The sequence below is a fragment of the Planococcus sp. ISL-109 genome, from assembly GCF_018613655.1.
Lineage (GTDB): Bacteria > Bacillota > Bacilli > Bacillales_A > Planococcaceae > Planococcus.
The window spans coordinates 1-57,671 of record NZ_JAGGPW010000014.1 but is presented as its reverse complement, the minus strand read 5'-3'; the positions used below and the strand labels follow the sequence as shown (position 1 = coordinate 57,671).

55 protein-coding genes and 6 pseudogenes (1 of these 61 running past the window's edge) are annotated in these 57,671 nt (G+C 42.4%); 48 read left to right on the top strand and 13 right to left on the bottom strand.

The window, feature by feature from the left end:
• From J7E21_RS10715 to J7E21_RS10690, 6 genes are all read left to right on the top strand, one after another.
• On the top strand, nucleotides 1–407 hold the end of the coding sequence (locus tag J7E21_RS10715; protein WP_215107456.1) for an ABC transporter substrate-binding protein. 607 nt of this gene lie to the left of the window's left edge; the window shows 407 of its 1,014 coding nt (coding positions 608–1,014); its start codon lies beyond the left edge, outside the window; the stop codon is at nucleotides 405–407.
• Nucleotides 407–700 (top strand): thiamine-binding protein, encoded by a 294-nt coding sequence (locus J7E21_RS10710; protein WP_215107454.1) that lies wholly within the window; start codon nucleotides 407–409, stop codon nucleotides 698–700. The genes J7E21_RS10715 and J7E21_RS10710 overlap by 1 nt, the downstream gene beginning before the upstream one ends.
• Entirely contained in the window at nucleotides 697–1,467 is a 771-nt protein-coding gene (locus J7E21_RS10705; protein WP_215107451.1) for an ABC transporter permease, read from the top strand. Before J7E21_RS10710 ends, J7E21_RS10705 begins: the two co-directional genes overlap by 4 nt.
• Complete coding sequence (locus J7E21_RS10700) at nucleotides 1,460–2,203, top strand: ABC transporter ATP-binding protein (protein ID WP_215107449.1); 744 nt, start codon at nucleotides 1,460–1,462, stop codon at nucleotides 2,201–2,203. The genes J7E21_RS10705 and J7E21_RS10700 overlap by 8 nt, the downstream gene beginning before the upstream one ends.
• A 23-nt stretch (nucleotides 2,204–2,226) precedes the next feature.
• On the top strand, nucleotides 2,227–3,276 hold the full coding sequence (locus J7E21_RS10695) for an acyl-CoA dehydrogenase family protein (protein ID WP_215107446.1): 1,050 nt from the start codon (nucleotides 2,227–2,229) through the stop codon (nucleotides 3,274–3,276).
• Nucleotides 3,277–3,739: 463 nt separating this feature from the next.
• Nucleotides 3,740–6,214 (top strand): heavy metal translocating P-type ATPase, encoded by a 2,475-nt coding sequence (locus J7E21_RS10690; RefSeq protein ID WP_215107444.1) that lies wholly within the window; start codon nucleotides 3,740–3,742, stop codon nucleotides 6,212–6,214.
• Nucleotides 6,215–6,406: 192 nt separating this feature from the next.
• Here J7E21_RS10690 and J7E21_RS10685 read toward each other — a convergent pair whose 3' ends face one another.
• Complete coding sequence (locus J7E21_RS10685) at nucleotides 6,407–6,778, bottom strand: ArsR/SmtB family transcription factor (protein ID WP_215107442.1); 372 nt, start codon at nucleotides 6,776–6,778, stop codon at nucleotides 6,407–6,409.
• A gap of 234 nt (nucleotides 6,779–7,012) precedes the next feature.
• Between J7E21_RS10685 and J7E21_RS10680 the strand changes: the two are divergent.
• Both J7E21_RS10680 and J7E21_RS10675 read left to right on the top strand, forming a co-directional pair.
• Nucleotides 7,013–7,378: pseudogene (locus tag J7E21_RS10680) on the top strand (thioredoxin domain-containing protein); the annotation flags it as partial.
• A gap of 4 nt (nucleotides 7,379–7,382) precedes the next feature.
• Nucleotides 7,383–7,577: pseudogene (locus J7E21_RS10675) on the top strand (disulfide oxidoreductase); the annotation flags it as partial.
• 147 nt (nucleotides 7,578–7,724) lie between these two features.
• Here the strand turns inward: J7E21_RS10675 and J7E21_RS10670 are convergent.
• Both J7E21_RS10670 and J7E21_RS10665 read right to left on the bottom strand, forming a co-directional pair.
• Entirely contained in the window at nucleotides 7,725–8,015 is a 291-nt protein-coding gene (locus J7E21_RS10670) for a type II toxin-antitoxin system RelE family toxin (protein ID WP_215107433.1), read from the bottom strand.
• Nucleotides 8,016–8,018: 3 nt separating this feature from the next.
• Nucleotides 8,019–8,204 (bottom strand): exodeoxyribonuclease V subunit gamma, encoded by a 186-nt coding sequence (locus J7E21_RS10665; RefSeq protein WP_215107431.1) that lies wholly within the window; start codon nucleotides 8,202–8,204, stop codon nucleotides 8,019–8,021.
• Nucleotides 8,205–8,357: 153 nt separating this feature from the next.
• Here J7E21_RS10665 and J7E21_RS10660 point away from each other — a divergent pair, with 153 nt between their 5' ends.
• On the top strand, nucleotides 8,358–8,798 hold the full coding sequence (locus J7E21_RS10660) for a hypothetical protein (protein WP_215107429.1): 441 nt from the start codon (nucleotides 8,358–8,360) through the stop codon (nucleotides 8,796–8,798).
• A gap of 85 nt (nucleotides 8,799–8,883) precedes the next feature.
• Complete coding sequence (locus tag J7E21_RS10655) at nucleotides 8,884–9,324, top strand: OsmC family protein (RefSeq protein ID WP_215107427.1); 441 nt, start codon at nucleotides 8,884–8,886, stop codon at nucleotides 9,322–9,324.
• A 317-nt stretch (nucleotides 9,325–9,641) separates the two neighbouring features.
• Here the strand turns inward: J7E21_RS10655 and J7E21_RS10650 are convergent, their stop codons facing one another.
• Nucleotides 9,642–9,908: an Asp23/Gls24 family envelope stress response protein gene (locus J7E21_RS10650; RefSeq protein WP_215107425.1), complete on the bottom strand. Its 267-nt coding sequence runs from the start codon at nucleotides 9,906–9,908 to the stop codon at nucleotides 9,642–9,644.
• Between the two features lie 727 nt (nucleotides 9,909–10,635).
• Here J7E21_RS10650 and J7E21_RS10645 point away from each other — a divergent pair.
• From J7E21_RS10645 to J7E21_RS10605, 9 genes are all read left to right on the top strand, one after another.
• Complete coding sequence (locus J7E21_RS10645; RefSeq protein WP_215107423.1) at nucleotides 10,636–11,463, top strand: nicotianamine synthase family protein; 828 nt, start codon at nucleotides 10,636–10,638, stop codon at nucleotides 11,461–11,463.
• Nucleotides 11,432–12,775 carry an opine metallophore biosynthesis dehydrogenase gene (locus J7E21_RS10640; RefSeq protein ID WP_215107421.1) on the top strand — a complete coding sequence of 448 codons (1,344 nt, stop codon included), beginning with the start codon at nucleotides 11,432–11,434 and terminating at the stop codon, nucleotides 12,773–12,775. The genes J7E21_RS10645 and J7E21_RS10640 overlap by 32 nt, the downstream gene beginning before the upstream one ends.
• On the top strand, nucleotides 12,772–13,641 hold the full coding sequence (locus J7E21_RS10635) for a DMT family transporter (RefSeq protein WP_215107419.1): 870 nt from the start codon (nucleotides 12,772–12,774) through the stop codon (nucleotides 13,639–13,641). Before J7E21_RS10640 ends, J7E21_RS10635 begins: the two co-directional genes overlap by 4 nt.
• 131 nt (nucleotides 13,642–13,772) lie before the next feature.
• On the top strand, nucleotides 13,773–15,344 hold the full coding sequence (gene nikA, locus J7E21_RS10630) for a nickel ABC transporter substrate-binding protein (protein WP_215107417.1): 1,572 nt from the start codon (nucleotides 13,773–13,775) through the stop codon (nucleotides 15,342–15,344).
• Nucleotides 15,345–16,289 (top strand): nickel ABC transporter permease, encoded by a 945-nt coding sequence (nikB, locus tag J7E21_RS10625; RefSeq protein WP_285228746.1) that lies wholly within the window; start codon nucleotides 15,345–15,347, stop codon nucleotides 16,287–16,289. It begins immediately after the preceding gene.
• 20 nt (nucleotides 16,290–16,309) lie between these two features.
• The gene (gene nikC / locus J7E21_RS10620) at nucleotides 16,310–17,146 is read left to right on the top strand and encodes a nickel transporter permease (RefSeq protein WP_215107729.1); all 837 of its coding nucleotides are present in this window, start codon (nucleotides 16,310–16,312) and stop codon (nucleotides 17,144–17,146) included.
• A gap of 20 nt (nucleotides 17,147–17,166) precedes the next feature.
• A complete protein-coding gene (locus tag J7E21_RS10615; protein ID WP_215107415.1) occupies nucleotides 17,167–18,219 on the top strand; it encodes an ABC transporter ATP-binding protein in 1,053 nt (350 codons plus the stop codon).
• Nucleotides 18,197–18,970 (top strand): ABC transporter ATP-binding protein, encoded by a 774-nt coding sequence (locus J7E21_RS10610; protein ID WP_215107413.1) that lies wholly within the window; start codon nucleotides 18,197–18,199, stop codon nucleotides 18,968–18,970. Before J7E21_RS10615 ends, J7E21_RS10610 begins: the two co-directional genes overlap by 23 nt.
• A 244-nt stretch (nucleotides 18,971–19,214) precedes the next feature.
• Complete coding sequence (locus tag J7E21_RS10605; protein WP_215107727.1) at nucleotides 19,215–19,310, top strand: ATP-binding cassette domain-containing protein; 96 nt, start codon at nucleotides 19,215–19,217, stop codon at nucleotides 19,308–19,310.
• A 94-nt stretch (nucleotides 19,311–19,404) separates the two neighbouring features.
• Here J7E21_RS10605 and J7E21_RS16565 read toward each other — a convergent pair whose 3' ends face one another.
• Nucleotides 19,405–19,668 carry a DUF6431 domain-containing protein gene (locus tag J7E21_RS16565; RefSeq protein WP_353047772.1) on the bottom strand — a complete coding sequence of 88 codons (264 nt, stop codon included), beginning with the start codon at nucleotides 19,666–19,668 and terminating at the stop codon, nucleotides 19,405–19,407.
• 766 nt (nucleotides 19,669–20,434) lie between these two features.
• On the opposite strand from J7E21_RS16565, the gene J7E21_RS16560 reads away from it, so the two are divergent.
• The gene (locus J7E21_RS16560) at nucleotides 20,435–20,650 is read left to right on the top strand and encodes a DUF4275 family protein (RefSeq protein WP_215107725.1); all 216 of its coding nucleotides are present in this window, start codon (nucleotides 20,435–20,437) and stop codon (nucleotides 20,648–20,650) included.
• 464 nt (nucleotides 20,651–21,114) lie between these two features.
• Here the strand turns inward: J7E21_RS16560 and J7E21_RS10595 are convergent, their stop codons facing one another.
• Complete coding sequence (locus J7E21_RS10595) at nucleotides 21,115–21,456, bottom strand: hypothetical protein (RefSeq protein WP_215107411.1); 342 nt, start codon at nucleotides 21,454–21,456, stop codon at nucleotides 21,115–21,117.
• Nucleotides 21,457–21,995: 539 nt separating this feature from the next.
• Here J7E21_RS10595 and J7E21_RS10590 point away from each other — a divergent pair.
• Genes J7E21_RS10590 through J7E21_RS10580 form a run of 3 tightly spaced genes read left to right on the top strand, consistent with a single transcriptional unit; the run spans nucleotide 21,996 to nucleotide 25,694 of the window.
• Entirely contained in the window at nucleotides 21,996–22,967 is a 972-nt protein-coding gene (locus J7E21_RS10590; protein WP_215107409.1) for a CobW family GTP-binding protein, read from the top strand.
• Nucleotides 22,964–24,064 carry an NAD(P)/FAD-dependent oxidoreductase gene (locus J7E21_RS10585; protein ID WP_215107407.1) on the top strand — a complete coding sequence of 367 codons (1,101 nt, stop codon included), beginning with the start codon at nucleotides 22,964–22,966 and terminating at the stop codon, nucleotides 24,062–24,064. The genes J7E21_RS10590 and J7E21_RS10585 overlap by 4 nt, the downstream gene beginning before the upstream one ends.
• Nucleotides 24,065–24,074: 10 nt before the next feature.
• Entirely contained in the window at nucleotides 24,075–25,694 is a 1,620-nt protein-coding gene (locus tag J7E21_RS10580) for a nucleoside recognition domain-containing protein (protein WP_215107405.1), read from the top strand.
• 133 nt (nucleotides 25,695–25,827) lie between these two features.
• Here J7E21_RS10580 and dcd read toward each other — a convergent pair whose 3' ends face one another.
• Complete coding sequence (gene dcd, locus J7E21_RS10575; RefSeq protein ID WP_215107403.1) at nucleotides 25,828–26,361, bottom strand: dCTP deaminase; 534 nt, start codon at nucleotides 26,359–26,361, stop codon at nucleotides 25,828–25,830.
• 171 nt (nucleotides 26,362–26,532) lie between these two features.
• On the opposite strand from dcd, the gene J7E21_RS10570 reads away from it, so the two are divergent.
• The 3 genes from J7E21_RS10570 (at nucleotide 26,533) to J7E21_RS10560 (ending at nucleotide 29,566) form a co-directional block, all read left to right on the top strand.
• A complete protein-coding gene (locus tag J7E21_RS10570; RefSeq protein ID WP_215107401.1) occupies nucleotides 26,533–27,324 on the top strand; it encodes an MBL fold metallo-hydrolase in 792 nt (263 codons plus the stop codon).
• A 162-nt stretch (nucleotides 27,325–27,486) separates the two neighbouring features.
• Nucleotides 27,487–28,296, top strand: coding sequence for a GTP cyclohydrolase FolE2 (folE2, locus tag J7E21_RS10565; protein WP_251047955.1), 810 nt, complete (start codon nucleotides 27,487–27,489; stop codon nucleotides 28,294–28,296).
• A 67-nt stretch (nucleotides 28,297–28,363) separates the two neighbouring features.
• Complete coding sequence (locus tag J7E21_RS10560; RefSeq protein ID WP_215107392.1) at nucleotides 28,364–29,566, top strand: GTP-binding protein; 1,203 nt, start codon at nucleotides 28,364–28,366, stop codon at nucleotides 29,564–29,566.
• A 1,088-nt stretch (nucleotides 29,567–30,654) separates the two neighbouring features.
• Here the strand turns inward: J7E21_RS10560 and J7E21_RS10555 are convergent.
• Nucleotides 30,655–31,695 carry a zinc-binding dehydrogenase gene (locus J7E21_RS10555; RefSeq protein ID WP_215107390.1) on the bottom strand — a complete coding sequence of 347 codons (1,041 nt, stop codon included), beginning with the start codon at nucleotides 31,693–31,695 and terminating at the stop codon, nucleotides 30,655–30,657.
• A gap of 295 nt (nucleotides 31,696–31,990) precedes the next feature.
• Here J7E21_RS10555 and J7E21_RS16310 point away from each other — a divergent pair.
• From J7E21_RS16310 to asnB, 7 genes and pseudogenes are all read left to right on the top strand, one after another.
• Nucleotides 31,991–32,207: pseudogene (locus J7E21_RS16310) on the top strand (hypothetical protein); the annotation flags it as partial.
• Nucleotides 32,202–32,303 (top strand): annotated as a pseudogene (locus tag J7E21_RS16305) (zinc ribbon domain-containing protein); the annotation flags it as partial. The pseudogenes J7E21_RS16310 and J7E21_RS16305, both read left to right, overlap by 6 nt.
• Before the next feature lie 183 nt (nucleotides 32,304–32,486).
• Nucleotides 32,487–32,957 (top strand): peptide-methionine (S)-S-oxide reductase, encoded by a 471-nt coding sequence (locus J7E21_RS10550; RefSeq protein WP_215107388.1) that lies wholly within the window; start codon nucleotides 32,487–32,489, stop codon nucleotides 32,955–32,957.
• A gap of 293 nt (nucleotides 32,958–33,250) precedes the next feature.
• Nucleotides 33,251–34,636: an MATE family efflux transporter gene (locus J7E21_RS10545; RefSeq protein WP_251047954.1), complete on the top strand. Its 1,386-nt coding sequence runs from the start codon at nucleotides 33,251–33,253 to the stop codon at nucleotides 34,634–34,636.
• 176 nt (nucleotides 34,637–34,812) lie between these two features.
• Complete coding sequence (locus J7E21_RS10540; protein WP_215107386.1) at nucleotides 34,813–35,523, top strand: response regulator transcription factor; 711 nt, start codon at nucleotides 34,813–34,815, stop codon at nucleotides 35,521–35,523.
• Nucleotides 35,513–36,922 (top strand): sensor histidine kinase, encoded by a 1,410-nt coding sequence (locus tag J7E21_RS10535; protein ID WP_215107384.1) that lies wholly within the window; start codon nucleotides 35,513–35,515, stop codon nucleotides 36,920–36,922. Before J7E21_RS10540 ends, J7E21_RS10535 begins: the two co-directional genes overlap by 11 nt.
• 99 nt (nucleotides 36,923–37,021) lie before the next feature.
• Nucleotides 37,022–38,923, top strand: coding sequence for an asparagine synthase (glutamine-hydrolyzing) (gene asnB, locus J7E21_RS10530; protein ID WP_215107382.1), 1,902 nt, complete (start codon nucleotides 37,022–37,024; stop codon nucleotides 38,921–38,923).
• A 123-nt stretch (nucleotides 38,924–39,046) separates the two neighbouring features.
• Here asnB and J7E21_RS10525 read toward each other — a convergent pair.
• Both J7E21_RS10525 and J7E21_RS10520 read right to left on the bottom strand, forming a co-directional pair.
• Nucleotides 39,047–39,244: pseudogene (locus tag J7E21_RS10525) on the bottom strand (metal ABC transporter solute-binding protein, Zn/Mn family); the annotation flags it as partial.
• 39 nt (nucleotides 39,245–39,283) lie between these two features.
• Nucleotides 39,284–39,775, bottom strand: a complete 492-nt coding sequence (locus J7E21_RS10520; RefSeq protein WP_353047771.1) for a GNAT family N-acetyltransferase — start codon at nucleotides 39,773–39,775, stop codon at nucleotides 39,284–39,286.
• 488 nt (nucleotides 39,776–40,263) lie between these two features.
• Between J7E21_RS10520 and J7E21_RS10515 the strand changes: the two genes are divergently transcribed.
• The 8 genes from J7E21_RS10515 to J7E21_RS10480 all read left to right on the top strand — a co-directional run bounded on the left by J7E21_RS10515 (nucleotide 40,264) and on the right by J7E21_RS10480 (nucleotide 48,771).
• Complete coding sequence (locus J7E21_RS10515; RefSeq protein WP_215107378.1) at nucleotides 40,264–41,178, top strand: MMPL family transporter; 915 nt, start codon at nucleotides 40,264–40,266, stop codon at nucleotides 41,176–41,178.
• Nucleotides 41,171–42,562 (top strand): efflux RND transporter permease subunit, encoded by a 1,392-nt coding sequence (locus J7E21_RS10510; protein WP_215107376.1) that lies wholly within the window; start codon nucleotides 41,171–41,173, stop codon nucleotides 42,560–42,562. The genes J7E21_RS10515 and J7E21_RS10510 overlap by 8 nt, the downstream gene beginning before the upstream one ends.
• A gap of 39 nt (nucleotides 42,563–42,601) precedes the next feature.
• Entirely contained in the window at nucleotides 42,602–43,168 is a 567-nt protein-coding gene (locus J7E21_RS10505; RefSeq protein WP_215107374.1) for a TetR/AcrR family transcriptional regulator, read from the top strand.
• Nucleotides 43,169–43,530: 362 nt separating this feature from the next.
• The gene (locus J7E21_RS10500) at nucleotides 43,531–44,004 is read left to right on the top strand and encodes an immunoglobulin-like domain-containing protein (protein WP_215107372.1); all 474 of its coding nucleotides are present in this window, start codon (nucleotides 43,531–43,533) and stop codon (nucleotides 44,002–44,004) included.
• 462 nt (nucleotides 44,005–44,466) lie between these two features.
• Nucleotides 44,467–45,237 (top strand): succinate dehydrogenase iron-sulfur subunit, encoded by a 771-nt coding sequence (gene sdhB / locus J7E21_RS10495; RefSeq protein WP_215107370.1) that lies wholly within the window; start codon nucleotides 44,467–44,469, stop codon nucleotides 45,235–45,237.
• A gap of 59 nt (nucleotides 45,238–45,296) precedes the next feature.
• Entirely contained in the window at nucleotides 45,297–45,530 is a 234-nt protein-coding gene (locus J7E21_RS10490; RefSeq protein ID WP_215107368.1) for a hexameric tyrosine-coordinated heme protein, read from the top strand.
• A 548-nt stretch (nucleotides 45,531–46,078) separates the two neighbouring features.
• Nucleotides 46,079–46,822 carry a YwaF family protein gene (locus J7E21_RS10485; protein ID WP_215107366.1) on the top strand — a complete coding sequence of 248 codons (744 nt, stop codon included), beginning with the start codon at nucleotides 46,079–46,081 and terminating at the stop codon, nucleotides 46,820–46,822.
• A gap of 104 nt (nucleotides 46,823–46,926) precedes the next feature.
• The gene (locus J7E21_RS10480) at nucleotides 46,927–48,771 is read left to right on the top strand and encodes a beta/alpha barrel domain-containing protein (protein WP_215107364.1); all 1,845 of its coding nucleotides are present in this window, start codon (nucleotides 46,927–46,929) and stop codon (nucleotides 48,769–48,771) included.
• 99 nt (nucleotides 48,772–48,870) lie between these two features.
• Here J7E21_RS10480 and J7E21_RS10475 read toward each other — a convergent pair whose 3' ends face one another.
• Nucleotides 48,871–49,608, bottom strand: a complete 738-nt coding sequence (locus tag J7E21_RS10475; RefSeq protein WP_215107362.1) for a ZIP family metal transporter — start codon at nucleotides 49,606–49,608, stop codon at nucleotides 48,871–48,873.
• 114 nt (nucleotides 49,609–49,722) lie between these two features.
• Here J7E21_RS10475 and J7E21_RS10470 point away from each other — a divergent pair, with 114 nt between their 5' ends.
• From J7E21_RS10470 to J7E21_RS10440, 7 genes and pseudogenes are all read left to right on the top strand, one after another.
• Nucleotides 49,723–49,905 carry a hypothetical protein gene (locus J7E21_RS10470; protein ID WP_215107361.1) on the top strand — a complete coding sequence of 61 codons (183 nt, stop codon included), beginning with the start codon at nucleotides 49,723–49,725 and terminating at the stop codon, nucleotides 49,903–49,905.
• Nucleotides 49,906–50,166: 261 nt separating this feature from the next.
• Entirely contained in the window at nucleotides 50,167–51,042 is an 876-nt protein-coding gene (locus J7E21_RS10465) for a GAF domain-containing protein (protein ID WP_215107359.1), read from the top strand.
• Nucleotides 51,043–51,734: 692 nt separating this feature from the next.
• Nucleotides 51,735–51,836, top strand: a pseudogene (locus tag J7E21_RS16670) (helix-turn-helix domain-containing protein); the annotation flags it as partial.
• Nucleotides 51,823–52,035: a VLRF1 family aeRF1-type release factor gene (locus J7E21_RS10455; protein WP_215107357.1), complete on the top strand. Its 213-nt coding sequence runs from the start codon at nucleotides 51,823–51,825 to the stop codon at nucleotides 52,033–52,035. The pseudogene J7E21_RS16670 and the gene J7E21_RS10455, both read left to right, overlap by 14 nt.
• 383 nt (nucleotides 52,036–52,418) lie before the next feature.
• Nucleotides 52,419–54,350, top strand: coding sequence for a fructose-1,6-bisphosphatase (locus J7E21_RS10450; protein WP_215107718.1), 1,932 nt, complete (start codon nucleotides 52,419–52,421; stop codon nucleotides 54,348–54,350).
• Nucleotides 54,351–54,590: 240 nt separating this feature from the next.
• Nucleotides 54,591–55,439 (top strand): mechanosensitive ion channel family protein, encoded by an 849-nt coding sequence (locus J7E21_RS10445; protein ID WP_353047769.1) that lies wholly within the window; start codon nucleotides 54,591–54,593, stop codon nucleotides 55,437–55,439.
• 351 nt (nucleotides 55,440–55,790) lie between these two features.
• A complete protein-coding gene (locus J7E21_RS10440) occupies nucleotides 55,791–56,504 on the top strand; it encodes a potassium channel family protein (RefSeq protein ID WP_215107353.1) in 714 nt (237 codons plus the stop codon).
• A 17-nt stretch (nucleotides 56,505–56,521) separates the two neighbouring features.
• Here the strand turns inward: J7E21_RS10440 and J7E21_RS10435 are convergent, their stop codons facing one another.
• Complete coding sequence (locus J7E21_RS10435; protein WP_215107716.1) at nucleotides 56,522–57,064, bottom strand: GNAT family N-acetyltransferase; 543 nt, start codon at nucleotides 57,062–57,064, stop codon at nucleotides 56,522–56,524.
• Nucleotides 57,065–57,482: 418 nt separating this feature from the next.
• The coding region (locus J7E21_RS10430; protein ID WP_215107351.1) for an SDR family oxidoreductase at nucleotides 57,483–57,671 on the bottom strand (189 nt) is incomplete at its 5' end.

Genomic DNA, 57,671 nt, shown 5'->3' with positions numbered 1-57,671 from the left:
GGAGAGAACAATTGAATATGCAATATTTGACGGACTACTCGGAACAGCTTGATTATTATACGCCGGTTCTTATATCCAATGAAGACATGATTGAAAACAATCCAGAGACCGTGGCAGCTTTTACGGAAGCAGTGGCACAAGGCTACCAATTTGCCATTGAGCAACCGGAAGAAGCGGCGGATATCTTGATTGACGCGGTTCCGGATTTGAATCCCGAACTTGTGAAAGCCAGCCAGCAATGGCTGGCGCCGAAATACCAGGAGGATGCTTCCCGCTGGGGCGAGCAAAAACAAGGGATTTGGGCGGGCTATGCAACGTGGATGTACGAAAACGGCTTGCTGGAAGATGAGCTTGAAGTCGATCAGGCATACACAAACGAATTTTTGCCAGAGGAGGAGAATAGCTGATGGGAAACGCATTGCTCAGTATTCAGATTATACCTAAAACGAAGGATGGGGAAGATGTCATTCCGTACGTTGACAAAGCCATCGCCATAATTGAACAATCCGGAGTGAAATATCAAGTCAACCCTTTGGAGACGACCATGGAAGGGGACTTATCCGAGCTTTTTTCAATCGTTGAGAAAATGAACGAAGCGATGATCGGCAAGGGAAGCCGCAATGTCATCTCCCAAATCAAAGTGCTGTACCAGCCAAGCGGAGCTTCAATGGATGCATTGACGGAGAAATACCGGTCATGAACTTACTGCGGAAAGGATGGAGACCGGTTTCGGTCCTCATCCTTTTATTGATCGTATGGGAATTGGCGAGCCATGTGTTTGCTATTCCGGAATGGCTGTTGCCGGCCCCTGCACAAATTGGAATCGAGGGCTGGCAAAGCTGGCCGAATTACCGCAACCATCTCCTGGCCACCGTCCGTTTGTCGATCACCGGATTCCTGATCGGTTCGGGCATCGGGTTGGGTGTGGCCATTTGCCTGCATATTGTTCCCAAACTGAGAGAGACGTTCTATCCGCTGCTGATTTTATCGCAAAATGTCCCCGTTATTGTATTGGCTCCGTTGCTGGTGATCTGGTTTGGTTTTGGCATGATCCCGAAATTGGTCATCATCGTGCTGGTCTGTTTTTTTCCAATCACCATTGCTGCGTTGGATGGCTTCAGGCAGACGGGCGCAGACATGATGCATTATATGAAAATGGCAGGAGCCACGAAGCGGCAGATTTTCTGGAAGCTGGAATGGCCGCACGCCATGCCCTCGGTCTTTTCCGGTCTGAAAATTGCGGCCACTTACAGCGTCATGGGCGCTGTCATCTCCGAATGGCTTGGAGCGCAAGAAGGCATCGGGGTCTATATGACTCTCGCTTCTTCATCATTTAGGACTGCTCAAGTATTCGTTGCCATCTTTTTGATCATGGGACTGAGCTTGGTCTTTTTTGCAGGCATCATCTTTTTAGAGAAGCGGGTCATCCGATGGAAATCAAGCGGAGGAGGAAATGGCAATGGCTAAACTTTCGGTAGACAACTTAACAAAACGCTTGGATGGAAATGAAGTGCTGGAAAATTTGTCTTTCCATATTGAAGAAGATGAATTTGTGGCGGTTCTCGGCCCTTCCGGCAGCGGAAAAAGCACCTTGTTTCATTTAATCGGAGGACTTTATACGCCTGACGAAGGCGATATCCTGCTGGATGGGAAGAAGATTAACGGTCAAAAAGGCTCGATCAGTTATATGCCGCAAAGTCCATCTTTGTTCCCATGGCGGACCATTTTGGAAAATGTCTTGCTTGGAGCAGAACTGGCAGGAAAAAAAGATCCGCAAGCAGCTCTAAAGATGATGGACAAAGCCGGACTCAAAGGCTATGAAAAAACTTACCCGCATCAATTATCCGGTGGGATGAAACAACGAGCCGCTTTTATTCGCAGTTTATTGAGCCCGCAGTCGCTCATCTGCCTGGATGAACCGTTTTCTGCACTTGATGAATTCACACGGTCGGAAATGCAAAGATGGCTGCTTTCTATTTGGCAGGACAATAAACGATCGATTCTGTTTGTGACGCATAACATCGAAGAGGCGCTTTTTTTAGCGGACCGCATCCTTGTGTTATCAGAAAAACCGGCAAACATCATAGCCGAATTTAAAGTAGGTTTTCCAAGGCCAAGGGAAGAAGCCATCACATTGACCGAGGAATTCCTGCAATACAAGAAAGATATTTATAACATCTTAAAGGTAAGGACGACTAAATGACAAAGCAGCAAAGGGGATTAACAATGTTCAAACACGAAGAAATCCAGCTGATCAGAAACCAGTCACGACAAATCGAAGAAGCGAGGACCGTTTCACCGGAGCTACTGGATTTTATGTATGAAGAAAAATTGTTCAAATTGTTTGTTCCGGAGAAATTAGGCGGGCGTATGCTTTCGCTGCCGGAAGCGTTGCGTGTATTTCAGCAAGCTTCCCGCATAGATGGGAACTTCGGCTGGCTCGTCACCATCGGCTCAGGAGGTGGAATGTTTGTACCGGTTATTCAAAAGCATTGGGCACAACAGCTGTTCAGCCCAAAAGAAGCCGTACTTGCAGGTAGCGGGTATCCGAGTGGTACCGCTAAGAAAGTATATGGGGGATATCAAGTCACCGGTGAATGGAAATATTGTAGCGGTGCTCCTTACGCGACTTTTTTTACCGGCAATGCAATAGTGGAGGATGTTCAAAATGTGCGCAGTTTTGTCTTCATGCTTGAACAAGTGGAAGTGATCCATGATTGGTATGCTTTTGGACTCAAAGGAACTGGAAGCCATACGATCAAAACTCAGGAGACATTTGTACCGGAAGACAGGACCTTCAGTTTGTTTGAACAGCAGAATGACTTTGGCGGTCCTGTACACTCCTTTCCTTTCATGCCTTTTTCGGTAGCTTCTTTTGCTGCGGTATGTCTGGGGATCAGCGATCATTTTTTCGAAGAAGCGAAATCGTTGGCGGAAGATAATAGAAATAATTGGTCCGCTGGAGAATCGGACCGTTATCATTTTGTTCTAGTACAAGTAGAGGAACAGGAACAAAAAGTGGCTGAAGCTCTTGAGGACTTTCACCAAAAAGGAGACAGCGTATGGAGCGACCATGTCGCCGGTAAGGAAATTGCTGAAGCCGATTTGCAGGAATACATGGAAACAAGCAAGCGAGCGGCCAGTATGGTTATCCAAGCGGCTGATTCACTGATCCGGCTTTTCGGCATGGAGGCGGTCATGGAAACCTCGACCATCAATCGCGTTTGGCGGGATCTCCACACGGCAGGCCAACATGCATTCCTAAAGCCGAGTTGAGCACGTCGAATACGGATAACGGCTTGCGATTTTAAAGACATCCCGGTAACTTGAACTGAGTCCCAATAAATTGGACAACGTTTGGATATTAGCATGTTAATAAGTGTATAAGGCTAAGTTTACATATCGCAATATTATCGGGAGAGAAGAAGCTTAAACATGAGCTTCTTTTTTTAATGGATAAATGCAATTTTACGAACACTTATTCAATAGAGAATGGTTCTATTCTGTAACACTTTTACTAAAGGAGAGCATGTTGACAAATATTCTGTAGTAACTTAATCTATATTATAATATTCAAATGAATGTTAGAGTATTATTCAAGAAGTGAATGAGAAGTAAAACTATGTGATTTGGTTATAAAAGCTTCTATCCATTCCATAGTTAGAAAGTGAAGGCCTTATCATTTCGTATGAGTACCAAGCTTCTCTTTCCATGAGAAACAGCCGATAGGAGAGATGAAATGAAAGTTTCAGAAAAACCATCAGAGACAAGCTGTTGTACAGACACTTCTTGTACAAGCTCAAAACAAACGGTGAAAGTTCTGGAGAAAACCACTCCATGTTGTGAAACTGATAAGGACAGATCCAGTGAGCCAACACCTAATCCTGAAGGACAAAAGCCGACTGAACCATCAATCGAGACATTCACGTATCAGGTTCAGGGAATGGATTGTCCCTCTTGTGCGGCAACCATTGAGAAGAGCCTCCATACTGTAAATGGGATTGAAACGGTGAAGGTGAATTACAGTGCCGGAAAAATGACGGTTGGGGTAAGCGATTCTGCAGTGGCCGATCAAATTCCGATGCAAGTGAAAAAATTAGGTTTTGAGACGAATGCAGTGGAAACGAAAAAAAATGGGCAGGTCTATCGAGTAGACGGGATGGACTGCGGAGCTTGTGCGGCAACCATTGAAAAGCATCTTTCAAAAAACCCGGCGGTCCAAAATGTGAAGGTGAATTTCTCTACGGGAAAAATGCAGATTCTCCATACTGCACAAGACGAAGAAATCATTCAAGAAGTAGAAAGAGCCGGTTTCCAAGCTTCTCTGGTGACAAAGGAACGAAAAACCGAAGAAAAGAACAAAAACAGAATAAGCACCGCAACGCTATCAGGCTTGCTTCTAGCTGTTGGATTCTTCGGGTCTTTTGTGGGCCTTTCTGAAACTCTAGTGACCATTTTATATGCTTTGGCCATTATCATTGGGGGTTACAAGCCCGCTAGAAGCGCTTATTATGCTGTGAAAAGCAAATCTCTGGACATGAATGTCTTGATGGTTTCCGCAGCTATCGGAGCTGCCTTGATTGGTGAATGGTTCGAAGGCGCAACGGTTGTTTGGTTATTTGCCTTAGGGAATGCGCTGCAAAATCGTTCGATTGAACGGACAAGAGAATCCATCCGGAGTTTAATCAATCTCGCTCCTTCGGAAGCAATCGTAAAAGTGGGAAGTCAGTTGATCTCCAAACCGGTCGAAGAAGTGGCGATTGGTGATACCATCGTGGTCAAGCCAGGCGAAAAGATTCCCCTGGACGGAGAAGTCTTTTCAGGCGCTTCCAGTGTCAATCAAGCGCCGATCACTGGGGAATCGATGCCGGTCGATAAAGAAAGTGGCGATTCTGTATATGCCGGAACGATCAATGAAAGTGGGTCTTTGGAAGTCCGGGTAACCAAACTGGTCGAAGAAACGACCATTGCCAAAATCATTCACCTGGTGGAGGAAGCGCAAGAACAAAAAGCGCCGACGCAAGCTTTTGTGGATCGTTTTGCACGCGTATATACACCGATTGTTTTTGCGCTCGCTTTGCTGGTGATGGTGCTGCCGCCTCTAACCGGTTTCGGTACGTGGGAAGAGTGGCTTTACAAAGGACTGGCTTTGCTGGTGGTAGCTTGTCCTTGTGCACTGGTCATTTCGACGCCGGTGGCCATTGTATCCGCTATCGGCAATGCAGCCAAAAATGGCGTTTTGATCAAGGGAGGAACGTTCCTGGAGAAAGCTGGGGCGATAAACGCCATTGCCTTTGATAAGACCGGTACGTTAACAGAAGGTAAACCAAAAGTTTCAGAAATAGTCGCGGTAAACGGAAGCGAGGCTGAATTGATCCGTATTGCACGGACCATTGAAGAACATTCGGTTCATCCAATTGCCAAAGCAATTATTTCGTACGCGGATGAACAACAGATTCCAGTGAAACACGGCAATTCGTTCAAAGCAATCCCTGGCAAAGGGGCACAAGGAGTCATCGAAGGAATCGAATATTTTGCTGGCAATCCAAAGCTTTTCCAGGAAATGAATGTTTCGTTGTCGTCTGTAGCAGATAGCATTCAGACTTTGCAAAACGAGGGACACACGTTAATTGTGGTCGGAACCCGTACGGAAATTTTAGGGATAATTGGAGTCGCGGATACGATTCGAAGCATCACGGTTACAGCCATTCAAAAGCTTAAAGAGGTTGGCATGGAAGAAATGGTCATGCTGACAGGGGACAACAAAGGAACCGCGAAGAAAATTGCGGCCCAAACGGGTGTGGATCGGTATTTTGCTGAATTGCTGCCTGAGGATAAAGTGACGGCAGTTAAAAAACTGCAGCAAGAGGGAAGAAAAGTAGCGATGGTTGGGGACGGGATCAATGACGCTCCGGCGCTGGCGACGGCAGACCTCGGAATCGCCATGGGCGGTGCCGGAACCGATACGGCAATGGAAACGGCCGATATTGTTTTAATGGCCGATAACTTGGAGAAACTTCCTCACACCATTAAATTAAGCAGAAAAGCCTTAACCATCATCAAGCAGAACGTCTGGTTTTCTCTCTTGACGAAAGTGGCGGCTTTGCTGTTAATTTTCCCAGGGCTTTTAACTTTATGGATGGCTGTTTTGGCCGATACGGGAGCTGCCTTGTTGGTTATCCTCAATAGCATGAGATTGCTTAGACAAAAGTAGCTGCAGACCCTCTTTTACTGAAGCATCGTGTTTAACTATTCATTAAAAGAAATCAGGATTGGCAGAAAAGAAGTACAGTTTGGCGGGCTCTTGGAAGGCTTCCTGTAAAAATAAACAATAAAAAAGCCTTTTCTTAAATCGAAAAGGCTTTTTTATTGTTTGTAGAAGCTTCCAAAAATAAGAAGTCTTTTTTTACCGAACCTCAAGGTTAGGTTCTGCTGCTAATTGCACCAATTTACGGATGTGATTATCTGGCAAGGAGTAAAACACCAGTTTCCCTCGTTTTTCATACTTTGCAAGTCCCATATTCCGTAAATACCGCAGGTGATGAGAAGCAGTGGCTGTCGTGGTGTTTAAGATGTTCGCAACATCACATACACACAGTTCTTCTTCTAACGTTAAAGCATAAGCGACCTTTAGGCGCGTGGCATCGGACAGGGCTTTGAAAATCAATTCTACTCCATCCATATTTTCAAGTTTAGGCTGTATTCTCTCGACGACTTCTTCGTCATAACAAAATGTTTGGCACGTATCCATCTTCTTGGGGGATTCAGCTTCAATCATATTTTCACCTCTTTCCCGAATTTACTGATTATGCTCAGTGTAGGGAGAATTCAAAAGCTTGTCAATTCTAATATTCAAATGAATATCTAACTGTTAAAAATGCTGAAAAAATAAAGGGGGCATGAATTTACTTTTACACTAAACTCAATGCAAAAAAGAGCGATCGTATGAATAATAAAAATAACAAATCAGGAATGAAATGGGTGGTTCTTGTACAATTTTAGTCGTTGTGATCTTGGCAAAGAAGAAGCTCCGGTAACGGTCGTCGAATTCGGGGACTTCAAATGCCCGTCTTGTAAGGCGTGGGGAGAAACGGTTTATCCGCAATTAGTTGAAGATTACGTCGATACAGGTGAGGTGAAGTTTTCCTATATTAACGTCCTCTTCCATGGCGATGAATCCACGTTGGCTTCTTTAGCGGCAGAGTCCGTTTATCAGCAAAGTCCGAAAGCATATTGGGATTTTTATAAAGCCTTATTTGCCGCACAGCCCGAACAAAAACATGATGCAGCTTGGGTCACTCCGGAAAAAGTGCTGGAAGTGGCAGCTGAATTTCCAAGCATTGATCAGGGGAAACTGGAATCCGATATGGAACAGCGGGGCCATTTCACTTCTTCACTACTTGGAACAAAAAGTACCTGGGTTTGTTGGGATTAAACCTTGTATCAGTGGTGTTCCTTGCAGTGCGGAATACATAAACTGGATGGGCTTCATTACGATGCCCTTTTTAGCACTTATTGCTTTTGCTTTGATATCGATTGCGATGCTGGTATTGGCAGTGAAAAACAAGAGAAATTGACTATGTTTCCAGGTTACATAACCGGATTATCGGCAGTAACGCTAGTGAGCGGTAAAAGTAACATGAGTAATATAAAGAACCCTGTAACTCAGCGCGTTAAAACGTGTTAAGTTACAGGGTTCTTTTGTGAATATAAATCATCTTCTTTTAGCTTAATCGTTCTTCAGCCGTATTATAAATCTTTTCTTTATCTCGCTTCCTAATAGCCACAATCTGAATCACTTCTATGTTGCCTTGGGCTTCTCTGAAAATAATCCGCAGGCCCATTTTCTTGTTTTTCAATTTGTTGCACTGCGCCAAATTTCCATGAAGGGATTGGCCGGCTTCCATGCCCCTTAACTTGATTCGATCCAGAGCTTTATTGACAAAAATCTTTTGGCTTCCATCAAGCTGTTCATAATCTTCTTTTGAATACTGTGTCCATTCAAGCTCGTACAACGGTTATTCCCACCCGTCTTCTTCATCAATGACAGGGGATTCAGTTGCGATTGCACCGCGAACTTCCATATCTGAGAAAGTAGGGACAGTTTCCGTCAGCAGCCGGTTTTCAGCCATCAAATCAGCCAACTGATCGTAAAGTGCTTCTATCTCTCTGTTCAAGGACTCGTATTGTTTTTGTGTGAGCATGACACCTGCAACCTTTTCTCGGTTAAAAACGTAGACACCAGCAGCTTCTTGATCAGCTGGGTGATCCGAAAGCCGGACTTCTCCTTTATCCCAGCGCTCTCCAAAAATCGATTTCTCGCTCAATATCGATTAGGAGAGAAAATTGAGCGGCTCATGAGTAAGCAAAGCATCGATTGCTTTTCATCTTTTTATATAGAAGGCTTAACGGAATCCGATGGAAAGTTAGACATCATTGCAGCTAGCCATGAGCGGGTGGAAGGAATTGATCAGATTGTCGTCAATACGGGTGCGAGACCGAATATCGACATGTTCCGGGAAATTCAATACAGTTTGCATGCATCCGCTGAATGTGTCGACGGGATAGCACAACTTCTCTTTGAAAAAAAGGGGGTCGTGCAGCCGCACGGCGAAAAACAGCTGCGCCATATGGAAAAAGACTTTTATATCATCGGATCTAAAAGCTTTGGACGGTCATCTTCCTTCTTTTTGATGAATGGATTTGAACAAGCGCGGTCGATTGCGGTCTACTTGAATGGCAAAATAGCGGAATCGGAAGAAGTTCACATAAAATTTCCGGATGAATGGCTGAAATAACCGTGAAATTCATACGCAATTCGGAGAGCAATTGCGCCGGGTGCAAAGGTAATAGCTATCAACCTAGCAGAGGAGGAAATACAATATGAAGAATAAGATGGCTTTTCAAGTAACAGGAATATCAAACCAAATGAAATCAGAGGTTAAGGCGGGTAATCATCAACTGACAATCGACGAACTACCAAATATGGGGGGCACCGATCAAGGGCCTGATCCCCTTTTAACTCTTCTGGCTTCGTTGATTGGATGTGAAAACGTGATTGCAAACCTTGTCGCAAAAGAGATGGAATTTGATCTGCAAGGAATCGAGTTTGATGTAAAGGGGGAATTGGATCCTCGTGGTTTTATGGGCCAAGATGATATTCAGCCTTATTTTAATCAAGTCTTCTTTCACGCAAAAGTAAAAACAGATGAAACAGTTGAGCGCATCCAAGAACTAAAAGAAAAGACGGATGCACGCTGTCCTGTTTCCGCCACATTTAAAGCAGCAGGGATACCAATCGATTCTAAGTGGGAAAAAGCATAACGAAAACGAAAAAGAAGCTTTGAGGAAGAAATAATAACAGAATGGCGCAAAACGTTTGGCAGAACCAGCAGCAACAAAAGTGTTTACCGATATAGTTGTGTATAAGCTGAGAGAAAAACGGCTTGGACGACTCAAGTTTATTCACTATCATTAGTGTCTAGCAAAAAGGCTATCAACTGAAAATTAAAAATACAAAATAATTTAAAATAGACAAAAGGGCTAAAGAGATTTCTTTAGCCCTTTTTCTATTTACACAATTATATGGTCTTAAATTTTTTACTGGGCACACGCTTGTTTTTTCTTACTGATTATAGGTGTTATTCGAGTGTTCTTGTCACTTCTCCGGTTTCAGGGGCATTTTTTTCTTCGAATTTACTTGTTTCTTCAAATTCGGCTCTTGTCATCACATCTTCTACATGCATATTTAATTCCACTACATCAAGACCTGTCATGTTAATTAAATGATCTTTTTTGTTGCGCAATCTAGTGTAATAGACAGAACTCGTTTTGTGTGAGGAAACGTCTGCTGATTTCAAAATGCATATATCAGCATCACATACGGAAGCCGGTTGTATTCTGAACAAAATAAGCTGTCATTGTCCAATTGATTATAGAACAATAGCAACTTGAATGATTTTTTTAGTTACAGTTTGCAAAATAGTGAAAAATTGTTATGTGCTCATCAGTAGCCTACTGTACCGTAACTAATTCAACAGGACCATGGTCGTCACAATGCCCGTCGTGGACATGGTGCAGTCGGCCATTCACTAGGTAATCCAAGTGGTCACCATGTGGAACCAGTTCATGGCCGCAATCGTTGTCATGCGGGCAGCCACATTTCATCGGTGCACAAACATCCGGATTTGTCTCAGTAACAGGAATCTTGCATTCATCCCAGTGGCCTTCATGCTCATGGAGAGGGTGCCCATTATGGACATAATCGATGTGATCCCCGTTGTATTTTTTTGTTATTATTACAATTTCCTTTTTCCAATGTTTTTAAACAAGAGGGTTCGTGGGAACTCATTTAAAATGAGTATTTATATGAAAGTGGAAATGAATATAATAAGAAGAGAATAATTACCAAAAGAGTCCTTTTGATTTATTAGAGGGGCTTTTTCTATATGTTAGAAAGGACTTTATTAAGGATCGTAAAAATATAAAAGCAGTATTTCACCAGATGCCACTGTTAATCTCAGTATTTCAGATGTGCTCTGCATTTATGCAATAAAATCTCTGGAAAATTGACGGTTGAGAAAGTTAATGATAAGGTTCAAAACGTAATCATTACTATTTGAAGGAGAGGACTATTTGTCTGATAAATATGAATTTTTATATTCAATTAAGATGTTAGGGTTTGAAATGAACGAGCTTTCAACTTATGTAGAAGAAAGTACTTATTGTTATGAACTTCTCACAAAAAAGCTTAATGATCTTTCGAGATTTGTTGTCAGTGAAGATAATAATAAACAGTGGCAACTGTGGGAAGGAGACACAGAAATCATGAAATATTCAGAGAAGCTTCGAGATGCCTCATCGAATGCGATATGTACAATTGAAAAATATCATTCACTTTGTGCGTTAAATAATAAAACAGACTTATCGGAGTATATGTCCACATTATGTGACTCTGTCAGTGAACAATTGGAAGCTTTTGAATTCAATAAAGAATCAAAGATTATTTTTATTGGGTCAGGTGCATTTCCTATCTCTGCTTTAACGATTGCCAGACAAACCGATGCTGAAATAATGTGTCTCGATATAGATTTGGAAGCTGTTGAGACAGGCAAAAACATGGCAGAGCTTAGTGGGCTTGAAACAAGGGTTTCTTTTACCAATAAAACAGTAAGTGAGTTGTCTTTTATAACAGAGGCTACACATGTCGTGATTGCTTCTCTTGTGAAGAATAAACTTGAGGTTCTGGCAGATTTGAGTCCAGTAATATCTCAAAATACAAAAGTAATTATCAGGTACGGAAATGGTCTGAAATCGTTGTTTAATTATCCTCTCTATCAAGATTTATCCGATGAGTGGAACTATATAAATATTGAGCAAAGTGAGCACTTCTACGACACCGTCATATTGAAAAAACTAGTGCTTAATGCAGATGAAAGGAAAAAAAGAAAATATGCCTGTTAATACAACTTTTAAAAACCCTTTTGGAAACACACTTCTAGTAGGTGCAGGACCAGCCGCAATTAATATTGCTGTTCATGTCTCTATGGGGTGGTGCGATAAACTGGGTCTTGTCAATCGAGCAGGTACTCATACAAATCGATTGAAAGAAAGTTTTAAAAAGAATGGAACGGTGCTTAAGGCAAGAAATCAGTCTCAGCTAAACCAAGATCTAAGCGGTGAGGCAAAGCTTGACTTTTTTTATGGTGATTTTCAAGAAATAGACGATAAATGGGACACACTTATTATTTGCACTCCCAGTGACACATATATCGAAGTAATCAAGAGTCTGTGCATTAGGAAGTTAAAGAGAATAAAAACACTAGTCCTCATATCTCCTGGAATAGGATCGAATTTCCTTATTGAGCGTGTCTTTAAAATGGAACTAAGGGATATTGATATCATCAGTTTTTCGGCATATTATGCAGCTACAAAATATGAAGCAGATGAGCGTGACGATCTTACTGTCCTGACAAAAGCGTTTAAAAAACGGATATATCTTGCTTCATCAAAAGAAAAAAGCACTAAGCTAAAAGTAGTACGTGAATTTATTGAAAGCTTAGGCGTTCAATGCGGTATCGTCTCATCACCTATCGAAGCGGAAAGTAAAAATATAACAACATATGTTCATCCAGCGCTATTCTTAGATTCCTTTGCAATGGAACAGGTATTAAGGAAAGACCTATCTTTAAAATCCATGTACAAAATTTATCCTGAAGGTCCAATCACTCAGCATAAAATTCGTATCATGGTACGGTTATGGAAAGAAATTTCCCATGTGGTGGAACATTTCGGAGCAAAACCCATCAACCTTTTGAAGTTTTTGAATGATGATAATTATCCGGTTCATGAAAAAACCCTTTCACGGGAAGACATTGAGCAGTTCCAGACCTTTAACGAAGAAAAACAAGCCTTTTTGTTGTACATACGATATTCAGCGATACTCATTGATCCCTTTTCTTCTCCAGATGAAAGGGGGAGGTATTTTGAGTTCTCTGCTGTTCCATTTAAACCTGTGTCGGCAGCCAAAAGTGGCAGATGGTTAATTCCAAGAATTCCACTGGAGGATTATCAAAAATTAAAAGTACTTTATGAGCTGGCTCAATTGGTTAACATTCAAATGCCACAGGCCTTACTTTTATTGCAGACATTTGAGAGGGAAGTTAGCAGATTCAGTATAGAAAACAATATAAGTTTTTCCAATTATACTCCGAGAACAAATGGTGAGGCTTTCAATTTAGACGATAGATTAATAGATAGCAGAGAGAACCGATGAAAAATGGTGTCTACTTAGCGATTCTATCTTCTCTCATATTCAGTGTTATGAATGCACTCGTCAAAGCGGTGAGCATGAATATTCCGGCTGCAGAAATTATGTTTTTTAGAAGCATTATTGGAACATTCATTATTTATCTTATTATGAAACATAGTCGTGTCAGATTTTCTAAAAAAGGTGTACCAATGCTATTTGTAAGAGGGCTACTCGGTGCCTTATATTTATTAGCCTATTTTTATACCATTTCAAAAATTCCGCTTGTAGATGCCAGTATTTTGGCTCATTTATCCATTGTTTTTGTCATTATATTATCTTCTGTATTCTTAAAAGAAAAAATTTCAAAAAAAACATTATATATTTTCCCTATAGTAATACTTGGAGCCATTTTATTGATAAAGCCATTTAGTTTTTCATCTTATTCGATCTATGCATTGGTGGGAGTTTTAAGTGCTCTTTTTGCGGCAGGGGCTGCAACTTCAATCCGCTATTTAAGCAAACGGCATCATTCTTATGAAATTGTCTTTTATTTTTTGGCTATGGGGACGATCATATCGATTCCACTTATGTGGAACAACTTTGTGATGCCAACAACGCTAGAATTTTTGTATTTGGCTTGCATAGGGGTGGTTTCTTTGCTTGGTCAGATTTTTCTTACAAAAGCATTCACACATGAAAATATTGTGATAGTGGAAGTTTCAAGATATATAGGGATTGTATTTAATGCATTATGGGGATTTTTGTTCTGGGCAGAGGTGCCGGATGGCTATACCTTAGTGGGCGGCGTTTTAATCATTATGGCCTGTGTTTTACTTTCGAGGAAAACGAAAAAAGTGTCTATAGTGAATACGAAATCTGTGAATGCATAAGTCAGTGCAATAGGTGAATCAGGCGGAAAATATTTATATATATTGACTAATATACTGCAGAAGGTTACGATTTATCTTTCAAATAGTAATAATTACGATTTAAAAAACTTATTAAAGGATGGGTAATTAAAATGAAAAAGAATAAATTCAGTTTGAAAAGTCTACTTGCAATATGTATTGGCTTATTTATTTTAGTGGCAGCTGGTTGCTCAGATGAAACAAGCAACTCGGATACAGAACAAGAAAATGCAGGAAAAGAAGATAAAAAGGTAACTATGATTTTCAGTTTTAAGGCTGCAGACTTAGATCCGCATACGGGATTCACTCCTATACGTGCAGGTATAACAGAAACCTTATTGAAGTTAGATGAAGATTCGAATATAAACGGCTGGCTTGCAGAAGAGTGGGAAACGGCTGACAACGTGACATGGGAGTTCAAAATCCGCGATGGCGTGACATTCCAGGGTGGAACGGAGCTTGATGCGGCTGGAGTTAAGGCGTCGCTTGAAAGAAGTATTGCTGTCAACCCGTCTCTTGAAGGATCATTGAACATCCAATCAATGGAGGCAGACGGGCAAAACCTTACCATTATAACTACAGAGCCGTATCCTGCACTACCGTCAGAATTAGTTAACCCATACACTTCTATTGTTAATACTGCTGCTGAAAAAGAAATGGGTGAAGAGGCTTTTCGTGATGCACCCGTTGGAACAGGACCTTTTAAGGTGAAGAAATTTACTTCCAATCAGGAAGTTCAAGTAGTGAAGAGTGATGACTATTGGGACGGAGAAGCTAATATCAATGAGGCAACCATTAAGTTTAATGAAGATGCAAATGTCCGAGCTCTTGCTTTGCAGTCTAAAGAAGCAGATATTGTGTACAACATTCCGGCAGAAGGCATAGAACCAATTGAGAAAGATCAAGAACTTAATGTTGAATCAGTACCAGGTCTTCGCTCACACTTTGTATTATTCAATCAACAAAGTCCTAATGTTTCAGATGTGAAAGTGAGAGAGGCCTTAAATGTGTTGCTCGATCGAAAGAGTATTGCCAACGATATCTTGCTAGGCCATGCGATTCCGGCAAATGGGCCATTTAACAGTAATCTCCCGTTTGGAATAAATGACGAAGTGAAAGATTTAGATGTTGAACAAGCGAAAGAACTGCTTGGCGAGGCAGGCTATGAAGAAAATGCTGAAGGAATCATGGAGAAAGAGGGAAAACCACTTAAACTGGAAATTATCACATATCAAGCACGTCCAGAACTTCCATTAATTGCTCAATTGTTTCAATCAGATGCAGCAAAAGCAGGCGTTGAAATAGTAATCAAAAATGTTGAAAATGCCGATACACATCTAGTGGAAAATACAGATTGGGACATGGCCACATATAGTAATAATACTTCACCGCGTGGAGATGGAAGTTACTTTTTGAATACGGCGTTTACTGAAACGGGTGCGTTGAATGTTGGGAACATCAATAGCCCGGAATTAAATGAAGTGATTAAAGAATTGAATGCCACAACTGAGCCTGAAAAAAGAACTCAATTAACGAAAGATGCGGCAGCAATTATCAATAAAGAAGTAACTCATAGCTATGCCGTTTATCCGAATAGTATTGTCGGCATGAATGATCGAATTATTGATTGGACACCTACGGCTGAGGAGTACTATATTTTAACGCATAAAATGGATGTGAAATAATTGTTTTCGATTATTAAAAGGCGGCTCTTGCAATTAGTATTTGTCGTCTTTGTTTTATCTTTATTTACATTTGGCTTGATGAAACTTGCTCCCGGTGACCCAGTTATGACAATTTTGAATGCTGATGAAATGATGGTAACAGAGGCTGATCAAACCAAGCTCCGCAGTGAGCTTGGTTTTGATCAACCTATTTATGTTCAGTACGGTCAATGGGTTCTCGGAGTGGTTCAGTTGGATTTAGGTAAATCTTATGTGACCGGTAAACCTGTAATTAATGAGATGGCAGAACGAATGCCGATTACAGCTCAGCTTACAGCAGGTGCACTTTTAGTGATGGTGAGCATATCCGTTCCTCTGGGTATCATTTCTGCTCGGTATCCTGGAAAGTGGCCGGATCAAATTAGCAGAATCCTTGCGCTTATAGGAGCATCAATTCCAAGCTTTTGGCTTGGATTGATGCTAATTTACTTTTTTGCCTTTAAATTGCAACTCCTGCCAACGACAGGTATTGGGTCTTTTTCTCACATGATTTTACCATCATTTTCTTTAGGTTTTTCATTATCGGCTGTTTATGCAAGGCTTCTCAGAGCGGGACTCCTTGAAAGCTTATCAGAAGATTATATTCAAGCAGCCCGAGCAAGAGGAGTGAAAGAAGGGCGAATTCTTTGGTTTCATGCTTTTCGAGCGGCCTTGCTGCCGGTAATCACGGTTTTTGGATTAAGCATAGGAAGCATGCTTGGTGGAGCTGTGGTAATTGAAATCCTATTCTCATGGCCCGGACTTGGAAGCATGGTGATTGATGCCATATTCAGCCGTGATTACCCTGTCATTCAAGGGTATGTCCTATTGACTGGCGTTTTAGTGGTAGTTGTGAATTTACTTGTTGACCTTTCGTACTATTGGATTGACCCGCGCATTAAGCAAAAAGAGGAGGGAACTACTTGAAAACAGCTTATGCTTTGCTGATGAGATCCTCCTTTTCTCGATTTAAAGTGAAAAGGTACAAACCTCTGGCCTTGATAGGTTTCATTGGTCTGGCGGTCATTGTTCTGCTTACAATAATCGGCCCATTTATTGTACCGAATGATCCTTTTACGGCAAATATGGCAGAACGGCTGGCTGCACCTAGTCTATCTTATCCTTTAGGAACAGACCATATGGGAAGATGCATTTTTTCGAGGCTGGTTATTGGTTCTCAAACAACACTTGGAATTACAGCGATAGTGGTTGCAACCGTTATTTTGATTGGTATTCCGCTTGGATTATTGTCAGGATATATTGGAGGACGCTTTGATTCATTTATGATGCGAATGGCTGATGGCTTTATTGCTCTGCCAGAATTTATATTAGCTATTGCAATAGCCGGATTCTTAGGTCCAAGTTTATTTAATTTAATGATAGCTGTAGTTTTGGTCAAGTGGATCAGCTATACGAGAGTTGTCAGAAGCATTGTATTATCAGAGCGTGAAAAAGAATATATTTTAGCGGCAAGAGTCGGAGGAAGTTCAACATGGAGAATCATAACGAAGCATTTACTTCCTCAAGTCATTTCGCCTGTTCTTGTCCTTGCAACGCTGGATATCGGTAAAGTAATTTTAATCATATCATCGCTGTCTTATCTCGGCCTTGGCGCTCAACCTCCTGCTCCGGAATGGGGGGCAATGCTAAACGATGGCAGACCCTATTTCCAGACGATCCCCGAGTTAATGATTTACCCGGGAATGGCCATTTTCCTTGTGGTCTTATCGTGTAATTTAATTGGAGAGGGTTTAAGAGATAAACTTGATGTGAAAAGCATTTAATAAACAAAGGGTGGTGCAGTATGTCGATAGCAGTCGATCATGCAGAACAAAGATCTAGCAATGAGGAAATATCCATCCCCCTTCCGTTGCCTTTGCTGGAAATAAAAAATCTTTCAATTTCATTAAATGGATCTAAAGGGCTACAAAGGGATAAACTAGTTAATGCATTGAATATAGCAATAAAACCAGGTGAAATGCTAGGTCTGGTTGGAGAAAGTGGAAGTGGAAAAAGCCTTACTGCTACTGCCGTATTAGGGTTGCTTCATGAGTCGATGGGCGTGTTAGAAGGTCAAATAATGTTTAATGATAGAGATCTCATGAGTGTTTCTAAAAAGGAAATGAGAACTTTACGTGGAAAAGAGATCGCTTACATTTTTCAAAACTATCAGGGAAGCTTTACACCATTTATAAAAATTGGAAAACAGTTTATTGAGTCACTTCGCAGTCATGGTAAAATCACCAGAAAAGATGCTAAAAAAAAATCTCTGATGTGGCTGGAACGGGTACGCTTGCCAGCTGAGAGGATTTTCAACAGCTATCCTCACGAGCTTAGCGGAGGTCAGCTGCAACGGGCATCTCTAGCCTTAGCTCTCATGTTCAAACCTTCGCTGATTATTGCAGATGAACCGACAACAGCTCTTGATGTGCTGACTGGTGAAAAGATATTAGATCTTCTGGTAGAACTTCAAAAAGAGCTAAATTGTGCAGTTCTCCTAATTTCTCATGATTTAAAACATGTATTGAAGAGAACAGATTCGATGGCCGTGATGTATGGTGGCCAGATTGTTGAAAAAGGCCCTACAAAAAACCTGCAGACAAATCCGACTCATCCATATACAAAATTCCTGCTGCAGGCAAGACCTGTGTTGAGTCTGGAAAAGCCAAGGAAATTAGCTGTAATACCGGGGGAACCAGGACTTGTCGCTAAACAGGGATGTGCATTTGCATTAAGGTGTCCAAAAGCATTTGAAAAGTGCGGAACAGTGCCCGAAATGAGGTGCCAAGGGAATTCCCATGGGACAGCTTGTCATGCTGTCGATATAGAGGGGGATGAAAAAATTGCTTCAAGTTAAACAGGTTTCTAAATCCTATCAGTCAAACTCAGTTTTGACTGATGTCTCTTTTCAAATGAAGCAAGGGGAAAGTCTAGGGTTGATTGGGGAAAGCGGAAGTGGGAAAAGTACAGTTGCTAAATTGATTGTAGGTCTTGAGCAGCTTGATGAAGGTCAAATTATTCTTAATGGTATCGACTTTCAAAGTCTAAAAGGGTCGAAGCTTCGAAAGGCAAGACGCCATGTTCAGATTGTATTTCAAGATCCCATGGCATCATTAAATCCTAAGTTAAGGATATGGAAGTCCATAGTGGAGCCTCTTGAAAATTATCCAGAAGTGGTTCCTGTGTTTTTAAAGGACGTAAGAAATGATGGAAAAAAGATGGCAGGTATTCTTCTTGAAAAAGTAGGTTTACCCATAAGTTTACTAGATAGGTACCCACATCAGCTTAGTGGCGGCCAATTACAGAGAGTCGCCATTGCAAGGGGTATTAGTCTTCAGCCAAAATTATTAGTATGTGATGAACCAACCTCAAGTCTAGACGTTTCTATTCAAGCACAAATATTAAATCTGTTAGGGGATTTAAAAAGGGAATTCGGTATGTCTTACTTGTATATTTCCCATGACATGGCGACTGTCCGATATATGTGTGAACGGATAGCTGTTTTAAAAGAAGGCGTACTGGTTGATTCATTTTTATCAGATGATTTGTTTTCAGAAACACGTCATTGCTATACAAAATTGCTTGTTGATGCGGCGTTAGAGAATTAAGAATATAAGGCTTTTGAATTGTACTCAGTTAATATTTTACTTTATGACTCTAAACGAGTATTTTTGCAGTTAAAAATTCCTAATGAATGTGAATAGACGGGTGCCTCTTGCAGCAACAAATTGAAATATCAGAAGAGAGGCTTTTCAGCAATTCGGCAAAGAGGATATTCTAAACCATTTTCTCTATACTGACGGAAAGAAATTCGCCGAGCAGTTGGTGGGAGCTGTAGAACATCGCTGAAAACTGATAGACCATTATCCTTATGAACTGAGCGGGGGACAAAAACAGCGGATATCCATTGCGCGAGCAATCAGTGTAAAACCTGCTTTGATCGTTTAGGATAAACCGACTTCAAATCTTGATATTTTGACTCAAGCTGCCGTTTCGAAATTGCTGAATGGTTTGCGTGAGCAACTTGAACTTTCGTATTTGCTTATCTCTCGTGATGGATCTTCTCGCAATGCTTACATTGCAATCTTCGAATGATGAATCGTGGGGACTCGCCACACTCATCTCGCAACTTTCGTTCTCGGGAACCGATGACCTTGTATTCCAGGCTGTCGAGAAACTCCAGAAAACCGTGTTTTCCGAAGCTTACCGCTCGCTTTCCGTGGGCTCTCGTCCAAGCCTCCTCAGTCTGCGGGGTCTCGGCCGTCTCGCTGGTCCACAGGAGTCGAGCGGACGCTTCTCCAAACACTGGAACAGCTCACATATTTTTTGATGAGGTGAAAGTGTCCATTCTTATAACTAATTGAAGGTCATCAACTTATTCAACACGCTGTTGTATTCCATTTGACCGCAACAGGGACTCGAGACCTTTTCTGCTTCTGCGCACCGAACAAAAAACGCCTTTCGAGGCGCATTCTTCTATGGTATAATGAGAGACGATTATCATATGATTTTGAAGGACGTCTCCCGTCGAGCTACTGGTAATAGCTGACACAAAGGGAGGCGTCTTTTCCTTTCTCCGGAGTTATTAAGGACATTATATCCGTCAATTCCTGGACAAACAATACCGTCAACTTTTGGACATTATGAAACAGCATTAACAGTTAACATACGACCCCTTATCGGAAGCGAAGAAGCTTAGGGTTGAGCTTCTTCTTTTTTGTCCGGCAAAGTTAACTTTCGTGAACGCTGTAAATTAATTGTATATTCAGGGTCAGATTTCGTAGACTATTTTTGTGACCTAATAAGCTAATGATAGAAAATTATCTGATTTAAAAAAGGACAGAAAAGATGGTGATTATCGTCGAATTAGTTAATGTTCTTCGTAAAAAAGGGATAGTCGTCAATGAATTTGAAAATATTGGCAGAGGGTATAGAGAGAAATGGATTAATGCTTTTTCTGATTCTCAACTCGAGCAACATCAAAGTTTAAATGAATTTTTATGGTAGCTGTTTTCTTCTGAAAAAATAGATTGCTTGATGAAGAAAGAAGCAGCTCTATTCTTTGACAAAGTATAAATAAGCAATATTGTTATATATTCTTTCAGGAGTCAGAAGATTTTTTACAGGTGGAATACGCTTCTTCCATGAGTGCGAAAGATCTGTCGAATGTAACAGGCGAATACTGCGATGTCTATGTGGTGGATAAAGGCTTTAATTGGACATATGTGATTCCTCATGAAAAAGACTGGGGGCCATACTTTTACCGAAAAAAGTCTAAGAGTAATTAAAAAATGTAGGAGATTTAAGTTAAGAAGAGAGTATTCCAATAAGAAGATTCAAAGGACATGCAGTTTACATATCATTGGTTTATCAGAAGTAGTTCACTGGCCATGGATAAATTGAAAAATAAAGAGGAGGGACAAAAGCACATATATCAGCTTCTGTCCCTCCTCTTTATTTTATGAAGTTGTACTTTTTAGAACAATTTTTAATGGAAACAACCATATGAATAGAAGGAGTTGATTTTGTTAGTCCGAGGTCAGGCGAAATAAACAGGACACATTTCGGTTGAGAAAAAGCTCTTGGTTTCAGAATCTTTTTATTTGTAGCTAGTAGGAAAGCGGTTTATATTCTGAGTTCTAAAAAGCTGCTAGTGTTCGATGATTAATAGAACAATGGCAGTATGAACAAGTTTCTTATCGCTTTAATGACCGAGATAAGTAAAAACACATGTCATTAGTTTACCAAAACGCTACTTTACGGTAACTAATTCAACAGGGCCATGGTCGTCACAGTGCCCGTCATGAACATGGTGCAGACGGCCATTCACCAGGTAATCCACGTGATCCCCATGTGGAACCAATTCATGGCCACAGTCGCTATCGTGCTTGCATCCGCAAGTCATGGGTGCACAAACATCCGGGTTCGTATCGGAAACAGAGATTTTGCATTCATCCCAGTGGCCTTCGTGTTCATGATGAAGATGGCCATTATGCACATAATCAATATGATCCTCATGTTTTATTTTGGTGTGACCACATGACAGATTATGCTGGTGGGCATGATGCTCATGTACATGGTGTTGGGTGCTCATAAAGTAACCTCCTTTGTATTTTTTTGTTGTTGATAATATTATTTCCTTTTAATCGTTTTACTAAACATCATAATTAACGAAGTGATCCTTAGAAAGAATGAAAACTGTTTACCAGAGACTATAATCCGGTGAATCGACTTTTTGTACATTTGCCTCTTTTGATTTCCTTATATCTAATTGCTGGCACTCTTAATTGATCAAAATTTGTACAATTTTCAAGAAACAGCAATTGTAATAAACGATTTCCGAATTCAAATCTACGGAATGATGTTTTGCGTCATCAATTCATGAAGTCTAATCAGCATTTCTTCAGCTCTTCTCCTTACGTCTTTCGATTTACCCTTAATAAATCGAAACCGATATTCCAAAGCATACAATCGATTAGGGATAAGAAAAAATCTTCTAAATATACTTAATGATTGACGGACGCAAGGAATTCACTTATTATACAAATCGTAATGATTACTGTTTGTGTGATACCTAAAACGCTACTTATTTCTAAATAATGGATAATTACATACTTGAAAGCGGTGATTCACTTGGCAGAAACCATCAATTTATATATCCTAAGCGGATTTTTAGGTAGTGGAAAATCTACCTTATTAAAAATTCTTGTGGAGAAGGAAAAGCTGGCAGGGAAAAAAGTGGCAGTTCTTATGAATGAACTCGGAGAATACTCTGTGGATTCGGAAATTATCGGTTCGGATCTGACCATATTGGAATTATTAGATGGCTGCATCTGCTGCACGATGAAGGATGAACTGGAAGTGCAATTGTTGGAGCTGTACAGGAAAGAGCAACCGGATGTAATTTTTATAGAAGCAACCGGAGTCGCGCATCCAGTGGATATATTGGATGCCTGCCTGTCGCCGGTCCTTGCGCCATATATGGTTGTACAACCAATCCTCACGGTGGTGGATTCAAAAAGGTGGATGCACCGCGGGGAATTGAGCCCTCCAATCCAGAAGTTATTGGAAGAGCAAGTCAAGTATGCGGATCATATCCTCTTGAATAAAGCAGATACAGTTTCTCCGCAAGAAATGAATTCCTTGCAGTTAGCCATCAAAGAACTCAATCCGACTGCGCAGCAATCGATTACATTGTATGCGAAGACAGAGTTAATTGCCGTGGAGCGTGCCCAGCAGACAGCAGAAGGTCAGCACCGTGAGACGATGCATGTTGTAAAAAATTTGCGGATCCAGTCTTTAACTTACACATTTCAGAATGAAATTGAGCGGTCCGATTTTGAAAAATGGGTGGCAAAGGTATCAACAAGCTTATTTCGATTGAAAGGTTTTTTGCGTTTCACTGGAGAAAATCCCACTTTTTTAATCCAGATGGCATATGGCAAACCATTCACATTAGCCCTGCCAATTAACCTGCCGATGAATCTGGTCATTATTGGAGAGAATCTGGACAAGGAACAGATAAAAAAAGAATTGGCAGCATTGGAAAATGACGACAAAACTGAAGTCGCAAATCCAACAGTATTGAAGGAGGCTAAAAAATGATTACAATTATTGGCGCAGGCCCAGCTGGAATTGGCATGGGTGTTCTGCTCAGGCAAAGCGGTGTGGAGGATTTTGTAATCATCGAAAAAGACACAGTCGGATCGACTTTTTTTCAATGGCCGAAAGAAACGAAATTGATTACGCCTTCCTTTACCGCTCACGGATTTGGGCAATTGGATTTGAATGCAATTTTGCCAGACACTTCACCTGCGTACACATTTGGAAAAGAACACTTATCAGGAGAAGAATACGGGGATTATTTGGATTTGATTGCGGGTCATTATGATTTGCCGGTTCGTGAACACACAATGGTCCACCATATTGAAAAAAGAGGAGAGCGATATTGGATACAGACGGATGAAGAGGGTGATGGCCACTTGTCCGATTCCATTATTGTGGCTTGTGGCGAGTTCCAGTTTCCGAAGCGTCCTTTCTCTGCTGGGCTGCATTATAGGGATGTGGTTTCGTGGGGAGAATTGGAAGGTACCAGAATGGTCATAGGAGGCGGGGAAAGTTCGGCAGATGCTGCCTACCATTTAGCATCTAAAGGTGAACAGGTCGATGTCTATTATTCCGCAGATTCCTGGTTCGACACCGCCGTAGATCCGAGCCGAACTTTATCGCCTTTTACAAGAGAGCGCATAAGTTCTCCAGCCATTGATGGAAAAATTACGCAGCATTCACAGAAAAAGGCGGTATCGGTGGAACAAGATGCCGATTTGCTGGGCTATACCGTGACTTTCGAGGACGGGACGAGTATCACAACAGAAAATGAACCGATCATCTGTACAGGATTCAGCCATGGGGCAAAACAATTCGAAGAATTATTCGAGTGGAATGAAGAAGGCCTGCCGTTATTGACAGACAACGACGAATCCACTATCGCCCCTTCAGTATTCCTAATCGGTCCGAGCGTTCGCCAAGCCAACACTATTTTTTGTTTTATTTACAAGTTTCGCCAACGTTTCGCTATTGTGGCGGAAGAACTATTCGATCGCCATCAACTGGCTCATAATCCGGCAGTCTTTAACTCGTATAAAGCAGCTTCCATGTATTTGAGTGATTTGTCTTGCTGTGAAAAAGAATGTACATGCTAGGAGAAGTTTAATGAAAATTGTATTAGTAGGACTGGAGTCTTCCGGAAAGACCACGTTGCTCCATCGCTTATCCCCGGAAAAATATCCTTTCCAGGGATCGAATGTCAGAGGCGCCACTTCACGGATAGGTGAAGTGAAAGAGCGGCACCATCAGTACATCGATACACCGGGAGTTCGTTTGGGGAGTGAACTGGTCACAAGCAAGTACACGAAAAAAACGGCAGCTGCAGCGAATCAGCTGTGGCTGGTCGTTAGGGGGACGCATTTCTTAGAAGAGTTGACGGCGCTCGAAAGCCTGTTTCCTGTTAAAGAAGTTCCGACAGCAATTATTGTTACATTTCAGGACAAAATGGATGAAGGTTCCACAGAGGCACTAATTCGCTTTAAAGAGAGCAGGGGCTTTCCACTTTGTCTCATTGATACTCGTTCGTATCACCCTGGCATTTTGGAACAATTGAACGACAGTGCGCGGCATTTAACTGATGAGGAATTTAAAGAAATTCAGCGGTTGCCGGTGAAAAAAGCGCCGAAGCCGAAAGCGCTGTTCAGCCATCCTTTCTGGGGTCCTTGTCTCGCTCTTGCAGTTTTAATGAGCGTGTACGCGCTGCCAATATTTATTGCCTACCAGGTTTCGGGAAGAGCGGAAGCTTTTGTCGATCAATATGTGTTGGCCCATTTGGAGAGTTGGGGTTCAGGCTTGCCGGAATATCTTTACATTCTGGCATTAGGGGATTATGGACTGATTTCGCTTGGCATCTACTCTTTTGTATGGGCTTTTCCTGTAGTGCTGCTGTTTTCGATGACCGTAGCAATCACAGAAGAAAGCGGTTTAAAAGACTTAATCACAGATGGACTTGATTCGGCCATGCGCAGATTCGGATTAACAGGACAGGATCTCGTACCGATCATCAGCGGCTTCGGCTGCAATGTGGTGGCAATGGAAGCGACTCGCAGCTGTAATGTCTGTTCGAGGAAAAACTGCATCTCCGTCATTTCATTCGGTTCAGCCTGCAGTTACCAAATGGGCGCCACACTGTCGGTTTTTGGAGCTTCCGGCAATATCATGCTGGTGTTGCCTTATACCGCAGCGTTGATGGCGGTGTCTTTGATTCATGTGAAGATCTGGAACCGCTCAATTGCCATCCCTAAACTCCAACAGCATCAGTCTTTCCTGCAAAGGCCTTCGCTCAAGACGATTTCCTATCGGACTCAACCGGTCATTAGCCAATTCCTCTTTCAAGCAATGCCGATTTTTTTGCTTATTTGCCTGATAGCTTCCGGGATGGAAATGATGGGAGGCATGGCGGCTTTAAGTTTCATTGCGGCACCATTTCTCGCTTTGTTCGGCTTGCCCGATCAAGTTGCGCCAGCTTTCATCGCAAGTATTTTTCGCAAGGATGGCATCTTGCTGTTGAATCAAGGATCAGGGAGCCTGCTGGAACAAATTACAACCGCCCAGTTGTTTTTGGCGGTATTTTTCTGCAGTACGTTTACCGCATGTCTAGTAACCTTGATGAAAATAGCGAAGGAACTATCGATAAAGGATGCTTTAGCCATCGCCGGCAAGCAAATGGCAACAAGCAGTGCCAGCGTTTCCGCCTTCGCGTTGATTCTTTATTTTGTTTTTTAGCATCATCTTTTTCAAAAAAATATGTACCATTAAAAAAGCTGTCAAAGTTTAATCTGACAGCCTTGCCGTTTCTGAAGATTTACTTTTTTAATCAAAAATTAACGAGGGAAAGCGCTTTGTTTGTGATGACGATTCAATTAAGTTCTTCATCCAAATGTATTTTGCTTTGAAATGCCCGGTTCTGGCCAACATACTTGCCGCTATAGGCTGGTCCTTCCTGGTCCAATTCAGCAAGTACGATTTGGCAGATTCTTCTCCCGGCAATCAATTCAATCGGCACTTGGTTGGCATTATAAAGTTCGAGGGTAATATTCCCTTCAAACCCGGGGTCGACCCATCCCGCATTCTGGATGAACAGCCCGAGCCTGCCGATGGAACTTCTGCCTTCAACGAAAGCTGTGACGTTTTTAGGGAGCTTGATCCATTCGAGAGTCGTGCCAAGGATAAATCCATGGGGCGGAATCAGTATTCTTTCTGCGAAAACTTCTTTATAGGCAGCTGCTTTTTCAAGCGAGAGATGGGTAACAGATGATTCGTCCAGGCTCAAAAAATGATTGCCTAAACGAAGATCCACTGAAGCCGGTTGATATTGGGCATCGGTAATAGGTGTAATTTCAAGCTCATGATCCTGCATTTTCTTCTTTATCGATTGATTGGATAGAATCATCCATCAAGACCTCCTAAGTTTTTATAGTAATAATATGCACTATAAATAGTAATTATTACGATTTATAGTGCATATACAATCTATCACTTTGTGCAAGTTCAAACAAGGACAGCTAGAGAATAACTATTAAAAGTGCTTTGCAGCGCCACGATATAGAAAAGGGGCAGACAGATGAAGACGAGTAGCAATTTTCATTTTCAAGTTGGTGAATTTAAACTTATCGCCTTATCAGACGGAGCATTTCCAGTATCCAAAGACTTCTTTTTTGCAAATACGCCACAGGACATGATTGAGCATATTCCAGACCAATTCCATGCACCGCTGAACTTTTTGCTTATTGATACAGGAAAACAAAAAATACTGATTGATGCAGGCTTTGGTGAAGAGCATTTGCCGACAGGGGGGCATTTGCTGCGTCAGCTTCAACAAGAAGGGATAAAAGCAGAAGATATTCAAACCATCGTCATTACCCACGGACACCTTGATCATATCGGCGGTTTAAGCCGAAATGGCAACCCGGTCTTTTCCAACGCTGAACACTTGATTACGGCTGAGGAGTGGAATTACTGGTCAGAGCGTCCGGAAACTATGGAATCGAGGACCTTGGCTCCACTAAAAGACCACATCACCTTTGTTCAATCTGGTTGCCATATTTGTCCGGGCATCTCTGTTAATCATACTCCAGGCCATACTGAAGGCCATCTCACGGTTTCTATTGAATCACAAGGCACACGCTTGTTGGCCGCTTCCGATATTCTGAACGACCCGGTCACTCTTTCACATCCTGCCTCCTATATAGCTGCCGAGCTGGACCCCGAGAAAGGCATGGAGACTCGCCAGTCCTTTTTGCAGCAAGCCTATACGCAATCAGCACAGATTTTTGCATGCCATTATCCATTTCCAGGACTCGGAAAAGTGAAGAAATCCGAAGGCCAATGGACATGGATGCCACTGGAAAATTAGAGGAGACGGTTTGGCACTTACACAAAGCGGTGAATACGGAATCTCTGCATAAAACTTAGTGAAAGGATTGAAAAAATGAAATTCCCCAGTAAAGCTGAACGGCTGGTCTTATTTGGATCCAAACCGCCGGGCCCTAGAAAAAAACCAATAGACAAAGAAAATATGAAAGATTTGCAAAATCAAGCTGGGAAGTATTTGTTTCCGATCCAGGCAGTCGGGGTCAGCAATGTGAAGTATCCGATTGACATTTCCTCGAGCCTGAATCCAGCGAAGCAGCAAACTTTGGCTGCATTCAGCCTCACTGCAAGTCTGCCGAGTTTCATGAAAGGGACTAATATGAGCCGCTTTATGGAGCAGCTCGAAGAAGCGAGGCGTACAGGCAAGCTGACCGCTGATTTTCATGCACTGGCGGAATTGAGCCGGAAAATTTCTCTGCGGTTGGGACAAGAGGAAGTGCGTGTCCAAGTCGAATTTCCCTTTCTGTTTACCAGAAAAGGCCCGTCCACGCAACTCGAAGGAATCAATCATGCACAGGCCACGATGGACGTATGTACGGTTGACTCGTCTGTCTTTCGAAAGGCTGCTCTTAAGTGTGCCGTTACTACGCTGTGCCCATGTTCGAAGGAAATAAGCGAGTACAGTGCGCACAATCAGCGTGGATTTATCACGATGGAAATCGAACTTAACAACCAATATACAGAAGAGCCGGATTGGAAAGTAGATTTGCTTGAAGCAGCGGAATCGAATGCGAGCGCCCTTATCCACCCGGTGCTAAAGCGGCCGGATGAAAAAATGGTAACGGAAAAGGCCTACGAAAATCCGCGGTTTGTCGAGGATATGGTGCGCTTGGTGGCAGCCGATCTTTATCAACTGGATTATATCGATCGTTTCCGCGTAGAATGCCGGAACGAAGAATCCATCCATCTTCATGATGCCTTTGCTGAATTGACAGTCGACAAAAAGGGGCAATGAAACAGTGGGAACTACACCGATAAAAAACGGAAATACTTAACATTTAAACTGGCAGGGGGGGAAGTAAATGGGGAAAATACCGGTAACAGTTTTAAGTGGCTATTTAGGGGCAGGGAAAACTACAATCTTGAATCACATTCTTCATAATCAGGATGGCTTGAAAGTAGCGGTTATTGTCAACGATATGAGTGAAGTGAATATTGATGCACAAACCATCAAGCAAGGGGGCGGGTTGAAGAGGACGCAAGAAAAACTGGTGGAACTCTCAAATGGCTGCATTTGCTGCACGCTCCGTGAAGATTTGCTGATTGAAGTTGAAAAGCTGGCGACAGAAGGAAATATCGATTACATCGTCATCGAATCTACCGGCATCAGCGAGCCTGTACCAGTAGCCCAGACTTTTTCTTACATAGATGAAGAACTCGGCATCGACCTCACACGCTTTTGCCAACTGGACACGATGGTCACAGTCGTCGATGCCAATCGATTCTGGCATGATTTCAGGTCAGGAGACAGCCTGCTCGATCGAAAGGAGGCGCTGGGCGAGGAAGATGACCGGGAAATTGCTGACTTATTATTGGACCAAATCGAATTTTGTGATGTATTGATCGTCAATAAAAGCGATCTTGTGGAGGAAGCGGAGTTAGTTCATTTAGAAAAGGTCCTGCGCAAGCTTCAGCCGGGAGCAAGGCTGATCCGAACAAGCAAAGGCGAAATTCAGCCAAGCGATATCCTGAATACCGGGCTTTTTGATTTCGGAAAAGCCAATGAATCTGCAGGCTGGATAAAAGAACTGCTGACGGGGCACAACGATCATCAGCCGGAAACTGACGAATATGGCATCACATCTTTTGTTTACAACCGAAAATTGCCTTTTCACAGTGAACGGTTTTATCAATTGATGTATTCCCTAGGCAAAAATATAGTGAGGGTAAAAGGCGTTGCCTGGTGTGCGACGAGGAACGATCTAGCCCTGTCGGTTTCGCAGGCTGGCCCGTCCATTTCCATTGAGCCGGTATCCTACTGGGTGGCTAGCTTGCCAGAGCTGGAACAAAACCAAATTATCGAAGAAAACCCTCATCTCACGGAAGAATGGGATCCTGAATTTGGAGACCGCAAAACCCAACTCGTCTTTATCGGGACAGCGATGAATGAACAGGAAGTAATAGCGCAGTTGGATTCCTGTTTATTGGCGGATGGCGAGTTTGATGGGGATTGGAGTGCTTTAGATGATCCTTTCAATTGGAATATCCCAGAAAGAACACGCTGACTATTAAGTTGAATAGGAGTTATTTGTAAAAATCCTTGTAGTCTACAAATAAAAGAGTTACGATGTTAATCGTAATTATTACTATTTGTGGTCGATATAATTTAAAGACCAATTAAAAAATAAATAGGATGAGTCCTGCAATCGTACAAGGAGTTTATCCGAGGCTATAAACAATACAAAGAAGAGAAAGAAAAAATTCTCAAAGTTACATAGGCACTGGTTCATAGAATATCTCCTAGATACAGATTTGCGCTTGCTGCACGGAGACTTATGAGGAATTCAAGTAGTCGGCACAAAAGAAATAAATTCAAGTTCTTAAACAGACGATTCGAGGAGGAATTCTCTGAAAAACAAAGAAACAATTCAGTATGCAATAAAATTTTTCTGATTAAATATTTTCGAAAAACAGTTTACATATCGCCTGATTATCGGAAGGGAAGGAAGTCATATGAAGCTCCTTCTCTTTTTTTGTTCAGGGAAGTGTAATTTTACGAATGTTTTTATATTTCACATCTTTCAGAGTAAAGTAAGTGTCAAATACTGAGCATACTTTATTAGTAGATTCTTTAAGAGATAATCTTTCCATATTTGAATTTCTGAGAGGTAATTGCAGCCGATGAAAGTTACCGCTCGTGACGTGTTTTTACCACTTCATACCTTCTGGATGATCAAGGATGAAAATATAATTTTCAAAAATGGGAATGTTATACTCGCTATGCAAACTTGACTAATTTGCAATCAGATCAATCTTCTGCAATCGAAGCTATTTGGGCGAAGATGGCGAATGAATGGAACATCTCCCAAACGACGTTGGCAAATGAAATTTCACTCGAACAAGTGCCAGAAACGATTGAATTCATTAAAAATGGTGAACATTTAGGGAGAACGATTGTTAAGTGTTAAGATGCTCCTAGCCAGTTGCTTCAATTAGCAGGCGAGCTTAATGCTCTATGAAGTTCGTAAATGTCGATTGAAAAAAAGAACGTTCGTAAAGTGTTTTTACACATTTACGAACGTTCTTTTTCGTGTTTTTAGTTGTTTAACAATATGATAAAATTATAATAATAGAATACCCTTTTAGAATTTACTTATTCTTCTGGCAGCAAGACAATCTTTCCTAATTTCCCCGTTTTTTTAAAATAAATTTGAGCTTCTCTTGCTTTTTCCAAAGGAAAAGTCCGATCGATGACCGGTTTAATTTTACCTTCAGAAATAGCGTTAAGCATACGTTTAAATTCTTCCCTAGTGCCCAAAACAGACCCATAAAGAGTAATATGTTTTAAATACAAAGTTCTAAAATCAAGCTCTGTGTTCTGGCCACCTGCAGACCCAGATGTACAGAATTTCCCACCCTTCTTCAGTACCTGAAGGGAGGTTGAGAACAAAGCATCGCCTACAACATCTAATACTGAGTCAATCGGACCGCCATTCACTTCTATTATTTCTTTAGCAAGATTATTTGATTTATAAGACAACACGTGTGTTGCTCCCAATTCCTTCATTCTTTCTTTCAAATCTAAGTCACCAACAATTGCAATGACTGTAGCACCGAATACTTTAGAGGCAATTTGTACATTTAAAGATCCAACACCACCGTTTGCCCCGGTTACCATAATAGTCTCCCCAGATTGAGCTTGAATTTGTTCTGCCATATGCCATGCAGTCAACCCACTAACAGAAAAAACTCCACTTTCTGTATAGTTGGAAAGAGGCATATCAAAACAAAGGTCAGCATTCCACACGACGTATTCCGCATATCCACCATCATATTCTGAACCAATGAAGGACATATCTTCTGAAATATGCTCAAATCCTTCATCTCCACTTGATGTGAATGGGAAAAGGACAACATCTTTTCCAATCATGGATTCCTCTACAAGTTTCCCTGCCTTTACTATTCTCCCTGATATATCAGAACCAGGTGTGCGGGGAAAGTGTACTCCTTCTGGTCGCCATCCGGACTTCGAGCCAGTGCCGTAAGCTCCTTCTCTCATCCAAATTTCCGTATTATTAATGGCACAAGCCTTTACCTTAATGAGCACTTCATGGTCTTTAGGTTCTGGCATAGCTAATTCAACTATTTCTAACTTATCTACATCACCGTATCCAGTCACTTGAACAGCTTTCATAGAGTTATCCCCTTTCTATTATTTGAGTTAGTATAAAGAGACACTTCAATCATTCCTCATCTCTCGCGGATTGTTAGTTGATCCACGGATCGTTAAAGAGGGATGGAATTTATTACATCCCTCTTTAGTGAATGATACATAATTACTCTCAAAAAACATTAGCCATTCACTCGCTATTATTATCTTTACTAGTGGCTTGTTCAACTATCCTGGCCCGTTAATTAAATATTAACTGGATAATCCGTCCGTAAAAACATCGATTCACTCGCTGAACTGGCGTACATCCTAGGTTGAGATAACCTCACTTTATCATAAGGGAAGGGCTTCGTATAAAGCGCAGATCGCCAAGACCATCGGCTGTAGCCGCTTTGTGTTCAAATATTTCCTGGGCACTGGAACACTTTTTTGAAGAGACCAGGAAAGGCTTAGGCTACACCCATTGTTCCTCCCAGCTGACCCAGTTAAAAAAAGAGCTGCTTTGGCTGAAGGAAGTGGACAGCCCCGCCTTGCGCCAGTGGGTCTGCCCGTCCTGTTCAGCGCATCACGAGCTGGATGTGAACGCAAGTATCAATATCAAATGTGAGGCTATGCGCCTCCTAACCGCATGAACTGCGGAGCTCCAATCAAGGAACCGACTGTCCAGGGGTTGTTGGGAAGCCCGCGCTTCAAACAGCGTGTAAAAGCGTTAAGTGGTTGGTAGTTCACTGTGTAGTAGACTTGGTGACTACGTTTTTTCCTGCTATTTACTTGTAATGAAATTTTCGTATTCTTAAACAAAGAGGAGAGTTGATATGGAAGTAGTATATTTTGCCGGTGGATGTTTATGGGGAGTACAAGCTTTTATAAAAACGTTGCCTGGAGTGGAGTTTACAGAAGCAGGAAGAGCGAATGGAACCAGTCATATACTTGAGTCGGATTATGATGGGTACGCCGAATGTGTAAAAACAGGATTTGATCCGACAGTTGTAACAATGAGAGACTTAATGGGGTATTTATTTGAAATCATTGATCCATACAGTTTGAATAAACAAGGACAGGATGTTGGCGAGAAATACAGAACGGGCGTATATAGTGAAAATCCTGACCACTTAATAGAGGCGAAGGCGTTTCTTAGTGAGAGAAATGATTATGACCTTATAGTTGTCGAAGTATTACCTCTTACAAACTATGTGAGAAGTGCAGAAGAACATCAAGATAGGTTAGCTAGATGTCCAAATGATTATTGCCATATTCCAGAAGAAATATTAAGTAGGTATAAGTAAGGGAGAATATTCAAAGTAGAAATCTAGTTTGCATACCACCCGGAAGAAAAGGAACTTCGTATAAGAAGTTCCTTTTCTTTTTGTTCACGGAAGGGTACTTTTACGAACGGTATAGATCTGCAGCAGGCGATAGATTTATAGAATTCGAGAAGAACAGTATATAAGCTAATGTGAAATAGTCATTTTTTCATTTAAGTAGATCAATACTGAAGAGTGAATTCAGAAAAAACAATTTTCACTTTTTTCTTCTCAAGTACATAATGGTAGTAGGTTCTCAAAAGGGAGATATCGTTATGAAACAATTAAATGGGTTGCAAGGCCCTAGTTCAAAAAGTGAAAAGGTGAAAATCATTCTGTTGCTGGCAATTCCGGCAATGGTCGAATATTTATTGCAAACGGTGGTTGGGTTTGTGGACACGCTGTTCATCGCGCGGATCGGATTGCAGGAAGTCACGGCAGTGGGAATAGCCACTGCGGTGTTAGCCATCTATTTGGCGCTCTTTATGGCTTTGGGGGTGGGGACTTCTTCACTTGTTGCACGAAAATTAGGGGCAGACGACCTTTCCGGTGCCAGAAAAGTTGCGCAGGAATCGCTCGGGTTTGGGACAGTAGTAGCTGTCATTCTGAGCATCCTGACGTGGTTCGGTTCAGAATTTCTGATGTCACTGTTCGGCGCCGAGGACGAAGTGGTCCGGATTGGGGCCATTTACTTGAAGATTGTCGGGGGCGGTGCGCTGTTCCTTGCTTGGATGACTTTGATCGGCAGCATACTCAGGGCGGGCGGCGATACCAAAAGCCCGATGAAGGTAGCGTGGATCATCAACATCGTTCATATCCCATTAAATTATATTTTTATTTTCGGCATCGGTGATTGGGGTGGCTGGGGAGTTGCGGGAGCGGCTTGGACTACTTTGTTTGTCCGGGTCTTGGGCACTTGGCTACTGTGGCGCTACTTGAAGAAGTCCAGCTTGGCGGTTTCTCTCCTCACTTTATTTTCATGGGATAAACATACAAAAGAAATGGTTTATTTGGCTGTGCCGGCAGCTGCGGAAAGAATGATTATGCGGATTGGCCAAGTCGTTTATTTTGGGCTGATTGTCGCAATCGGGACGAAGACATTTGCTGCACATACCATTGCGGGAAATATCGAGATGTTTTCCTATATGCCGGGATACGGGCTGGCGCTTGCAGCAACCACGCTGGTGGGCCAAAGCTGGGGAGCCGGCAACTGGCGGGAGGCTTATCATTACGGGCTGTTGACGGCTGCTATCGGTGTGGTGTTTATGAGTTTCATCGGTCTGGTCATGTTTATATGGGCACCGTGGTTTGCCTCATGGTTTACGCAAGATCCGGAAGCGATTGAAATGGTGTCCATCGCTCTTCGGATCGATGCCTTTGCCCAACCGGCGCTGGCAGTAGGGTTGATCTTGACCGGTGCGCTGCAAGGTTTGGGTGATACAAAGTCGCCGATGTACAGCACCGCAATCGGGATGTGGGCGGTTCGGATTGTGGGCATATACTTTCTGGGTATTTATTTGGAAATGGGAATTGCAGGAATTTGGCTTGCGATTGCAGCAGATATTACGTTGCGTGCCATCTACTTGTTTTTCAGGTTCAAATCACACGCAATGAAAAAAAAAACGTCGGAAAAAGGCGGAAGCGAAAAATCATTAAGCTGAAACCCAGTCTGCCGCGTAAACCGGCTGGCTGCGCAGTCAGGAAATATTTTTCGATTGTATGTTATCCTGATGGAAATTGATGACTCTTTAACCGAAGGGATGAAAGACCATGTCGCTATGCGGCGCTTTGGTGGAGTATATTATGCCTGGATATTACTTTTAGAAGGGAAGAGACAATGAAACGTTTTCTTGTAGTTGAAGATGAGAAGTTGATGTGCGATCTTATCCGTATTCATTTGGAAGGCGAGTTCGAGCTTGTTTTCGCCTACGACGGCGCAAAGGCGCTGCAGCTTGTAAAAGAGCAGCCATACGATTTATTGATATTGGATATCATGATTCCTTTTACGGACGGGTTTGATGTCTGCAAAGAAATCAGGCGCAATTCTAATATGCCGATTCTTATGCTGACGGCCAGGTCCGCTATTGAAGATCGTGTAAAAGGCCTTCAGCTCGGAGCGGATGATTATTTAGTGAAGCCCTTTGATTTTGAGGAATTGAAAGCGCGGGTAAATGCACTGCTGAGGCGCAGCGATCAGGCAGAAGGTAAAGATGGCCGCGATTCCATGATCGTCTTGAAAGATAAAAAACTGATTGTCAATAAACAGGACAAGCAAGTGGTTTTCTGTGGCAGGAAAATGGAACTCACGGCAAAAGAATACGCGATCATCGAATTGCTGGCAGGGTCTCCGAATAAAATTTTCACACGCGAAGAAATTCTTGATTTAGTATGGGATTATTCAGAAATTCGAGATGTAAGGGCCATTGATTCGCATATTAAAAACATCCGGTTGAAATTCAGGAAGCTCCATTCGGATGTGCCGATCATCAAAACGGTTTGGGGCCTAGGTTATCAACTGGAACTGAAGGATGCGGCAGATGAAGCGTAATGGAATTGTTTTGAAGCTCGGTTTGGTGATCATGGCCCTTTTTTTAAGCATACTGATTCCGTTCGCGTTCTTGATCGACCGGATATTCCTGAACGTCTACTCCATTTATTTGAACGATAACGTCAAGTCCATCGCACAAAGCCTTGAAGTCGAGTGGGTGGAGAGGGATCAATCCCCTGAGGAAATCTATCAGCATCTCGACCTCTTTTTTGAACACGAAGTGCTGTTTTTAAATTCCAATGGACATATAACGCATGGCAATATCATGGAATTCAATGAAGGGTCCCATCTTCCAATGGACTGGGTGTCCCGCCTCCAAAATGGAGAAACTATAGAGGGAGAAAGGTTTAATGCGGACAGCCAGGAAAACTTCTATTATTTCGTGGAGCCTATTTTTGACAATGGTGCGTTTGAAGGCGGGGTCATGATCTTTTCTTCCATTGATGAACTGCATAACAAGATGCACAACGTGAGAGACTGGATGATATGGGCGATAGTGGCCACTATATTGATTGCAATAGGCTATACATTTTTTATCGTCTGGTATTTATCCAGGCCGCTGGTCAAGATGGAGAAGGCGACTCGCGAAATCGCAAAAGGCAATTTAAATACGCATGTGGAAGTGAATAGCCGTGACGAACTGGGGTCTTTGGGGAGCGCAATCAATGATTTAAGTGTGGAGCTGAACAATTACCGAAAAACACGCAGTGAATTTTTGGCGAATATTTCACACGAGCTGAGAACCCCTACATCTTATTTAAGCGGCTATGCAAAATTGATAAAAGAAGGAAAGTACGAGACCCCGCAAGAGCTAGGTCGTTATGCGTCGATTATTGATGGTGAAGCATCGAGGCTCGCCAAGCTGATCCAGGAGCTATTTGATTTATCGAAAATGGAAGAAGGGGAATATGCCCTCCAAGTCCAGGAAGTTGATATAGAGGACTTTGTCCAGACGTTGCAGGCTAAAGTGAATTTGAAAGCCACTGAGAAAGGGCTTGTGGTCAATGTAGAGTTTGATGGAAACGACAAAGCAGTCTTGACAGACGGCATGAAGCTTGAACAGATTCTGCTCAATCTGCTGGAAAACGCTATAAATTATACGGAACAAGGGTCGGTTGGCCTTTATGTCCGGATGAAAGAACAGAATATTGAATTCATCATCGAAGATACGGGGGCAGGGATACCTGAAAACGATCAGTCTCTAATATTCGATAGGTTCTATCGTTTGGATAAATCACGGTCTCGGGCGACCGGGGGAACGGGGCTGGGTCTTGCCATTGCCGCAGAGCTGGCCAAGCAGATTTCAGGAACCATCCAGATGGAAAGCGAAGAGCATAAAGGAACACGGTTTATCGTAACTCTTCCATACAGCATTGAAAAAACTGATGCGTACAGTTAAAGTTTTATAGGAAAAAGAGCTATGAATTCACCCTCCATATTTTCTCCATAATTCATTTCTATACTCATGTGTAATGAAGTAGAAATGAGGAGATTTAGGATGTGTGGATTTATAGGTTATATTCCTGGTTCTCAAGGGATAAATCATGACACTGTACTGGGCGATATGCTGAATACCATTGTGCATCGCGGGCCGGACAACCAGTCCGTCTATATCGACAATCAGGTGGGCCTTGGGTTTTCCAGATTGAGCATATTGGATTTAAGAAGTGCCGCCAATCAGCCGTTAGAAGCTGATGAAGTGGTGCTTGTATTCAACGGAGAGATTTATAATTACCGTGAAATTCGGGCGGAGTTGGTGGAACTGGGTTTTGAGTTCTCAACCACTTCTGATACAGAGGTGCTGTTAAAAGGCTATCTTCACTTTGGCGAGAAAATCATCGATAAATTGCGGGGCATGTTCGCATTTCTGATTTGGGACAAACCGAAAGGGAAGTTTATCGCAGCAAGAGATCCATTCGGCATCAAGCCTTTATATTACACCCACATACCCGACGGATCGTTCATCTTTGGCTCTGAAATCAAGTCATTCACGAAGCACCCGGGATTTGTGAAAACACTGAACAAACGAGCTTTGAAGCCGTATTTGACTTTCCAGTACTCGGTCTTGGAAGAAACCTTTTTCGAAGGCGTATACCGCGTGCAGCCGGGAACATATTTGGTGATGGAAAAAGGTGAGGACATCCGGACCGTCGCTTATTTCTCCCGTGAGTTCAAGGAACAGCAAAAGAGTTACACGGAGTATATCGAGGAGATTCAGGAGGCCGTTGCGGAATCTGTCGACGTCCACCGGGTCAGCGATGTTCCGGTAGGGTCATTTTTGTCCGGAGGAATCGACTCCAGCTATATCACTTCTTTGCTCAAGCCGCAAAAGTCCTTTACCGTAGGATTTGAAGATTATGAAGACATGTTTGATGAGACGAAACTTGCCGTGGATCTAGCTGGACAACTGGGAGTGGAAATTGAACAGCGCTATGTCAGTGCCCAGGAAAGTTTCGATGTCTTTCCAGAAATCCAGTGGCATATGGATGAGCCCCATTCCGATCCGTCCATCATTCCGTTATATTTTCTGAACGAAATGGCCAGTAAAGAAGTGACCGTGATCCTATCCGGTGAAGGAGCGGATGAATTGTTCGGAGGGTACGAATGGTATCAGCCGTCTAAAAAGCTGAATTCCTACCGGCGCTTGCCGAAAGCCGTCCAACATACGGCTGCCCAGCTTTCGAACATCTTGCCGCAATCGAACCAGTTCAGAAAATTCTTCCAGAAAGCTGTGCAGCCCATTGAAGAGCGTTTTATCGGCCACGCACTCGTATGGAGTGAAAAAGATGCACTCGGTATTTTGAAGAAAGAATATCAGGCCGGCCCTTCTGTTCAGGAAGTGGTGGATCCTTATTATTCGAAAATGAACTATCAAAACGAGACCGATAAAATGCAGGCGCTGGACTTGGAGTTATGGCTGCCTCGGGCAATCCTCTTGAAGGCGGATAAAATGAGCATGGCCCACTCGATTGAATTGCGTGTGCCTTTCCTGGATAAAAAAGTGTTTGAAGCGGCAAAACAGCTGCCGGAAAATATGAGAGTTGATTACGGCAAGTCGAAAGTCGCTTTGCGGGATGCCGCGCTAAACAACCTCCCGGAAGACTGGGCCAAACGGAAAAAGCTCGGATTCCCGGTTCCTATCCGCCACTGGATGAGAGAAGAAAAATATTACAAAAAAATTCAATCAACATTCCAACAAGAGTATGTGCAAGAGTTTTTCGATCAGCCTAAACTATTGGAATATCTTGAGCGGCATTATAAGAACGAAGAAAATCACGCCCGGTATATATGGACAATCTACAGCTTCTGCGTCTGGTATGAGCAGTATTTCCTGAATGATGAAAACGTCCAGGAAGCTTCGGAAGCTGTTGCACCAGCAAATGAGTATTCGATGTCTTGATAACTACAGCAAAGAAAGCACCTTGATCAGCTGTGGATTGTAAAAAAGGCCGGAATCTACCGATTTCAGCACATTACAGTCAAGACAAAAAAGCACCGCAGTAGTCAAACTGCGGTGCTTTTTCTATTTCAGCATCATTTCCAAAGTGTCGAGATTCTTTTCCATCAAGGTGAAGTAAGTTTCGTCATTGTCTTCATCTTCCGGAGTCAAAACACTTAAATTGTGCAACTCAATTGACTCTGCGCCAACTTCATTCTGGATCACTTCTGTCAGGTTGGAGGAAACGTGCTGTTCGAAAGCGATATATACAATGTTTTTTTCTTTCTAGTTTAGGGCAATTTGCTTGGGGGGACTGAAAAACTAAGTCGTCAGAAATCGTTGAATCGGCCCATGCCAATGATCTTTCCGGATTTCTGAGTAATTATTGTTCGTATACTCAGAAATGACTTTTCGCCAAAATCTTTGTGCAGGAAGGTTGGTTTCAAGTTCTGCCACTTCCCATACCCCAAGAAAGAGATCGAATAAATAAAAGGCGGCTTGTTTGCCGGTTCCTTGCTTCCGGTATTTTTTCATGATGAAAAACTCGCATATTTTTAAATAGGATGAACAATTTGAATCCTCTGAAGCTATCTCCCGTACCAATGCAAATCCGGCAATCTTCCCATCCACTTTGATGAGAAACGGGAAATGGGTGGGAATTGTCCAATAGTAGTCGAGATGCTTGTAACCGTACAAGCCGTCTTCATCTATATCTTCAGCTTCGAACTCAGAGAAATCGTACTGGTACAACTCCATCAGATTTCGTAGGACATCTTTTTGTTCGATAGTCGGCTGAAAGATTTCAAGTTTCATCATTCATCCTCCATTCAATGAGTTTACTAATGTACTATACGCGCAAGTTGTGTGAAAATAATGGAGAAATGAGTGGAAAGAATACATTTATCGATCATGAGAGTATCAAGAGTGATGTTCAATTAAAAGTATGGAGTATTACATACGAGGTCAAGTGAAGATGTAAGAGAGGATTGAAAATTTTTTTATAATTGTCCGGAGATGCTATCGAATCCACTTCGGTTACAGAAAATTATTGATAATTTCTCATGTTATTATTCTAAATGTTAAGGAAATAAAAATTTCTTTTAGGATAGGAATGTTCAATATCCCCCCTTTCATAAGCAGCAAAAGTTGCAACTTCTTTACAGGTAAATAGTTTACCGCTATTATGTGTGTTAGTGATAACTTACATAGAGGTTCGCCTTTTTTTGAAAACGGTTTAGTTTTCAATTGATGAAAGTTAGCACTAACGTACACTTAGGGTTAATTGGAGGGAGAGGAAGCACATGAAAATATTAAAGAGACTTGCGCACGTATTAAGCAGTTTTCCTATGAAGTCTATTTTTCTCATGATAATCATGGTTGTTCTTTTAGCAGTGGGCGTAAAAGATGTATTTATGGCGACAGGCAACGATACGCTGGTAGAACCTGATTCAGACGTATATCTCGAAAATTTAATGTTAGAGAAAGAATTCGGTGGAGAATCGATTATTGTTATGTATGAATCGGAAAATTTATTGACCCCCGCTCATTTAGAGCACATGAAAGGCATAGAAGATGCGCTGCAAAATAATGAATCGATCTACAGCATCTTAAGTCCAGTGACGCTTACTGAAGAAATTGTAGAAAGCCAAACGGATACGCTTAAGAAGGGGTTTTCTATGGAGCCTGGATTACCTGACAACCAGGAGACACTGGATAACATGATTTATGGCGAAAATAACGAACTTCGACCTATGTTTAAAGAATTAGTTATAGATGATCGTTACATGATTATGATGATAAAGCTTAATGGAGAAACAGATGATGGTGGAAAAACAGCAGTAATTGACACGATAAACAATTATTTGGTTGCGGAAGAAATTGATACAGCAGAAACCATGGTATCCGGGAAACCTGTTCTTGACAATGCTACCCGCACTTCCATGCAGGAAAGCATTCAAGCCATGATGGGACTGGCGCTAGTAATCATGATTGCCGTATTATCTATTCTCTTTAAAGTCCGTTGGCGCATATTGCCATTAGTAATCGTTCTCTTAGCAGTAATCGGAACGGTCGGTTTAATGGGCTGGTTACAAATACCAATTACGATGGTCTCAATGGCTGTTTTTCCGATTTTAATTGGTCTTGGCATCGATTATGCAATTCAGTTCCAAAACCGTTATGCAGAAGAAATGGCAAAGGAGGATTCAAATGAATAACAATAAAGATAAATCGAAGGAAAGTTTAAAGAAAACCATTACGAAGATGACTCCAGCTGTTTTAACTGCAATGATTGCGACTGCGCTTGGATTTGTTTCATTATATGCCTCGCCTGTGCCGATGATTCAGGACTTCGGCAAAATGTTAACAATCGGTTTAATCGTAAGTTTTGTTCTGGGGGTATTCCTTTTAATTCCTATACTATTCACCAGGGATTATTTTTTTAGTGAAGATAAAGTGTTGCAACCGAAGCAACTGCAAAAAAAGAAACCTTCAACAACGGATCGTGTTTTTGATTGGATTACCAAGAAAACTATAGCTCTTCGATGGGTAATTATCATAATCGCAGCTAGCACTGCCGCCTTTGGTATTTGGGTAGACCTTGATGCTGAAGCGGAAACAGACATGGAGACTTTCATGCCCCAAGATACGAAGGAACTAAATGATATTCTTAAATTAAGAGAGGTTCTTGGCACAACAGATCAAATATCGATTGTATATGAAAGCGATGATATTTTTTCCGATCAAGTAAATAGCTGGGTTGATGGTTTGACAGAATCGGCGAAAACCGAATTTCCTGATGTAGTGGTTAACACAAATTCGCTCACGAGTCTTTTGAAGCAAATGAATGGTGATGAGTTGCCTGTGGGCCAAGCATTCGAGGAAGGGGTAGCTGACGTCCCAGAAGACCAGTTAAAACTCTTCTTAAACGAACCAAAGACAAAAGGTGTTATCACGATTGGGATCAAACACTTAGAAGCAAAGGAATTAGGCGTATTCCTTGATGATTTAGAAGTCTATATGGAAAGCAGTAGTTTAGATACAGTCCAAACTACCATCACAGGAAAATCGGTATTAGATGTTGAGATGATTCGGGGTCTGACAACCGGTAGATATAAGATGACCTTGATTGGAATGGGGCTAGTGTTCTTCAGTTTATTAGTTATTTACAGGAATTTTGTGAAAGCGTTAATTCCTTTGTTTCCTATCACATTCATTATAGGTTGGTCAGGGTTGATCATGCACTTTCTGGATATGAGTTACACCCCGCTTACTGCAACATTGGGAGCATTAATAATTGGGATTGGTACGGAGTTCACCGTATTAATCATGGAACGATATTATGAGGAAAGAGAGAAAGGTTATCATAGCAGGAAAGCCATCCAAATGGCCAACAAAAATATTGGTAAGGCTATTTTAATATCGGCTATTACGACAATTGGTGGATTTAGTGCATTACTTATATCCGATTTTGTGATTTTGAACAATTTTGGACTAATGACACTTATTAATATTTCACTTGCTTTATTCTCCACGCTGATTGTAATGCCACCAGTCTTGATTATTTTGGATCGCTTTGTGAAAATAAAACAAACATCTTAATTTTTACTAGCTTATCAAGAGAGAAGGCGAAGACTATTGATGGATAAAACGGAACAAATCTTTAAAGGGGCTATTGCTGCTTTTATAAAAAAGGGAATGCAAGCATCAACGCAAGAAGTTGCTAAAGAAGCAGGAGTTGCAGAAGTGACACTATATCGGAGATATTCCACGAAAGAAAACCTATTTACTACGGTTCTCAAGAATGTACTCGAAAAAAAGTTCGGTTCCCGTGTTTTAGAAATTTCCAAAGAAAACGATACTGAATTATTTTTAACCAATATTATCGAAGATAGATTAGAAGTATTGGTGAAAAATAAAGATTTGGTAAGGATGCTTTTGTCAGAGAGTCTACGAGGGAATTTAACAGATAAAATTAACTTGCCAGAAGTTATTTTTTCAAGTTTAAAAAAAGGATTGGAATGTCATTTCCAACATAAAGATCAGCAAGTTGATATCGACTTTTGTGCAAGACAACTAGGAGGGGTATTTTTAAGTTATGTAATATTGCCAAACGATCAACAACTCGACAAGTTAACTACCCAAGAAAGAAGAGATATAGCGAAAAAACATGCCAAATCAATATTATCAACAATTGAGGAAATCTAGTCAGGGCAATCGTGCAAACTTGCTGCAACGGTTTTATGCATATTTAGTTAAACTTTTCTCTCTGACTGCAGAGTATCTATTACCTGGGTATTGAGAACAAAAGTTATTGCTTGAAGCAAAGTACAAATAAGAAGAGCGGTGCTTAATCAGCATCGCTCTTCTTATTTGTCTGGAAAAGTATCATGTTACGAACGCTTTAATCAAAGGTCTACTTTTCCAGGAAAAGATTCGATTATTAAAGTCATCTCTTCGCAGCGTTTCTGAAAGGTTTTGTCTAATAGTCTGTGGGTCAAATTGGGATGTTGACTTCAATCAAGGTTATTCCATTGTTAAACGCTTATAATAGGGATAGAGGTGCTCTCATGAAAAAAATAGTCATGTTCCTATCCGTTTTGTTTCTCGCTGCTTGCAGTAACGAAGCGTCAGTAACGACTTTGACAGACCCATCGCCCGATCAAGAACTGCGCTCCAGTGAAGCGGGATTATCGATGTCTCTTGCAGAAGATGCATATGAAAAATCTCCTTCATTAATTGAAGTGACGATAAAAAACGAAAGCCAGCAAAACTACGGTTTTGGAGAGTATTATCATATTGAAGTGAACAAAAATGGCAAGTGGTATATCTTGACACATTCCGACGCTGTGTTTTTAAATAATCAGCAGTTCAATGACTCTGGACAGCTGTTATTGGCTGGGAGTGAAGTGCAGCAGACATTTTTCATTGATCAACTGGGTATAACACTTGTTCCGGGTGAATATCGTCTCGTAAAGACATTTTTATCACAAAATGAACCCTTCTTTGAAATAGCTATAGCATCCCCATTTACAGTGGAATGAACAGTTCATAAGGAATCCGTAATCTAGCCAGATGAATAGTGCTCATCAATCAACACTCTAATCAATAATCATCTAGATAAAAGACGTCTATTCACACCTTTTTTTAGGTGATGGATAGACGTCTTGTTTTTCGAAGAAATATTATAGATTATTATTTAGTGAGAGATAGCAGGGTTTTCTCAGTAAAAAAATTAAAATATGCTCATGTAAAAGCGAAGTGAAGCTGAAATCAACTGACAATGCTGAACTCATTTAAAAAAATATTAAACGTTTTTAGAGGGAAAGAAAGACAAATTTAATTTACCATAAAATATATTCAGAATATTCAGAAATATATGATACTATTATATTGTACCGATTATTATCGAATGATAATTATAAGAAGTTAATGACATAGGCGGGTTTGTTCACTTTGTAAATCACGATTATTCTTATACTCATGAAAGAAGGGGTTGATTTATTGTGGGGAAAGTGGAAAAAACAGTTGTTTTTGAAATCGAACGCCGAAACACTCCTGATGGAGATTCCTATTGGGAAAAGTTCGAATTGCCACATGTGATGAACATGAATGTTATTTCTGGATTAATGGAAATCCGTCGTCATCCTGTCAATATGGAGGGAGAAAAAACTACGCCGGTTGCATGGGATATGAACTGCCTGGAGGAAGTATGCGGTGCGTGCTCAATGGTCATCAATGGTTATGCACGCCAATCATGTACAGCACTAGTCGATCAGCTAGAACACCCTATTCGGCTGCAGCCGATGAAAACATTTCCGGTTGTCCGTGATTTGATTATTGACCGCAGCTCCATGTTCGATACATTGAAAAGGCTCAAGGTTTGGATTCCGATTGATGGAACTCATGATCTTGGCGAAGGTCCGCGCATGCCTGAACGCAAACGGCAATGGGCGTATGAATTGTCCAAATGTATGACTTGCGGAGTCTGCTTAGAAGCGTGTCCGAATGTCAATGAAAAATCCGATTATATAGGGGCAGCCCCAATTTCACAAGTGCGCTTGATGAATGCGCATCCCACGGGTGCCATGAATAAAGATGAGCGCTTGAATTTGCTGATGGGGCCGGGTGGAATCCAGGAATGCGGGATGGCCCAAAACTGTGTGGAAACCTGTCCGAAAGGAATTCCTTTGACAACTTCCATCTCATCTATGAACCGCGATACGACAGTTCAAATGTTCCGTAACTTCTTTGGAAGTGACAGCATGGTTGAGTAGGGATAAAGATCGTAGCAGGCAGGCGCTCTAAAAATATGAAGAAGGTAGGAGGGATTCATATGAGTCAAGAATCATGGTTACCAACATTAAAGACTGATACACCTGAGGAAGGATACGACTTAGCAGTTAAGTTAGCACGTAAAGCTGTGGGAATGATTCAACCAGATGAAAATGTACGTAAAAAATTACGTCCGGTATATGCAAATGACGCAAATAGTTTAACTTTTGCTTCCCAAGTTGTGGCTATTAATTTTCAAACAGTAGCTGCAGCTAACAATTACTGGAATGATTAGTGACCATTAAGTAACTTGAAAAATAATTAATCTAAAAGTTGAAATAGAGTAATCCCACCCCGAAATGTTAGACTAAAATCTAAGGTTTTGGGGGTTTTATTTCTGTAATAAAAGTTGGAAACGTATCAAATGTATATGTTAACTGAAAAATGAGCTACAACACAATTGGAATATACATTAATATGTAAGTCGATGATTTTTTGGAGACTTGTTATGGAGCCGAAGAGTCGAATTTTAATCAGATGCTGCTTGAATATAAAAAGGAGAGAAGAGGCTGTTCGCAGCAAATCTTCTCTTCTTTTTTTGTTCGTGAAATTGTGCTTTTGTGAACGGTTAACTTTGGGGTGCTTTGAAAATCAATGCGAAAATGAAGTGCATTTCAAAAATCTATTCTTGATGCGAATGCCTAAATATCATTAGCAGGAAAACAGCTGATGACATGGTTGTCGGTCAAAGATGGATGCTGAATTATTTTAGAACGATCGAACTTTTTGCATCGATATTTAATGCTAAAATATTGTCATAACTAATTAGTTAGGAGGGCAGCTATGGAGACCTGGTTTGATGCAAGGTCCGACTATCCTTTTGAGCTTTTTTCCTTTAGCCACTTGGTGGTGTTAAGCATAGCCTTCATTGGATTGCTTTGCATCGTTCTCTTGAAAGACAGGTTAGGAGTGAACGCTCAGCTGTTTCAATGGCTGCGTTGGCTGTTGCTTGCCATCCTTTTTGTCTCGGAAGTTTCCTACCAGTATTGGGCTGTTTCCCATGGTTTTTGGAGTTTCAGCCGTCATGCGCCACTGCACTTATGCGGAGTCGCCTCTCTTACGGCCATGATCGGTTTGCTGACATTGCGGCCCTTTTGGATTCAGGTCTCATTTTTTATCGGAATCTTTCCGGCAATCCTGGCCTTGGTGACACCCGAAACGCCCTATGATTATCAGCATTTCCAGTTTTGGGTATTCTTTGTTCAGCACACCGCGATTTCTTGGGCTTGTTTGCTGTTAGGCGTAACTTTTTTTAATACCATCAACATCCGTTCGGTGTTTTCCATTTACGCCTTATTGCTTGTTTACGCGGCATTTATCGGCTTTCTTGTGAATCCGCTGATGGGTTCCAATTATCTTTACCTAGCCCAGCGGCCGTCCACCGCATCTCCCTTGGATTTTTTCGGAGACGGCGTTTGGTATTACATCAATCTATGTTTGGCTGCCTTGCTGCTGTTTTTGGTCCAGTACTTGATATTCCACTGGTTTATAAAAAAGCGTCACAGGGAAAGAAATAATTCTAAATGATTTAAATCTCCATGTTGTGACACGGGTGGTTGATGGTTCGATTATATAATTCACAGCTATTTTACTGTAAAATAATAGCATACTAGTTTTAGGAAGTGATGGCTTTGCCGGATTGGACTTACCACACTATGTTCAAACCGGCGCTTTCCCAGTTGCCGGCGAAAACAGGGAGAGAGTTTATCCACCGGGGCATGCATGTGATTTCGACGGTGCCAGGTGGAAGTAAATTAATCGAATACTTGGGGCATACCGCTCCGTCTTCCCGGCTGGAAACTGATGTTTTCGGATTGAAGATCTCCAATCCGGTTGGGTTAAGCGGGAAACTCGATCCCCAGCTTACAGGAACCAAAGCATTCAGCCATTTGGGGATGGGTTTTATTGAAGTCGGCCCAGTCACCATGGAGGCGCAGGATAGAGGCGCACCGTCGTTTACCCAGCCCAAAGACAATCTCGTTTTCCCTTACCAGTTGGAATCGCTCGGTGTTGAGCAAATGATCGTCAAGCTGGAGCGGCTGAAAGCATTCGACAAGCCGATCTTTATCCGCATCGGGAAAACAGGTTCTTATGATGAAACTTTGTCTTTGCTGCAAAAGTTATCCAGTTACGCAGCGGCGCTTATTGTAGAAGACCGCTTCAGTGACCATGACTGGCAATTATTGAAGAAATCGGGAATCGATAAGCCCTTATTATATGCCTGTCCTGCTGATGAAATGGACGTGCCATATATCGACGCCTTGGCAAATAAACGCTTAATAGACGGTGTCATTGTCGATGAACAGGGGGTGGACACGGGTGCTGGACTGAAATACAAAATCGCCCAGGCGGACAGTTTATCGGAAAAAGTATCAGAAGTCAGAAAGCACAGCAAGATGCCAGTCATCGTTTCCGGCGGCATAGCTGAACCGAAAGATGCCTTAGCCTTATTCCAGGCAGGAGCGGATTTGGTCATGCTGTCCGCGGGCTATGTTTTGACCGGCCCCGGCTTGCCCAAACGCATCAATGAAGGCTTATTGGATAGTAAAATGCCGTCGCCAGCCATATGCAGCGGATGGGTATGGCATTGGCTATTCGGTTTTCTCATGCTGTTGGGCGGTGCGATCGCAATGCTTGTCAGCATGACTATCGTCGTTATGCCCTATGACGAAGCATTTTTGAAGCTGACGCGCGAGGAACTGATTGCGATCAATCCGAATATCTACCGCTTTATGCAGCATGACCGGATGACGGTTGCCGGAACGATGATATCGGGCGGCATCTTGTATATGCAATTGGCGCGCCACGGCGTCCGGCACGGGCTTGAGTGGGCGAAGCGGGCGATCCATATCGCTGGTATATTAGGGTTTCTCGGCATTCTCTTGTTTATCGGATTCGGCTATTTCGACTGGCTGCACGGAATTCTGTGGCTGATTCTTTTGCCGTTTTTCTGGAAAGGCTATTTGGCGACGAAACATCATCAAGAACATTCGGCTTCCCGCAACCGGACCAACCACCAGGCATGGAAGAAAAGCCTATGGGGCCAACTGGCGTTTGTCGCGCTCGGTTTTGCGCTCGCTACCGGAGGGCTTGTCATTTCCATTATCGGTGTCAACGGTGTGTTCGTTCAGACGGACATCGCTTATATTTGTATGAGCCCGGAACAAATAGCGGGGATCAATGAGCGGCTGATTCCGGTCATCGCGCATGACCGTGCCGGCCTCGGGAGTGCTTTGATCAGTGTCGGATTGCTCGTGTTGATGCTTGCATTATGGGGTTTTCAAGAAGGCCAGAGATGGGTGTGGTACACGTTCCTGTTCGGCGGAATCCCGGCGTTCAGTGCCGCAATCCTCATCCACTATGTAATTGGCTACACGAGCTTTATACATATTTTACCAGCGCACATTGCCTTATTGCTGTTCGCTAGTGGATTACTCTATTCCAGGGAGTTCTTTTTTAAGCATCCATCATATTAATTAACCCTTTTAAATGGAAGGAGAAAGTAGGCTACTCAAAAAAATGCTCCTAGAATTAAATGGGAACACTTTTTCTTGTTCAGGAATGCATAGTTTGTTTTACCTTAATAACAAGGTGATGAAAATACCAATCGCCGTAATCAATCCAACAATGGGGCCGCCCTTTTCATGGGCTTCCGGCATCATTGTGGAGGCAATCATCGCAATAATGGCGCCTGCTGCAAACGAAGAAATGATGGCTTGCGTCGATTCTGAGGCTTGGTCAAGCAGCGAATAGCCCAAAAGGGAACTGAGAGCGGATGCAATGAGAACCAACACCCACATGGATATCACTTTCTTTGTGGTGTATCCTCCTTTTTTCAGGCCTGTCGTGCTCGATATTCCTTCCGGCAAATTGCTGAGAAAAATGGCCGTAATCAAGGCGACTCCCACTCCGCCGCCTTGAGCGATGCCGAGACCAATCATCGCTGATTCCGGGATGGCGTCCATGATCGTTCCAATAAAAATGGCAAGGCCGGATCCTTCTTCTGAACTTACAGGTTTTTCAGTGCCGTGGCCGGACCGTTTCCGGTGCCTGCCGCCGTTTCGGCTGACAATCGCATCAAAAGCTGTAAAGATGGCTGCGCCGCCTAAAAACCCCAGAGCGATTTCCCCTAGGCCGCCTAGTTCCATCGCTTTTCCTAACAGCTCAAAACTAACCACACCAATCAACGCACCGGTTCCGAGTGCCATCACATAAGCGATTAACCGCCGCGGAAATGGAACAACCAATACCATAATTGCGCCGAGCAGGTTTGCTGCCCCAGCAATTGCTCCCCACAATAAGGCTGATTCCATTAAGCTCATCCTCCACAGGTTAGTATTTTTCTTGTCTTTACCCTTTTTAAACCTTGCTTTAACTTGCATTCCTTGATGATGAAATGGAAGTGTTCTTTAATAAACGTTTTTTCATTGTCCGAATACCAATACCTTGCAGGCGACTATGCCAAATCTTATGAAACTTACCGCGCTGGATATGCAATCATGTTCGATATCGGTAAAGGGTTGAGCAACGCCGTTGTTGATCAAATACTTGAGAGCTTTAAAATCACAGCGTCTGGCATGGAGGCACAGCCAGCAAATCGGTCACAATGATTCTTTGTGTCACACACGGCATGATGATTTTCTTGGCAATTGGAACACTAAGGTAATGTCAAAATAAAAACCAGTAAAGATATTTCAAGGAGAGCTAGGTGAATAGCTTTCTTTTTGTTTCGGAAAGAGTGACTTGAGTGTTATATCGTTTGAAACTGATAGGAAAGCATACTACTCATTGCAATTGTCAAACAGCTTATAGTATCTTTAAAAAAGTGCTGCAAAAATCAGTTGCGCACATTCCAGTAGAGGAGGGATATTATGGAATACAAAACAATCGGCCCTTCCAGGAAATTTCAGAATTTTAATGATGCAGCCAATCAGATACTTAAAATGCTGAGCAATCAAATGGAGATTAATACATTATTCATTGCTGAAAATGATGGGAACACCAATAGAATCAAAAAAGCCTTTAACAGGAAAGAAGAATTGGTAACAGAAGACAGCCAATCACCTCTGGATCAGACGTTTTGCAGCCTAACCATCAATTATGGCCAGGAACCGCTGTTAATTGAGGATATATCAAAAGATGAAAATGCGACCAAGCTGGGCATCGCAGCCCAGTTTGATAATGGCTCGTTCATCGGCATTCCAATTTATTATGAAGATGGAGAAGTGTATGGCACCATTTGCGGATTGGATAAACATCCGGTTGCATTTACGAAAGAACATCAGGAAATGTTTGAGATGATGTCTTCTTTGCTGACCTATATCCTGGAACTGGAGAATGCTCAAAAGGAAATTCAAACGCTGTCCTCACCTCTCGTCCCACTGACAGACGAGATTTCCATCTTGCCTATCATCGGCCACATCACACTGGCACGTGCCTATCAGCTAATTGATGATGTGGTGATAAAATCGAGTGAAGGAATCGATTTTCTAATCATGGATTTTTCAGGGATTACACAAATTGACCCACGTATTGAACAGCCCTTGCTGAATTTAATTAAAACCTTGAAAATCATGGGGATTACACCGATCATTACCGGGATTCTGCCTTCCATGGCGATACAGGTTCCGCATTTTGCCCATTCCTTGAAAGGGGAAAAGATGGAAGCGACACTGAAAATCGCCATCGATCAACTGGGTTTTGTATTGACGAAGAAAAATGAATTTGACACATCCACTTTGAAATAGAGCGAGCAAAAATTAAACCCCGAATGGTAGCGCTATAAAAAGCGCCACCATTCGGGGTTTAGTTCTGACTTCAATCAGCGTGCAGCTTTTCAATAGGATAGAAAACTTTTCCATGAGTGATACAAAACTTTGTCCTCACTGTTCTTTCTTTGTTTTGTGACTTTAAAAAGAAGCTTGGACTAAAAAGAACGCTGTCGACCCAAAAAGCGCAGCAACAGACATGAATAACGCAAACATGGCCATGCGTCTCTTTTTTTTATCTGCTGCATACTTCTCCTGAATATAAGCGGCCCATTTCCAAGCTAGAATATGTGTGATCACCAAAAAAGCGATGAGGCCTAAAGTTATGAAAGACTGTGTCATAATTTTCCTTTCTGCAGAAATATTAAGTTTCACGTTAATCTATCATGACAAGTGTTTTGTAACAAGACATCCCCAGGGCATTGAGAAACTTTAACTGCTCGAGAAAGGTAGTTTGTCATAAGGGGAAGAGCATGAAATGAGCTCTTGCTCTTTTTTTGTTAATGGATTCGCCTGAGCAGAATGTGTTTTTTGTTCGTTTATCATTTCTAGCGAGAAGACGCCTATCTCAACGCCTTGCGTAGGTAGGGGATGAATCGCTTTTTTTTTTCGTTTTCATGGTTAAAAGAACGTATGCTCTATTTGTGGTGCTGGTAAGGAGGTGACCCATCGTGATGGTCCACAAAGCGTACAAGTTTCGGCTCTACCCCAACAAGAAACAGAAAGTGCTGATCGCCAAAACCATCGGCTGTAGCCGTTTTGTGTTCAATCATTAGGTTTTACCGGGACATTTCAGCTGAACTTGCGAAATTACACAAAGAGTACGAGTGGTCTGAATTAGTCCTGATTGGCCATCAAAGAACGGTGAAGCTGCTCGAGGACGAGTTGAAAATGGAAGCCAGCCGTGTCGTAACCAAAAACTTAGGGGGCGCAACGGAACAACAAGTGCTACAGGCTGCATTCGACAATTGACGATCTGACAATGAAGTTCTGGAAAAACTGTATCATGTACCTTAACCGGACATGACACAGTTTTTTATGTCTGCGGGTCAACTTCTTTCGAAGCCTTTTCCAATATTCCCCTCTATACTGAAGGATGAGGGAAACGAACTGCCCCCTTAATAAACGCTGCCCGTAGTGCGCATTCTAGAGTGAAATCTAAGCTCCATCCCTATGCCAACTGCAGAAAAGCTGTCAGTTGGTCCAACAATTTGTATTGGACCTGCAGTGCAACTACTATAGACTGGTAATATAGAGAAATTCCTTCCGCAAAATAGATGTGATGGATGGTTTTCAGCAAGTTGCTTTCAGTTGTTAAAGGATAGAGCACGAAGCTTGAAGGGGGATTCCGCATGATCAATTCAAAGTACTTGGATTTATTGGCACAAAAATACGATAGCGAAGAAAAAGTGGCGACGGAGATTATCAATCTGGAAGCCATATTGAATCTGCCAAAAGGCACGGAGCATTTTGTCAGCGACTTGCACGGCGAGTACCAAGCATTTCAGCACGTGCTGCGAAACGGTTCCGGAAATGTCAAAGTGAAAATCAGGGATTTATTCCAGGGTGAGCTGCAGGAAAAAGAACTGAATGAATTCGCGACACTCGTTTATTATCCGGAAGAGAAATTGCGCTTGATCAAAAGCCATTTCAGCAGCAAAAAGGAAGTGCGCGAATGGTATATAGAAACGATTGAACGAATGCTGAAGCTGGTGTCTTACGCCTCTTCCAAATACACACGCGCCAAATTGCGCAAAGCTTTGCCGAAGCAGTTCGTCTACATTATCGAAGAGCTGCTGTACAAGACCGACGAGTTCGCGAATAAGAAAGACTATTACGCGAAAATGCTCGAACAGGTTATTTCCTTGGGCCAAGTGGACAAGCTGATTATCGGGCTGGCGTATACAACGCAGCGTTTGACGGTGGATCATCTTCATGTCGTCGGCGACATTTATGATCGGGGGCCGGATCCGCATAAGATTATGGACACGCTCATCGATTATCATTCGGTCGACATCCAATGGGGCAACCATGACGTCCTATGGCTCGGAGCTTTTTCCGGTTCTAAGGTGTGCCTGGCGAACATCATCCGCATCTGTGCGCGCTATAACAACTTGGACATCATCGAGGATGTTTACGGCATCAATCTGCGGCCGCTTCTGAATTTGGCGGAGAAATACTACGACGACAACCCGGCTTTTCATCCGAAACGCATTACAGATGAAAAGCTGACGGAGCAGGAACAGCTGCAAATCACCAAAATCCACCAAGCCATTTCGATCATCCAATTCAAGCTGGAAAGCCCGATCATCAAAAGGCGTTCCTGCTTTGACATGACGGACCGATTGCTGCTGGAAAAAGTCGATTACGGAAAAAACGAAGCGACACTTCACGGAAAAACCTATGATCTTGTAAACACTTGCTTTGCCACAATCGACCCCGATCAGCCGGACCGCTTGCTCGAGGAAGAACAGCAAGTGATCGATAAATTGCTGTTTTCCATCCAGCATTCGGAAAAGCTCGCCCGGCACATGAAATTCCTGATGAAAAAAGGCAGCCTGTATTTGCAATACAACGGCAATTTACTGATCCACGGTTGCATTCCGCTTGAGGAAAACGGGGATATGAAAAAAATGGGGATAGAAGGCGAAAGCTACGCCGGCCGTGAACTGCTCGATGTATTTGAGCAGTATACCCGTTATGCCTTTGCCCATCCGGATGAAACCGATGATTTTGCGACCGATATGGTGTGGTACCAGTGGACCGGCGAAAATTCCTCGCTTTTCGGCAAACGTGAGATGACGACGTTCGAGCGTTATTTCATCCAGGAAAAAGAAACACATAAGGAACGGAAAAACCCGTATTATTATTTGCGCGAAGACGAGGACATGTGCCGCAAGATGCTCGCGGAGTTCGGTTTGAATCCGGAGCACGGCCGCATCATCAATGGCCATACGCCGGTCAAAGAAATTGACGGTGAAAACCCAATCAAGGCGAACGGCAAGATGATCGTCATTGATGGCGGTTTTTCAAAAGCCTATCAGTCCACTACCGGAATCGCCGGTTATACGCTTCTTTACAATTCGTACGGTATGGAACTGGTCGCCCATCAGTTGTTCAATTCAAAAGAAGAAGTGTTGAAGAACGGAACCGACGTCTTATCCATCAAACGTTTGGTGGACGAAGAACTGAAACGTAAAAAAGTGAAAGAAACGAATATCGGCCAAGAACTCTTGCAGGAAATCGCCAACCTGAACAGTTTGAGAAAGCATCGGTATATGGCGTAGCGTGGGATCCCTTTTAATCATGATCAGTTTATAGGAATGGGAAAGAACTGAAGTACAGTTCTTTCCTTTTTTCTTTGGGAATGTGCCTTTACGAAAGGAGCGGTTGTGCCATCAGACTGAAAATGCTGCCCGGAAATGAAATCAATCGATTATATATGATATAAATAAACAGGAAAATACATAGCCGTTGCACAGAAATTTTGAATGCTTCATTGTAGAATGACGGGAAAGGATGATTTTTTGTTGGATTTCACTAGTTTTAATTGGGAGGCGCTGCTCCTCGGAGCGGGAGTCATTACAGCCCAAATAATCGGGATTCTTATTGCGTTTGCGGTCGTAAGGACAATCGGGAAGAAGTTGATAGATCGTTCCTTTGATAAGCTGATCGGGAAAGGCGATATTACGAGAGGCCGCGCGTTGACGCTGCGTGCGTTATCGGAGAATGTTTTTTCTTACGCATTGATTTTTATTTTGGTCGCGACTTTGTTCAGTATCTTCGGCTTGTCTGTCGCAAGTCTCATTGCCGGGGCGGGGATTGTAGGACTCGCAATCGGCTTCGGGGCTCAAGGACTCGTCAGCGATGTCGTCACCGGATTCTTCCTGCTGCTCGAGAAGCAAATTGACGTAAACGATTACGTGACAGTCGGGACAATCGGTGGCATCGTCGAATCGGTCGGCTTGCGGACAACGCAGATCCGCAGTTTTGACGGCACTTTGAATTACATACCGAACCGCGACATCACTACCGTCAGCAATCATTCGCGCGGCAATATGCAGGCGCTTGTCGATATCGGCGTGTCGTACGATGACAACGTCGACGAAGCGATTGCGGTCATGCAAACGGCGTGTGAGAACATGGTGATGGAAGAGGGAATCATCGTGGAAGGTCCTAATGTTATCGGGGTGCAAGCGTTGGGCACGTCCGATGTGACCTTGCGGATCATCGCAAAAGCGAAAAACGGCGAACAATGGGCCGTCGAGCGCGAGTTGCGCAAAACCATTAAAGAAGCGCTGGATGCAAACGGCATCGAAATCCCGTTTCCTCATCAAGTGATTATCCATAAGAACCTGGAAATGGCGAAACGTTAACGGAGCAGGACAAGTGAATGCAATAAGAGCTGCACAAAAGTCGCCTCGGCCACTTCTGTGCAGCTTTTTTGCGCGGAGAATAAAGGGTGTTGTGGAAAAGAAAAGACATCAACATAAAATATAATTTCCTAATATAAGAAATTAAGGGTAAAAATGAATAATATTTTCTATTGAAAATATATTGACAATGGAATTTAACACGCGTAGTTTTTAGTCTGTTGAGAATGGTAACCGATAGGCCTTTGAATCACTGAATCACTAATGAACGAGGAAAACACATAACTCGAGAGCAGGGGCTATGCTTCTGTCTGAGACTGCTTTTTTGATGGAAGATAGAGAAGAGGTAATGACTTGAAGAAACAATTTGTGGTAATTGGATTGGGGAGATTTGGCAGCAGCATCTGCAAGGAGCTGTACAAGCTCGGGCACGATGTCATGGCGATCGATTCATCGCCTGAGCGTGTCGATCCGATTAGGAACTTCGCCTCGCACGCAGCCGTGGCGATCGGCGACAATTTGCAGACGAGTGTGTTGTGCACACTGCTGCTCAAGGAAATCGGCGTTCCGATTGTCTGGGTCAAAGCGAAGGATTTGCAGCATCAAATGATTCTTGAAAAGGTGGGGGCAGACCGCGTTATCCAGCCTGAAAGAGAAATAGGCATCCGCATTGCCCATCATATGGACTCGGAAAAAACCATTGATTATATCGACCTCTCCGAAGACTACAGTATCATCGAATTGGTGGCTTCCAATAAGCTCAATGACCAAACTTTGATGGAATTGGACATTCGTGCGAAATTCCAATGCACCGTTTTGGCCATCAAGCGCGGGGAAACGGTTGGCATCGATGTCGGACTCAATCAATTCGCGGTGTTGTCCGACGGCGTCGAAAGCGCGGTCCAACAGGCAAAAGCCGACGCGGGGGAGAAAGACATCGCCGTGCTCGGCACAGGAACCCGGATGTTCGAGCATTTGGAAGACCTGGAAATCGCATTGGAAAAGGTGCGGACCATCGAGACGAGTCAGCAAGTGGAAGTCTACTATAAAGTGATTAACCCACGGTAGGAAACAGAGCTTGTGCGTCAGTTTCTATTTGAAATGATCGCGAACATTTGGTGGTCTTCCCACTGGCCATTGATCTTTACACCCTTTTGTTCAATGCCTTCTTTATGGAAACCAGCTTTTTCCAACACACGCATCGACCCGATGTTGCGCAGCATCACACCCGCTTCCACACGATGTAGTTTTAAATTATCGAACGCAAACTGGACGGCTAAAGAGACGGCTTCAGTCGCATAGCCTCTCCCGTTGTATTGTTGGTCCAATGAATAGCCGAGCAAGCCTCGCTGAAGTGGACCCCGTACGATGCGGGCTAAGGATACATCACCAACCAAAGTTCCGGTTTCTTTTAAAAATATGCCGAACGTGTATTGCTGATCTGCGAGTCTTTGCTGTGCGCAATTGCTGATATATTGCTGCTTGGCATCGAGCGTATAAAAATCATTTCCGAAAGTTGGCGCGTACTGCTGGAAAAAATCACTGTTTCTTAGCTGCATGTCCAGTAAAGCCAGCGCATCTTTATCTTCAAAAAAGCGAATGAAGATCTTTTTTCCGATCAGTTCCATCATAAAGCCAGCTCCTCTATATAGTCATCAAATGTAAGTTCCACTGCGTATGTTGATTGGCTGTTTTACTATAAGTATATCAAGTTGTAAACGCCGTAAAATACTTTTACCGAAAACCGAAAGTTGGCTCTACGCTTTTGTAAAAGGATTTTCCTGTATTCGGGTTCGCCTCCGACTGTCGACACTGATGTTCAGTGAAAATAATTTTACTCATGTCAACCTCTCCCGTTCGAATAGATATGTTCAGTATATCGGGGTCTGAGGACAGAAAAAACCCGAAATGGAGACACTTTTTTTAAGTATCTACCATTTGGGGTTCAGTTCAGGGAATAGCGTTTTGTTATATTCGTTTAGGCCCTCAAGCCCTTTGAATCATCTTGGGCAATCGGCAACTGCTTAGCTGAATAACCGTGCCGGTTCAGCGCGCACCCATTCCGCCGTCTATTCTGTACTGGCTTCCGGTGATGAATTTGGAATCATCACTGGCCAAAAACAACACCAGCTTGGAAACTTCCTCCATATTGCCATAGCGGCCCAGCGGAATACGGGACGAAATATTGTTTTTTACGGCAGAAGGGTTGTCGATATTCAGTGTTTTTTCAATCGT

Excerpts from the sequence above, each read along its gene's own strand:
- J7E21_RS10550 (WP_215107388.1), top strand. The coding sequence starts at position 32,487 with ATGGAAGTAGTATATTTTGCCGGTGGATGTTTATGGGGAGTACAAGCT.
- J7E21_RS10520 (WP_353047771.1), bottom strand. The coding sequence starts at position 39,775 with ATGAAACTTGAAATCTTTCAGCCGACTATCGAACAAAAAGATGTCCTA.
- J7E21_RS10555 (WP_215107390.1), bottom strand. The coding sequence starts at position 31,695 with ATGAAAGCTGTTCAAGTGACTGGATACGGTGATGTAGATAAGTTAGAA.
- J7E21_RS10540 (WP_215107386.1), top strand. The coding sequence starts at position 34,813 with ATGAAACGTTTTCTTGTAGTTGAAGATGAGAAGTTGATGTGCGATCTT.
- J7E21_RS10640 (WP_215107421.1), top strand. The coding sequence starts at position 11,432 with ATGAAAGGAAAAAAAGAAAATATGCCTGTTAATACAACTTTTAAAAAC.
- J7E21_RS10660 (WP_215107429.1), top strand. The coding sequence starts at position 8,358 with ATGAGTAAGCAAAGCATCGATTGCTTTTCATCTTTTTATATAGAAGGC.
- J7E21_RS10545 (WP_251047954.1), top strand. The coding sequence starts at position 33,251 with ATGAAACAATTAAATGGGTTGCAAGGCCCTAGTTCAAAAAGTGAAAAG.
- J7E21_RS10560 (WP_215107392.1), top strand. The coding sequence starts at position 28,364 with ATGGGGAAAATACCGGTAACAGTTTTAAGTGGCTATTTAGGGGCAGGG.
- J7E21_RS10465 (WP_215107359.1), top strand. The coding sequence starts at position 50,167 with ATGGAATACAAAACAATCGGCCCTTCCAGGAAATTTCAGAATTTTAAT.
- J7E21_RS10595 (WP_215107411.1), bottom strand. The coding sequence starts at position 21,456 with ATGAGCACCCAACACCATGTACATGAGCATCATGCCCACCAGCATAAT.
- J7E21_RS10570 (WP_215107401.1), top strand. The coding sequence starts at position 26,533 with ATGAAGACGAGTAGCAATTTTCATTTTCAAGTTGGTGAATTTAAACTT.
- J7E21_RS10610 (WP_215107413.1), top strand. The coding sequence starts at position 18,197 with ATGAAAAAATTGCTTCAAGTTAAACAGGTTTCTAAATCCTATCAGTCA.
- J7E21_RS10615 (WP_215107415.1), top strand. The coding sequence starts at position 17,167 with ATGTCGATAGCAGTCGATCATGCAGAACAAAGATCTAGCAATGAGGAA.
- J7E21_RS10475 (WP_215107362.1), bottom strand. The coding sequence starts at position 49,608 with ATGGAATCAGCCTTATTGTGGGGAGCAATTGCTGGGGCAGCAAACCTG.
- nikC (WP_215107729.1), top strand. The coding sequence starts at position 16,310 with ATGAGATCCTCCTTTTCTCGATTTAAAGTGAAAAGGTACAAACCTCTG.
- J7E21_RS10510 (WP_215107376.1), top strand. The coding sequence starts at position 41,171 with ATGAATAACAATAAAGATAAATCGAAGGAAAGTTTAAAGAAAACCATT.
- J7E21_RS10705 (WP_215107451.1), top strand. The coding sequence starts at position 697 with ATGAACTTACTGCGGAAAGGATGGAGACCGGTTTCGGTCCTCATCCTT.
- J7E21_RS10535 (WP_215107384.1), top strand. The coding sequence starts at position 35,513 with ATGAAGCGTAATGGAATTGTTTTGAAGCTCGGTTTGGTGATCATGGCC.
- dcd (WP_215107403.1), bottom strand. The coding sequence starts at position 26,361 with ATGATTCTATCCAATCAATCGATAAAGAAGAAAATGCAGGATCATGAG.
- J7E21_RS10700 (WP_215107449.1), top strand. The coding sequence starts at position 1,460 with ATGGCTAAACTTTCGGTAGACAACTTAACAAAACGCTTGGATGGAAAT.
- J7E21_RS10580 (WP_215107405.1), top strand. The coding sequence starts at position 24,075 with ATGAAAATTGTATTAGTAGGACTGGAGTCTTCCGGAAAGACCACGTTG.
- J7E21_RS10710 (WP_215107454.1), top strand. The coding sequence starts at position 407 with ATGGGAAACGCATTGCTCAGTATTCAGATTATACCTAAAACGAAGGAT.
- J7E21_RS10690 (WP_215107444.1), top strand. The coding sequence starts at position 3,740 with ATGAAAGTTTCAGAAAAACCATCAGAGACAAGCTGTTGTACAGACACT.
- J7E21_RS10695 (WP_215107446.1), top strand. The coding sequence starts at position 2,227 with ATGTTCAAACACGAAGAAATCCAGCTGATCAGAAACCAGTCACGACAA.
- J7E21_RS10515 (WP_215107378.1), top strand. The coding sequence starts at position 40,264 with ATGAAAATATTAAAGAGACTTGCGCACGTATTAAGCAGTTTTCCTATG.
- J7E21_RS10500 (WP_215107372.1), top strand. The coding sequence starts at position 43,531 with ATGAAAAAAATAGTCATGTTCCTATCCGTTTTGTTTCTCGCTGCTTGC.
- J7E21_RS10490 (WP_215107368.1), top strand. The coding sequence starts at position 45,297 with ATGAGTCAAGAATCATGGTTACCAACATTAAAGACTGATACACCTGAG.
- J7E21_RS10505 (WP_215107374.1), top strand. The coding sequence starts at position 42,602 with ATGGATAAAACGGAACAAATCTTTAAAGGGGCTATTGCTGCTTTTATA.
- J7E21_RS10635 (WP_215107419.1), top strand. The coding sequence starts at position 12,772 with ATGAAAAATGGTGTCTACTTAGCGATTCTATCTTCTCTCATATTCAGT.
- J7E21_RS10665 (WP_215107431.1), bottom strand. The coding sequence starts at position 8,204 with ATGCTCACACAAAAACAATACGAGTCCTTGAACAGAGAGATAGAAGCA.
- J7E21_RS10685 (WP_215107442.1), bottom strand. The coding sequence starts at position 6,778 with ATGATTGAAGCTGAATCCCCCAAGAAGATGGATACGTGCCAAACATTT.
- J7E21_RS10655 (WP_215107427.1), top strand. The coding sequence starts at position 8,884 with ATGAAGAATAAGATGGCTTTTCAAGTAACAGGAATATCAAACCAAATG.
- nikA (WP_215107417.1), top strand. The coding sequence starts at position 13,773 with ATGAAAAAGAATAAATTCAGTTTGAAAAGTCTACTTGCAATATGTATT.
- J7E21_RS10585 (WP_215107407.1), top strand. The coding sequence starts at position 22,964 with ATGATTACAATTATTGGCGCAGGCCCAGCTGGAATTGGCATGGGTGTT.
- J7E21_RS10435 (WP_215107716.1), bottom strand. The coding sequence starts at position 57,064 with ATGGAACTGATCGGAAAAAAGATCTTCATTCGCTTTTTTGAAGATAAA.
- folE2 (WP_251047955.1), top strand. The coding sequence starts at position 27,487 with ATGAAAGATTTGCAAAATCAAGCTGGGAAGTATTTGTTTCCGATCCAG.
- J7E21_RS10485 (WP_215107366.1), top strand. The coding sequence starts at position 46,079 with ATGGAGACCTGGTTTGATGCAAGGTCCGACTATCCTTTTGAGCTTTTT.
- asnB (WP_215107382.1), top strand. The coding sequence starts at position 37,022 with ATGTGTGGATTTATAGGTTATATTCCTGGTTCTCAAGGGATAAATCAT.